Consider the following 57,671-nt stretch of genomic DNA (forward strand, 5'->3'; position numbering starts at 1 on the left):
GCGCCATCGTCGTACTCACGGGGCACGATGACTACGAGACGCGCCAACGCTGTCTGTCCGCGGGGTGCGCCGAGGTTCTCGTGAAACCGGTTCCGTCGCGCGACTTGCTCGCCAAGAGCGCGGCGCTCCTCACTGGGTCGGGTCCGGCGTTACAGTAAGTTCCTCAACGCGGCAGGCGTCCATCCCTGCAGCACGCCGGTGAGCACGCGCAAATAATCGGTCAGCATCAGGCATCCGACGACGACCAGCACAGCGCCCGAGAGTCGCGTGATCCACAGCATGTGACGCTTGATCACCGAAAACGCGGCGAGGAAGCGCTCGATGGCGACGGCGGCGAGCAGGAACGGAATCGCCAGACCCAGCGAATACGCGCCAAGCAGCAGCACGCCACGCGACACATCACCCTGCGTCGCCGCGTACGTCAGGATGCTGCCGAGAATCGGGCCAATGCATGGGGTCCATCCGGCTCCGAACGCAATGCCCACGACGAGTGTACCCAGGTAGCCGAGCGGCTTGTCCGTCACATGAAAGCGGCGCTCCCGTGCGAAAAGCCCTAGGTTGAACACTCCGAGCAGGTAGAGGCCGAACGCCACGACGAGCAGCCCGCCCACGCGACTGATCCAGACGCGATACACGACCAGCAGCCGACCCAAGAGCGTTGCCGATGCGCCGAGCGCGAGGAAGATGAGCGAGAAGCCGAGCACGAACAGCAGCGCGTGGACGACGGCCACCCGTCGTGCGCGCGGCACGTCGTCGAGCGTCATCCCCGTTATGAAAGTGATGTAGCTCGGAATGAGCGGAAGCACGCAGGGCGAGAGGAAGCTGGCGAGTCCCGCGCCGAAGGCGATGGGTATGCCGATATCCGAGGACAGTTCGAGCTCCGGTGAATGGCGGACGACCGAGACCGCCGTGCCCCGCGCATCGGGCTCTCGGATTCTCCGCTGGTACTTCGCCCTCAAATATCGCGTATTTCGCGGTGAGCGTCGACCGTTCGACGGCCGTCGTGGACTCGTTATGCTGCAGATCGACGCGCTGGCCTACGCCGAGCTGCGACGCGCGATCGAGTTGGGCTACTGTCCAACCATCTCGCAGATGGTGCGCGAAGAGGGCCACACGCTGCGCCGATGGTTCTGCGGCCTGCCGTCGGCAACGCCGTACTGCCAGGCCGGAATCATGTATGGCGAGAACGAGAACATTCCGGCGTTCCGCTTTTACGATAAAGCCGAGCGACGTGTGATCACGTGCAATGCGCCGTCGGGTGTACAGTACATTCGCGATCGCATCAACGCACCAGGCGCGCTCGCCGGCGGATCGAGCTATGTGAATCTCCTCGACGGCGATGCCGAGACCGTGGCGTTCACAGTGGCCACGCGCGAGAAGATGTCGGTGTTTCAGCGCTTGGGCGGCTGGCGCATGGCGCTGCTCATTCTGCTCCATCCGATTCGCATGGCCCGCATGATGGTGCAGGCTGTGCTCGAGTGGCTGCGCGAGGAATACGAACGCGCGGCGGGGGAATTCCGGCGCAAGCGAACGCATAGCGAAGGCCTGTTTCCCTTCGTGCGCATTCTCAGCAACGTCATCGTCCGCGAGTTGCAGACGATGGCCATTTTGCTCGACGTGTACCTCGGCGTGCCTGTCATTTACAGCACGTTCATGCAGTACGACGAGCTCGGCCATCATTTCGGTCCGTCGAGCTTTCAGGCGTTACGCGATCTTCGCCGCACCGACGCGCGCATTCGCGAGATTCGACGAATGATCGAGAGTCTTGGCGGCCGTCAGTACGACATGGTCATTCTCTCGGACCACGGAATGACGCCGTCTTCGAGCTACCGCGTGCGCTTCGGCGAGACGCTCGGGAAAACCGTAGAGCGGATTCTCGAGGGCGACGCTGCTCGTCGCGGCGACAGGCCGCTGCGCTCGAGCGAAAGCTTTGCTGCGACGTCGGAGTACGCCGACATGGGCGCGCAGGTGTTTGAAGCCGCTGCACAGGTGACGCCACCCACGCAGCGCGTCGCGCGGAAAACGCTGCTGCGCCTCCGCGATTGGGTGCGCAGCAAGTACGGTCTGCGCGAACTCATTCTGCCGGAGAAATATCGCGTCGAAGAGGACCACGACGTAGTGGTGACGTACAGCTCATGCCTTGCCCTCCTCTACTTTGCCGACGACACCGCTCAGCTCGACCTCACGGACATCGCGCGTGATGCGGGACGCGCGAATCTGTATCTCGAGTTGCTCGGACATCCTGGCGTGGGACTGCTCTGCACGCGCAGTGGTCCGGCGATTCACCTCGAGAGTACGTTCGGCCGAGCGATCATCGCCGACGGCAAGCTCGAAGTGATCGATGGACGTAACCCGCTCGAGCCCTATGACTCGAGCGAGCGCGTGATTCGCGCGGTCGAGCATCTCGTATCACAACCGAACGCCGGCGACATCGTGATCTTTGGCGCGTACGACGGCTACGAGATCGTGTCGTTCGACGATCAGATCGGTGCGCACGGCGCCGCGGGTGGGAACCAGCTGCATCCCTTCCTGATTGGACCGGCACACCTCCAGCTCGATGCGGCGCGAATCGACGATGCGCGCGACATTCACCGGACAATCATGACGCGCTACGCCGCGCTCGCTGTCGCCTTTTTGCTCGCCGTCGCGCCGGTTGCTCGCGGTCAACGCGGAACGCGCGACTCGACTGGCGTGATCGCTGGACGCGTCGTCGATGCGTCAACGTCGGAGCCGCGAATCGGTACGGGGCTACAGATCGTGGGCACCACCAAGGGCACGCTCGCCGACAGCACGGGTCGATTCATCATCTCGGCCGTGCCCGTTGGGTCGACGACGATTCGTGCGCGGCTGCTTGGCTACAAGCCGGCCGAACACACGGTGGTCGTTCGCGCCGGCGACACGACACGTGTCGACTTCGCGCTCGAATCAGAAGCCGCCGTACTCGGCGCGGTGCGCACGGAAGCGCGGCCCGTCGAGCGGGACGCATTCGATTCGCGACCGAGTGTGGGAACGGTGAGCATCACGGCACGTGCGGCCGAGGGTGTGCCGAAGTTCGGCGAGCCCGACATTATTCGCATAGTGCAACTATTACCCGGCGTCGAGGCACGCAACGATTTCTCGACCGGGCTCAACGTTCGCGGCGGCGAGTCAGATCAGAATCTCATCCTGCTCGACGGCTATCCGATCTACAATCCGTTTCACCTCGGTGGTTTGTTCAGCACGTTCATCGATCCGACCGTGCGCGACGTGACGCTCATGACTGGTGGCTTCCCCGCACGGTACGGTGGCCGATTGTCGGCGGTGCTCGACGTCCACTCTGCCGAGGAAGTCCGATCGGGCGTGCATGGCTCGGCGGAGGTGTCGGTGTTGGCGTCGACCGGTGCACTCGGTGGCACGTTCGCGAACGGCAAGGCGACGTGGATGATTGCCGGCCGTCGTACCTACGCTGACAAATTCGTCGACCTGATCAGCTCGAAAAGCTTGCCGTATCACTTTCGCGACGAGCAGGTGCACTTCACGTACGCGTTCGACCCGACGACAAAGCTCGCAATCACCGCGTACGATGGCACCGACGCGCTCGACGCGAACATTGCGACGTTCGGAGACTCTGCCGAAACGAATGCGAGCGGCGGCGGCTTCCGCTTCGATTGGGGCAATCGTGTCGTCGGCGCGTCGCTATCCAAGGTGCTCGTGTCGCACGAGCGACAGGGGCTGTCGAAGTGGTTGGTTGGCGACAGCACGACGTTCGAGCAGAAGGCATCGGTATCGACCTTTTCGACGCTGCTCGACCTTGGCGCCGGATCGTTGACCCTGCACAACGCACTGTCCGACCGCCGGCTGAGTGGCAACATCACCACGCACACCGCGAGTCACGAACGGTCGATCGGGTACGATGTTGCGTCGTATCACATCGACTACGACGCGTCGTCGGCGCAGTCGGACGCGCGGCTGTACGACCTGCATCAGTCTCCCGTATCGGGCTCACTGTATTTCGACGACGTGTGGCGTGCGTCGTCCTCGTGGCTGATCGAGACGGGCGTACGTGCGGAGGGACTGTCGGGCCGCGACTGGCTGGCTGTGTCGCCGCGTCTGTCTGCCAAATACTTCCTGACGAAGGATTGGGCATTGACGGGCGCGTTCGGCCGATTCTCCCAGTGGACGCACTCGCTGGCGCGCGAAGACATTCCGGTGCGGCTATTCGATTTCTGGGTGGCGAGCGATGCCGTCACACCGGTCTCGAGCGCGTGGCACTACGTGGCGGGAACTGAGCGGTGGTTGAGTCCTACCCGATACGTTCGCATCGAAGGATTCTACAAGCGCTACGGGAATCTCCTCGAAGGAAATCCGCAGGAAGATCCGAGTCGGCCGGGCGACGAGTTCTCCGTCGTGAACGGCGACTCATATGGCGCGGACATTTTGCTGCGACAGTTCGAGCATGGACGTTTCAGCGGCTGGATTTCGTACACGTACGCAGTGGCAGCGCGCATCGGAAACGGCGTCCGTTATTTCCCGGGACACGATCGCCGGCATGACGTGAACGTCGTCGGCAGCTGGCGACTGTCGAAGTACCTGTTCGGCGTGCGCTACGGTTACGCCACGGGAACGCCGTACACCGACATCGTCGGCGAAATCGTCCGTCGCGTGTACGACCCTGGTCTCAACACGTACGGCACGCGGGGCGGCGGGAGTCAAACGGAGTTCATTGGCGGGCCGAGAAATGGAGCGCGCTTGCCGACGACGCAGCGACTTGACGTCGACGTCACGCGAACGTTCCGCTGGGGCGGAACGACGATCGCGCCATACCTCAGCGTGGTAAACGCGTACGACGCGAAGAACGTGTTTCTCTACATCTTCGACTACTCGAAAAATCCGCCGACACGTCAGGCGATCTCTCAGTTTCCCCTGCTCCCATCGGCCGGTGTCACGATTCGCTTCTAACGCACGTGTGCGCGGGCTGATGCTGCTGGCGCTCTGCGTGGCCAGCGCCTGCGAGCTCGACACTGTTGCCGTGCAACAGACCACGGCCGGCGTAGTCGTGCACGGCGTGCTCAACCCGAACGCGTCGTCGCAGGTGGTGTTGTTGGAGCGCACGCTCACTGGTGCGGTCAACATTCCCGATACGTCGTTCGACTCCGCGGATCCGATCATCAGCGCGGGCGGCATCGCGATCAGCGGCGCGACGGTCGAGCTGATCGATTCCACGGGCAAGGTCAGTCGCGCGATCGAGGATCGTCTGGTGAACACGAACGGGAAAGGATCGGGCGTCTATCGATTCTCGATCGCGGGAACGACGCTCGTCCTCGGCGCTCGGTACCAGTTGCACATTCGAACGTCCACGGGCGAAGAAGTGACCGCGGCGACGCGGATTCCGCGCGCGACGGCTCGCGGAACCGGCGGCCTGACGCGCACACTCAATCGCGATCATGATTCTTTCGTCACGCAGTGGCAGCGGGTCGCCGGAGCGCGCAGCTACGCGGTGCGCGTGGAAAGTCCATTCGGGCCGTTCTTTTTGTTCACGGACAGCACGGCCATTCGCCTGACCGGCGATTTGCGAAACATCTTTGCCGGCGACTTGCAGCGCGTGTTCATTCCTGGCTTCCGACAGGACATGATCGTTGCCGCGGTCGATTCGAACTTCTACGACTACTATCGCACGAACAACGATCCGTTCACCGGCGCCGGCATCATCAGCCGCATCAATGGCGGACTCGGACTGTTCGGATCGATCGTGAACCTGAACACCGGCACGTTGACGATCACGGCGGATCAGACGGAGCCGATCGAAGGGCGGTTCCGTCTCACGCCGGCGACGACCGATCAGAACACGGCGACGCTGTTCAATCTGTACATCGAATCGAAGGGCGCGAGCGAGGGCCTGCCGTCGGCAATCACAGGACGCTACTCGCTCGGGACATCGACGACGCGCGGCGACGGAATCATCGGCAAATTCCTCGGTACATCGGCGAGCCTGGCCCTGATCGCAAATCAGCTCTCCGGAGACACGGTCGACGTGTTTCTCGGAGAGCTGGTTGGGGACACGTTACGCGGCAACTACACCAGAAAACCCGCGCCGAACGAACTCAAGTTCGTCAGACTTCCGTAAACCCGGGGTCTAGTAACGACCGCCCCAGCTGAAGCCGAAACCGAACGTGAGGCCGAAGCCGCTCGGCTTCGACGTGACAGCATCGGGATGATCGAACGCGCCGACGGCGTGATAGTCGCCCTCGATATTGAGAATGAAGTGCCGAGCGACGAACCAATTGGCGCCCAGACCGAAGCGCGCGCCGGGAACGGATTCGGTCGTCGTACTTTCGCTGAGGCCGTTGAGTTCCGAGACCGAGTGAAAGTACGGACCCACTGCGGCCGAGAGATACGGACGGAGCGATGATGAGATCGCGAGCGACGGTGGCGAGACGCTCGCGCCGAAGAGCAGCGGCATGATCGCATTCGTCCGAGCATGGCCCGTCGTCACGGTTTCATCGGCATTCATCACACCAACGCCGATTTCTACCGCAACCTGTGGACGCACCCAATGCTTGAACACAAGGGAACCGAGTTCGCCGCTGGTGTGCGTTTGGACGTGCGAGCCGATGACGGTGGCGTCGCGCGCACCGGTCAGGCCAAAATCAGCCACGATGGCCGATCGGCCGAGTAGGCTGAGCGTATCGGCGCCACGCTGCGCGCCGGCGATGGCCGGCAGCGCAAGCGCTACGAGAAAAGCAGAAGTTGAAAGCCGCATAGCCACTGATCGAAGGGTGAGGTACGACCGTCAATACGGCGACGTTCCCACCCTACGATAACGCAGTATGGCGCGGTTTCAGGACGGGCGATGTACCCCGGGAACGAATGGCGCAGCCGCGGGACGCCGAGATCCGATGAATTCGCGAATCTCGTCGCCGTCCATGCGCGTGGGGTCGTCGACGTCACCCGCGCGACGCTGTACTCCGCGAACGACGGCATCCACCGTAATGAGCGGCGCGTCAGCCTCGGCAACGACGTTTGTTTCCCACTTTCCGCGGTCGATGCCTTTGAGGATGTGGCGATACCGCGCCATGTACACGACGTGGCGCGACGGCGGCACACTCGCCGGACCTTCAGCATCCTCGTCGTGCGCGGCAACCTGATCGCTCGCGTCCGACGGCTCGATCACCTCGTCAGAGACTTCAGATGAGACGTCGGGCGCTACCGCCTCGACGATTTCAGGCCACGCCGCGGCAACCGCGACGCCACTCTCGACACCACCCTGTTTCAACGGCTGAAAGAAGTGGATTTCGGCGATACGATCCGCCGGAACCTGCGCGGTGATCGCGAGAAGAAAGCGTTCGCGTGTTTCAGAAAGCAGCGTCATCGAGCGGCAACCTCGGGCTTGGCGCGCGAGGATGTGCCGCGAGACTCGAGCTCGCGTTCGACGTATAACCGCAAGATGTGCATGAAATCCTGAGCGTTGGTGACGACGCCGAACGCCTGATGCGTTCCGCGGTCTTTCAGCTTGCTCACGACGAACTCCGACGAATCGACACAGATCGTCGGCAGTTCGCGCATCTGACCATCGGGCTGTGCGACGAACGCAGGAAGCATGTTGCCCGTCGCAATGGCATGCAATGCCGTAGCAACGAGAATCGCCATCGTTGCCTTGATGGCGTGCTTGCGCATGGCGTCCTGTGCCTCGACCGCATCCGTGATGACGTCGGGGAGCGGACCATCATCGCGGATGGAGCCGGTGAGTACGAACGGAATCTTGTGCTTCACGCACTCAAACATGATGCCGTTCGTGATGATCCCCTGCTCTACCGCATTCGCGATCGAACCGGCGGCGCGCACCTGATTGATGGCGCGCATGTGGAGTCCGTGGCCGCCCTGGGTGATCTCACCCGTGTTCGTCATGCCGAGCGTCGTGCCGTAGATCGACGCTTCGATGTCGTGCACCGCCACGGCGTTTCCGGCGAGCAGCGCACCGACGTAGCCGTTCGCAATGAACCAGCCCATGTCGGATCGAGCACGCGAATGCACCAGCGCGGGGCCGGTCACCCAGATCGGATATCCGCCGCGATCCTTTTCTTCGATCAGCAGCCGAGCCATGTGCGCGTAGTCGATCGGCTTTTCGCGCGACACTTCGCTCGACATGAACGTGAACGCGTCGGGATCGGCACCATGCGGCACCATGTGCGTCTGCACGAAGATGCCCTGAGTGCCGTCTTCCTTGTCGCCGACCGCAACGATGTCGCCGCGCTTGAGGCGCCGGCCTTCGCGTACCCAGAGTTCCCCGGCGGCGTCGAGCACGAGTCCGGAGTCCATTCGCGGCTCGCGAGGCGCAATCCACCGGCCCTTGAGCCGCACGAACGTCGGCAGGTTCGTGGTCGAAAAGAAGCCTTCGGGGAGAACGCCGTCGGCCGGAGCAGGCGCAAACTGCGCGTCCGGAAAGTCGGCGAATTGGGGCGCGGAAAAGTCGGGCGGCGAGAAGGTGGTCACGAGGTCGAAGACTATCGTGGGGAGCGGGAAGCTGGAAGCGGGAACTACAGCAGAGCGACGGGGTCGCGATCCAGGGTCACACGGAGCGCATTGTCCTTCGGCACTGGAAAGCGCTCCAGGAAGTATCGGCAAAGCCGCGTTAGCTCCCGCGGCTGCTCGGCCTTCACGAGGACGTGCCAGCGCCAGCGGTTCTTGATCCGCTCCACAGGGCACGGAGCCGGCCCAATGATCGATAGGCCCGGAAGCGGACGCTTGCGCAGGAGCGCGTGGAGCCAGGCGGTGGCCGAGGTCGCGAGCGCGGCCGTCGACGCCTCGGTCGTGCCGCTGAACACGATGTTCGCCAGGCGGATATTCGGCGGATACGCGGGCGTGATTCGACCAGCCAGTTCCTGGTCCACGAAGGCCTGATAGTCGTGCGAGACGGCGCACCGGACCGCGTGGTGATCCGGAACCCGTGTCTGAATCAGCACGCGACCACCCTTCGGACCTCGCCCCGCTCGGCCGGCAACCTGGCTGAGAAGCTGAAAGCACCGCTCCGACGCGCGGAAGTCCGGGAGATTGATTCCGATGTCGGCGTCAACGACACCGACGAGCGTCACATTCGGAAAGTCTAAACCCTTGGCGATCATCTGCGTGCCGAGCAGGATATCGACCTCGCCGGCGCCGACGCGATCGAGAATCTCGGCATGCGCCCACTTCCCGCTCGTCGTGTCCACGTCCATTCGCGCAATCCGCGCGGTCGGAAAACGATCGGCGAGCAGACGTTCTACCTGCTGAGTGCCGAGCCCGCGCTGCTGCATCATCACGCCCTTGCAGCGCGGACACTGCGTTCGCGGCGCCTCGGCGTGTTGGCAATAGTGGCACACCAGCCGCTCGGGTGAGCGATGGAGCGTCAGGCTGATCGAGCAATTCGGGCACGTGGCGACGTCGCCGCACTCGCCGCATTGCACGAAGGCCGCGTAGCCGCGTCGGTTGAGGAGCAGAATGCTCTGCTCTCCTTTGCCGATACGATCGGCAAGCGCCGACTCGAGTTCCTCGCTCACGACAAGTCGCAGCCAATCGCCAGCATCGCGAGCGCCCGTCGTTGCTTTGCGCGGTGTGCGCCGGTCGATCACATCCACCGGAGGCAGCTTTGCCTCGCCCACGCGCTCAGGCAGCGTGAGGAGCGAGTATTTGCCCGACTGCGCGTTGACCCAACTCTCGAGCGACGGTGTTGCACTGCCGAGCACGACGACCGCGCCTTCGTTCCGCGCCCGAACGATGGCGACTTCGCGCGCGTGATAGCGTGGCGTCTCGCCCTGCTTGTAGCTCGACTCGTGCTCTTCGTCGACGACTATGGCGCCAAGGTCGCGCAGCGGAGCAAAGATCGCCGACCGCGCACCGACGGCGATCCGCTTACGACCGTCGCGAAGCGCGAGCCACTCGTCATACCGCTCACCGTCGCTCAGCGCGCTGTGCAACACGGCGATCTTGTCGCCGAACACCGCGCGAAAACGATCGACCGTTTGCGGAGTAAGTGCGATTTCCGGCACGAGCACGATCGCCGTTTTTCCCTGCTCGAGCACCACTCGGCGAAGAAACTCGATGTACACCAGCGTCTTCCCGCTGCCCGTCACACCGCGCAGGAGAAACACGTCGCCCGGGGCCGCTTTCGAGAGCTGAGTGAGCGCGTTCGTCTGCGCTGCCGACGGTGCGTGCCGCGTTGCTTCTTTTGCCGCACGCCAGGCAAAGGGATCGCGCTCGACGATTTCGTCATCGATTGTCACGATCCCGCGCTTTGCCAACGATCGAAGTACCGATGGAGAGAACTTCAGCCGTTCCGTGAGATGCTCGACCGCCGCACGTCCGCCCATGTTTTCTATCAGCTCGAATAGCGCGCGCTGTTGGGGCGATCGCGCAAACGTCGCGTCACGCTCGATGAGCGTCGGCAACTCCTGAGCAATCGTGGCGACGCGTCGCGTACGACGTACAGGCTCCGGCGCATCGTGCGACGACAGCGCCGCTGGGAGAACCGATCGAATCGCTATGCCGAGTGGAACGACATAGTAGTCGGACATCCAGCGACAGAGCTCGAGCAGCGGCGCGCCGAGTACTGGCTCGACATCCGGAAGCGAGAACACACGCTTCGCTGCGACACCTTCGGGCAGTGGATCGGACGCCCCAACGATGACGCCAACTTCGCGCCGGTTGCGAAAGGGAACGACGGCCCGCATGCCGACCTGCGCACGATCTGCCTGTGCGTCGTCGACGTCGTAGGTGAACGTGCGGAAGAGCGGAAGTGGAAGCGCGACGGAGACGAGCGTCAGTCGGCCTTCTCGAGCTTCAGCTTGATGTTGACGAAGTTGTACGGTGGCCACGGTCCCGAGTACTTGAACGAGAGTACTTCCTCGTACTTGCGACTCGTTTCCTTGACGCGTTCGTCGAACGCCTGTTCCTGGGCGCGATCCACGAGGAACGCAGCGTTCAAGATCATGCGATCGCCAATCGGCTTGTTCGAGCGGCTCGCGACAGCAACCGGCTTGAGCGCGTCGTGGATGTCGGCGACGTACCGCGAGCCCATGTCTTCGATCGCGGAGTCCACGAGACGTCCGAGCTGCATGCGCGCGAAGTACGTCGACGTCGTGGTGTGCCGACTGATCTCGTCCTTGAGGCGCCGAATCTCGTCGTTCTCACGCTCGAGGTTCGCGATGACCTTCTCGCGGTCCCACAGCACCTTCACTCCGAACTCGATCTTGTCCTTCATCTTGTCGAGAACGTCGCTGAATGCCTGGTACGTGGAGCGAAGCAGCTCGGTCACGTCTTCTTCGGACCGGAACACGGTGCCGAAGGACATGGGGATCACGGTGAATTCCTTCATCACCGTCTCGTTCACAAACTCGTGCGCGAGGACGTTGTCACGCGTTGGATCGTAAATCACAATCGGCGTGTCACTCACCACCGCGGCTAGATCCTGGAACGCGACCGTGAAGACGCGCTGGCTGCCGCCGATGCCGATCGAACCGAAGTCGCGCTGGTGATCGCTTCGGACGATGCAGTAGACGTACTTGCCGTCCTCGGAAACCGGCGGTTGCAACGATTCCATGGGCTGCGAGTCGGACATTCTTAGAAGATATTGCGGCTCGATCGTGAAGCTGGCTGAGCGAAGTGAACGCCTGTAGCTTCGCATGCTGACCGCGTCGGCGCTAGAGTCCGCCACTGCAAAGACTGGCTGCCGAGCCCGCTCCATCCCATCCTGCGATGGCTCCGATGATTCGATTTCCGCATGCGCTTTTTACGGTGGCCGCACTCGCGGTTCTGTTCCCTTCCGCTACAGCGACGGCGCAGAGCGCCGAGGCGCTCCGCGCAAAGATCGCGGGCTACACGGCGGCGCATGACGTCGGGATCGTTCGAGAACTCACTGATTTCCTGGCCATTCCAAACCTCGCCAGCGATACGGTCAATATCCGACGCAACGCCGACCATCTCATGCGGATGCTGGCGTCGCGCGGAATCGCGGCGCGGCTCCTCGAGTCACCGAGTGGTGCGCCGCCGGTGGTGTACGGCGAACTCACCACTCGCGGTGCGACGAAGACCGTGGTTTTCTACGCACACTACGACGGCCAGCCCGTCGACACGACGCAATGGGTGACGCCACCCTGGAAGCCTGTGCTGCGCGACAGGCCACTCGATGCGAAAGGACAGATCATTTCGCTTCCAACGGCACCAGGTTCAGTCGACGGCGAGTGGCGGTTGTACGGCCGCTCGGCGAGCGATGACAAAGCCCCGATCGTCGCCATGCTCGCGGCAATCGACGCGCTGCGCGCGGCGGGGACCGAACCGTCGGTGAATCTCAAGTTCTTCTTCGAAGGCGAAGAGGAGGCTGGCTCCGGACACCTACCTGAGCTGCTGAAGCAGAACGCCTCGCTGTTGCGAGCCGATGCATGGCTCTTTGGCGACGGACCTATTCACCAATCGCGACGGCAGCAGATCCTGTTCGGCGCGCGCGGTATCGCCGGCGTGAACCTCACCGTCTACGGTCCGTCGCGTGGGCTGCACAGCGGGCACTACGGAAACTGGGCGCCAAATCCCGTCACGCTCGTGGCGAACCTGGTTGCCAGCATGCGCGACGACGACGGTAAAATTCTCATTAAGAATTTCTACAACGACGTCACACCGATCACACCCGCCGAACGCAAAGCAATGGCGAGCGTTCCGGCGGTCGATTCCGCGCTGCGAGCCGAGCTGTCGCTTGGCGCCACGGAGGCAAAGAACGCGTTGCTCGTCGAGCGGATCATGCTTCCGGCGTTGAATCTGCGCGGCATTCGCGGCGGCAACGTCAACGAGTTGAGCTCGAACACGATTCCGACCGAGGCCACGGCGTCGATCGACTTTCGGCTGGTGCCAAAGCAAACGCCGGCGAGAATTCGCCAACTCGTTGAAAGCCACCTGCGATCGCGCGGCTACTTCATCGTGGACCACACGCCGACGGCGGCCGAGCGCGCTGCGCATGCGCGCATTGTGAAAACAACATGGGAGGCTGGATACGCGGCGACACGCGTCGCGATGGACGCACCGCTGTCTCGCGCCACGATTCGTGCGACCCAGGAAGCGATAGGTGCGCCGGTCGTCGCGTTGCCGACACTCGGCGGCAGTCTCCCTCTCGCGACGTTTGAAGATGCGCTGCACACGCCAGTGATCGTGTTGCCGATCGTGAATCACGACAACAACCAACACGCACAGAACGAAAACCTGCGATTGCGCAATCTGTTCGACGGAATTCAGGTCTATGCAGGTGTCGTTGCGCGACTCGGAAACTATTGGGATCGCACAGTGCCGTGAGACGGTGCGATTCGCGCAATGTTAGTACGCAATGCGTGGGTCTAAAGTCGAATAGGAACGCACCTGGTCGAGTCCTACTCTGGTCCGCTCGCCAACGACGGTGGTCGGATGTCGATAAAGGAACGCGAGCGCGACGCATCGAGCGTCAACAATGGTCTCGCCGATGTGACGCAGATCGGTGGTGCCACACCCATCGTGGATCGGATGACGTACGGATATCCAGGCGTGACGACCACGCCGGAGACCGTTGCAATCAACGTTCTGAGTCGCGCGCATAGCATCACAGCTGTGCTCGAGATTCCGCCCGAGGGTGCTGAAGGTGTGATCGTCAGCCACGGCGACGCGACCGGTGGTTACACACTCTTTGTGCGGGACCGGTATCTGCACTACGTGCACAACTACTGCGGTGCACTGGAGCTGCACGTGGTGTCGCTGGATCCGGTGCCTGTCGGGCGGACTCGCGTGCGTGTGGAATTCGAGCCTACACACAAGCCTCGCTCGCTCCCCGGTGAGGGAAAGCCCGGGCGAACGCAACTCTTCGTTGGCGATCGCATGGTTGCGGACAAGATTTTTCCCGTCACGGTGCCGTTGGCCGTCGGCAGCTCATCGGGATTGAGCATCGGAAAGAATCCGGGAACGTCGGTGTCGCGGCTCTACGACGCGCCGTTCGCGTTCACCGGCAAGATCGTCTCAGTGCGCTATGACCTCTCGGATCGAATGATCAGAGACGCGGAGGATGCGCGACGGGCGCTGCTGTTCTCACGCCGCGCGGAGCATTAGCGCACGGGTTCGATCTTCACGCCATGAGTCCAAGCGCGTTCATCATTCCCACCATCAAGGCGAGCCTGGTACTGACCGTGCTCGGCGTCGGGCTTCACTCGTCCCCACGCGATGCGGCGTATCTGTTCCGCCATCCAGGGTTGCTGGCGAAGACGCTCCTCTCCATGAACGTCATCATGCCGTTGTTCGCGCTCTGGTTGGCGGTCGTGTTCGGCCTGAACCCCGCGGTCAAGTTGGCGCTCATCACGCTGTCCCTGTCGCCCGTGCCCCCCTTCTTGCCGCCGAAGGTGGCGAAGTCGGGAGGTAAGGCCTCGTACAACATCGGATTGCTTACCGCGGCGTCGCTCTTCTCGATTGTCCTGATACCGATCTCGGTCTGGCTGCTCGGACAGCTGTTCAGTCTCCCGTTTCACGTCTCGTGGGAGGTCATTGCGCGATTGGTTGGCGCGACGGTCCTCGTTCCGCTCGTGATCGGGATTGCCGTCCGGCAATTCGCTCCGTCGATTGCGGCGCGCATCGACCGACCCACGGCGATCATCGGGTCGGTGCTGTTGGTCGCCAGCTTCCTGCCGATTGTCATCAAGGCGTGGCCCGACATCATGTCGCTGATCGGGAATGGAACGTTGGTCGCGATCGTCGCGATTACTCTGGCCGGCCTCGCGGTCGGCCATCTGCTTGGCGGACCGCACCACGAGGATCGAATCGTTCTCGCGCTCTCGACGGCGTCGCGTCATCCCGCCGTGGCGCTCGCGATCGCCGCCGCGACCATGCCGAACATCGCGCTCGTCGGCGCCGCCATTCTTCTCACGCTGCTCGTCTGCGCGGTCATCTCCCTGCCCTACACCATCTGGAGTCGCCGTCGCAGCCAGCGCGGCCACGCCGCCTGAGAAGTCGTCAAGCCACGCCTTGATCAGAGTATCGAGCTTCTCGGGCTGTGATTTCACCATAACGCCTGCGGCTCCGCGGCTGGTTCATTCAACGGGCCCAACTTGCGGCTTGGAACGAGATACTCACCATTGGACTAAGGCCGCACAAGAAACGACAACGTGGGAGCTGCCGGTCACACCGACACTCCCACGTCCCCGATAACGTTTCCGATCTTTTACACGGCGTTTACAACGAGCTACGGCGTCGTGGCCGTGAGGTACGGCGAGAGCTGGAACATCCGATCGACCGCCGCCGCCACCGTTGCCTGCGTGACGTTGCCATTCAGCAACGACGTTGCGACGCCGGCCCACGCGGACCGCACGGTGCGCGCGTTGGTGTTCACACTCGTGGTCGGAATCAGATCGACGATGAGTGTTCCGCGATCGAACGCGGTAATCCCTACCGTGTTGAACCACGGATAGTTGATTCCCCACGTCGTGCTGAAGCCCGGCGTGAACCACGCCCAACCGCTGTAGAAGCCCCAATAGCTGAACCACGGATATCCGACGAACGCATTGTAGTTCGTGGTCGCGGTCGCACCGACGAGCACGACGAAATCCGGACGAATGCTTCCGTTCGTGATCTGCGTATACCCGCGCGCGATGAAATCTTGTCGCACCTGGTTCAGTGCGGTGCGATCGAGCTGGCGCGTTACCTCGAGTTGCGTTCCGGACAGCGGGAAGAAGTGCACCACCGTGTCGGGCATCGAGAAGGTGTGCAGCGTCGTGAAGTCGAAACTCGAATCCCGGAATACTGCGACGGCCGACGTCGCGATGGGAAGGACGATGTCGTTGCTGTCGTCGCACGCGAGCCCGCCTAAAACGCCCAACAATCCAATGACAGGCACGAGCGTGCGTGCGTTCCGCCGCGCCGATGTAATTCCAATCATGCGGTCCCCCCATTGCTGCTTCGTGATGAATCCGACGCGGCGCATCGCCGCAGTCCCACGCTATGGGCGGGTGCAACAGTGATGCATTGGGCCTTGGCCGTGCGCCCTTTGGGGCGTGCGCCGTTGGTCCAACGCGACCGACGCGGCCACAGCGGACTTCAGTCAGTAAGGCCAAGGTCCACTGCGTGCGTTGCAACGTGACGCCTAGGCTGCGTCGCGATGCACCGCAGACTGGAGGATGGTCATGGCTGGATCCATCGCCGGCGCGCCGCTTGTGCGCCGTACGCTCCTCGCCCTCGTCGCAGTTGCACGCGTAGCACTCACCGCCAACGCGCAAGCGCCTTCTCCACAAGCACCCGATTCGGCGCGCCTCTCGGCCATCGACCGTGAAACGCCGTGGCCGCGCACCGTTCGTTCAGGCGCGACAACACTGGTGGTGTCGCAACCACAGGTCGACGCGTGGGACGGCTTTACGCTCGCCGCGCGCTTCGCAGTGCGAGCGACGAATGCGTCGCACGCGACGTACGGCGTCGTCACCGTCGACGCGCGCACGCTGACCGACAAGACGTCGCGCACGGTTGCTGTCGATCAAGCAAATGTCGTGAACGCTCATTTTTCCGGCGCCTCGAAAGAGCAGTCGGCCAAGTGGGCCGCCGCAATCGCCGCCGACTTCGCTACGCCTGCGCGCCTTGTCGCGTTCGATCGGCTCGAGACTGCTCTCATTGCCTCGGACGCGAGCATCACAGTCGCATCGCAGCCACTCGACACGACGCCGCCGCGCATCGTGTTCTCGACGGTGCCAGCCATACTCGTGTACATCGACAGCGCGCCGAGGTATCAACCGTTGCCGGGTACGTACCTCGAGCGGCTGATCAACACACGCGCGCTCATCGTGCGCGGCGAACAGGGCGCGCTGTACCTCAAGGTCTTCGACGGATGGCTGCGCGCCGCGACGCTCGCCGGTCCGTGGCGCCGAGTGGAAGAGCCAGCATCTGAGCTCGCCGTTGCGCTCACGAAGGCGCGGGAGATGGGCTCTGTCGATGAACTCAGCGGACGACCAGCGAACGGACGGACCGGCCCGTCGCTCGAGCATACCGTGCCAACGATACACATCGCCACTTCGCCGACCGAGTTGATCGTCACCGATGGCCCTGGTAACTGGACTCAGGTGCATGGCCTTCGACTGTTCTATCTGCTGAACACGACGGGACGCGTGTTGAAGAGCGGCCAGGACTTCAAGATCTACGCGCTGGTCGCCGGTCGCTGGTTCCGCACAGAGAACATCTTCGGTTCATGGTCGTACGTCGCGCCGAGTGCGCTGCCATCAGACTTCTCTAAGATCCCGGATTCGAGTCCGATCGAAAATGTCAAAGCGTCGATCCCGGGCACCAAGCAAGCGCGTGAGGCCGCGCTCGCGGCGTCGATCGCCGAAACGTCACGCCTGACTCCGATCAGTGCGCATCTTTCTCCGCCGCGCTTCGACGGTGCGCCGACGTTCAAACCGCTCGAAGGAACATCGATGGAGTTCGCGGCGAACACGGCCACGCCGATCGTGCGCGTTGGCGGCGCGGTATACGCCGTCGCCAATGGTGTGTGGTTCACGTCGACGTCGGTCGACGGACCGTGGAGGCTCGCCGCGTCGGTACCGGCCGACATCTACTCCATCCCGGTTACATCGCCGCTGTACTACGTGACCTACGCGCACGTGTTCGCCACGTCGGGCGACACCGTATTCGTCGGGCATTTTCCGGGATATCGTGGAACCTACGTCGACCCGACGTCGCAACTCGCCGTTTACGGAACGGGCCACGACTACCAATCGCCGTGGATCGATCGCGAATGGTTTGGCGCACCGGCCACGTACGGCTTTGGAAGCAATCTCACCTACACGCCCTGGACGGGTTGGATCGTCGCGCTGGGACTCGGCTGGTCGTGGGGCGACGCGGTGCTCGCGGACGGCCGCGGTTGGGGTGTATACCCGTGGTGGCAGGCCGGTAACACGCTCGCCACATGGACCGCCCCCGCGCCGGACCGCCCGCTCGGGCTGTCGTACAATTCGAGAACTGGTATCGCCAGCGCCGGCCAACGTGGCGCGCTCGAGAATGTTCGAGCCGGAAACGCCATCACGCAGGCGCGTGAGGTCGCAGTCACACCGAGCGGCTCAATCGTGCCGGCCCGGCCCGGCGCATTTTTCCAGGTGAAGCCTGGAGATCGCGTCATTTACGTCCGCGATGGCATTCGCAGCGAAACGACCGACGTCGCCGACGAACACGCGGCTCGCACGACGCGGCGAGAGACGGCGGCTGGCACCGTCGGACACATGACTGAGGACGTCTACGCGGGACGAGACGGCACCGTGTACCGACGCCGCGAACGCGGTTGGGAAGCGCACAGCGAGGACGGTTGGCAGGCCGCCCGGACGACCGACGCGATGCTGGATCGCGCGAACGCCATGCGCGACGTGGCCGATTGGCGTCTCGGGATGGCGCGCGAATCGGCTTCGCACCCGCGACCATGACCCAGGAGAATGGATGTCGTTGAACGAGTACAAACCCGGCAGCGCCTTTTCAGGAACGATCGGTCGCACGATCGGCGAGTCGGAACCAGCGTGGCCCGCGCCAGTGCGAGCAGCCGAGAATGCGCCGAATGTCCTCTTCATCGTCATCGACGATACGGGATTCGGCCAGCTCGGTTGCTATGGCGGGCCGACGAGCACGCCGAATCTCGATCGTCTGGTTCAGAATGGATTGCTCTACACCAACATGCACACGACCGCGCTCTGTTCACCGACGCGGTCGTGTATTCTCACCGGCCGCAATCACCACTCGAACGGAATGTCCTGCATTACGGAGGGCGCCGAGGGTTATCCCGGATCGAACGGCGCGATTCCGTTCGAGAATGGTTTTCTGGCGGAGATGCTGCTGCAGCACGGCTACAACACGTATAGCGTAGGCAAATGGCATCTCACGCCGTCCGAGCAGATCTCCGCTGCTGGACCGTACGACCGTTGGCCGCTCGGTCGCGGCTTCGAACGCTTCTACGGTTTCCTCGGCGGAGACACGAGTCAGTACTACCCGGACCTCGTATACGACAATCGACAGACGGATCCGCCAGCAACGCCGGCGCAGGGCTATCACCTCACCGAAGATCTAACGGACAAGGCAATTCAGTTCATCGCCGACGCCAAGCAAGTCGCACCAACGAAGCCGTTCTTTCTTTACTTCGCGACGGGCGCACATCACGCACCCCATCAGGTGCCGAAGGAATGGGCCGACAAGTATAAGGGCAAGTTCGACGACGGCTGGGATGCGTTTCGCGACAAGGTGTTCGCCAAACAGAAAGCGCTGGGGCTGTTCAACGAGAGCGCCGCACTCTCGGCGCACGACCCCGACGTCGCCGAGTGGAACACGCTACCGGCCGAGGAACGCCAGCTGTACGCGCGGATGATGGAAGTGTACGCCGGCTTTGTCGAACACACCGATCATCACATCGGCCGATTGCTCGATTTCCTCACGACGATTGGAGAACTCGAAAACACCCTGATCATGCTTATCTCCGACAACGGAGCGAGCGCGGAGGGTGGGCCGACGGGATCAGTGAATGAAAACAAGTTCTTCAACAACGTTCCCAACGATTTACAAGTCAACCTCGAAGCGATGCACGATCTGGGCGGCCCGGATCACTTCAATCACTATTCGTGGGGCTGGGCGTTTGCCGGAAACACACCTTTCCGTCGCTGGAAACGCGAGACGTATCGCGGCGGCATCAGCGATCCGTTCCTCGTGCATTGGCCCAAGGGAATCAAGTCGAAAGGTGAGATTCGTCACCAGTTCGTGCACGCGATCGACATGGTACCGACAGTGCTCGAGGCGCTGTCGCTCGAGGCGCCCACGGCCATTCACGGCGTAACGCAATCGCCGATCGAGGGCGTCAGCTTCGCGCACACGTTCGACGACGCAGCTGCGAAGTCGAAGCATCACACGCAGTACTTCGAGATGTTCGCACACAGATCGATCTACCACGACGGCTGGCGTGCAGTGTGTCCCTTCCCCGGCCCGTCGTTCGTCGAGGCAAAGGCCGGCTTCGGCGAGCTGACGCTGAGCGAGGACAAACTACGGCACCTGGATGCCACCGGTTGGGAGTTGTACAACGTCGAGGTCGATCCGGCGGAAACACGGAACCTTGCGACACAGGAACGCGCCACGCTGATCGAGATGATCGCGCTGTGGTACTCGGAGGCGGGCAAGTACAACGTATTCCCGCTCGATAGCCGAGGGACGACGCGGTTCGCCGATCCTCGTCCGCAGATCACGAGCGATCGAGCGACGTACACGTACTATCCCGGTACGCAGGCCGTTCCAGAGAACGCCGCGGTCAAGGTGCTCAATCGCGCGCACACCATCGTCGCGTCAGTCGAGATCCCGAAGGGTGGCGCCGAAGGCGTGATCGTTGGCCACGGCAGCAACATCGGCGGGTATGTGATGTTCGTGCAGGATAAGCACGTCCACTATGTGCACAACTATGTGGGCGTTCGCGAACTCCACCTCGAGTCGACTGAAGTCGTTCCCGAGGGGCCACTGAAGATCCGATTCGAGTTTACTCCTACCGGGAAGCCGGACTTTGCCAAGGGTCGCGGGGCGGCGGGTCGAGCACAGCTGTTCTTCGACGACCGTAACGTAGGCGAGGCTGAGTTCCCGGTGACGATTCCACTTGCCCTCGGCATCGGCGCCGGCCTGAGCGTGGGGCGCAACCCGGGATCATCGATCTCGGCGATGTATGAACCACCGTTCCCGTTCACAGGGACGATCGCGTCTGTGACGTTCGACCTCTCGGTGAAGCAAGAGGCCGACGGCCACGAAGAACGAAAAGCTCGCGCTCGCGCACAGATGGCTCGGCAATAATAGAAGTCTTATTTAGTCGAAGGTCCAATGTGTGTGCTGCGCGCACATCTCGATCTTCGAAGGGTCTTGTTGTCGCGCCCGCGCCCTGGTTCGCGGGCGTGGGCTCCGCGCGCACCACCCGGACGACCGTACTCGTTCCTGAGGCTTCGACGCACATGAGTATTTCACGCACTGTCCGTTTTTCATACGTTCTCGCAATCGTGGCGTCGGCGGGGTTGTCGGCGTGCCACTCCACGCACCTCGTGGCGAGCTGGCGGGAGCCGGGCGCGGAGCCACTACACTTTAGAAAGGGCATCGGCGTTTTCGTTACGAAAGACGAAGCGCTGCGACGTACGCTCGAAGACAAGATGGCCGACGAGTTTCCGAACGTCACGCCGTCGTATCGCGTGTTGAAATCGTCCGATATGGCTGACACGGCCGGAATCGACAAGCGACTTCGCGCGCAGGGTTTCGACGGCGCCATCGTCATGCGCGTCGTGACCGTCGACGAACGCATCACGTACACACCAGGCACCTACTGGTACGGTGCACCGTACTACGGCTTCAACAGCTATTGGGGCACCGCGTGGGGATACCCGTACGATCCCGGTTACGTCTATTCAAACCAGATCGTGACCATCGAAACACAGATCTACTCGTTGACCAACGACAAATTGATCTGGGCCGGTCGTAGCGAGACGACAGATCCGCGTACGGCTGGGCGCCTTGCGCATTCCGTCGTTGGACGCGTCGTTCGCGCGCTCAAGAAGGACGGTCTGCTCGCCCTGATGACGTGTTATGAAACGCATCAGTGCAGCACGCTGGCATCCGAGCACGCCAACCACTAGTAGAACAATTTGCTCGGTCGCGACGGCGCTGTGCATTGCCGTCGCGACCGCTGCGCATGCACAGCGGTCCGACACGTCGTCCTCGTCGGCGCGTCGCGATTGGAACGAATTCGACTCACGCTGGCTCTCCCTTCGATTGGGTATCGCGCTTGTCGTTGACGCGAGCGGGTTTGGCCAGGACACTGCCAGCGACACGCAGGTCGGCGACCTCGCAGATGTCGGTCGGTTTCGCTATGCGCGCGGGATCCTGAGCGGCGCAATCAAGCTTCGCCGGCCTTGGGACTATCTCGTGTCCATCGACGCGAGCGGTCTGTACGCGAATCATAGTCCGGTCCTCACAGTCACGGATCTCGCCTTCACCATTCCGATCGGCGGCCATGGTCACGTGGCGATTGGCCGGCAGAAGGAAGGCGTCACGGAGCAGATCATGGCAGCGAGCCGTGGAATCGCGTTCGCGGAGCGCGCGGCTCCGGTGACGGCGTTCGTGCCCACGCGCAACGACGGCGTTCGTCTCTGGGGATCGATTCCCAACACGCACGCCGGTTGGACTACCGGCGTCTTCAACGATGCCTTGTTCAATGGCCTCTCGCTTCGCGCAAACGGAAATCAGGCGGCCGGCCGAGTGTTCTATGCGCCGATCGTGAACGCCGACTCCACGCGCGCCTTTCAGCTCGCGCTGGACGCTCGCTGGAGTCAGAGTCAGCAGGACTCGCTCAGCTACAACACGAGGCCGGAGAACAACGAGGCGCGAAACTTTGTGGGTACGAAGCCATTCCCTGCGTCGTCCGGGCTGACGGGCGACGCCGAGCTGATGGCGACGCGCGACAATCTCTCGTTCACAGCAGAGATTCTCCCCACTCAAGTCATGGGAACGACGGCGCCAGGAACGATCACGTTCTTCGCCTACTACGCGGCGCTGAGCTGGCGCCCAGGCGGTGAGCCTCGGCCGTACAACGGGGAGAACGGAACACTCGGCCGCGTTCATATGGGCCGTCGCCGATTCGCGTGGGAACTCGCCACGCGTTTTTCGCACACCGATCTCTCATCGGGTGATGTGGACGGCGGCGTCCTCGACGTTCAGAGCCTGTCAATCGGCGTGTTCGGACCGAGCTCGACTCGCATTCTGCTCGACTACGGCTTTAGCACTCTCAAAAAGCTGAACTTGATCGGGCGCGCGTCATTGGTCACACTGCGCTTTCAGTGGGAGCTTCGTTGATTGCCCTCACCTGCCCGCTGAGGGACTAGTAGCGCTGGGAGCTCGATCGGTTGACCGATGGACGCCCCCGAGGAACGAAGCGATCCATTCCGAGGCGCGCGCCGATGACGCACACGGCGATGACCAGACGCCAGACGGTCGATGTTTGAATGAGCATGGGCCAGCTCCGGGTGAGCGACGTACGCATGGAGGTATACGCCGCACGACCGAGTGGGACCATTGGACCGAATGCTTAGTCCGCGATGGCGTCACCCCGCGTGCGTGCCGAGCCGATGGTCCAATCGCGTTCCTCGCGGGAGCCCGCCGAGATTCCGGACATGGTCGGTATCGAGCAGACGTCGGCAGCAATCGACCTCGCGGCGGAATGGGCACGCCTTCTCCTCGAGACGTTCGGCGCGTTGACGATCGTTCTCGGCGCCCTCTCGGCCGTGAACGGATTGGCCCGTGCGTTCCTCAAGCGCCAGCATGCCAGTTTCACGACTGCCCGTTTTATCCTCGCTCGGTATCTCGCGCTAGCGCTCGAGTTTCAGCTCGCCGCCGACGTACTCGAAACGGCAATCGCACCCGAGTGGACGAAAATTGGCCAGCTCGCCGCCATTGCGACAATTCGAACAGCGCTCAACTACTTCCTGAGCCGCGAGCTGCGTGACGAACGCGCGGAAGTCACGCAATCGGCGACTGGATGAGTCGCACGAGGCCCGCTCCGGCGAAGACAACAGCGAAAACGAGCAGCAGAATTCGAACGCGCGGCCGTGCGGACTGTTGCACTGCCTGCGCGAAGAACATCACGGCGGCGAAGACCACGACGTCGAGCACATAGGCTTCGCTTCGATTCGTCGCCGCAATGCTCAGCGTGGCCACGCTGTCCGACGCGGCCCGGAGCCGCGCCGCGGAGTCGTCGACGGCGAGCTGGTAGTCTTCGAGGACGAATGGCGTTGGCGGGCTCCCCGTCGTGCGCAATGGATCCGTTGAGATCCAACGGTCGAACGCGGGCTTGAACTCGTGGCGAAAACGGCGCTCGAACGCAGCGGCCACCGCTGTATCACGGTGGACGTACGCGGTCAGCCAAGCGGTGAATACCCCAACGTCCACCGCGCGGAGCTGACCCGCCGTCGCCGATGCGAGCGACGACTGCGCACGCAACGCGTTTGCTCGCGCGGACAGCGCGACCTGCTTGCCGCTCAGTTTCGTCGCCTGATACCCGGCCCAGGATGTGGCCAACGCGCTGATCGACAACAGCGTCGTTGCGATCAGCGCGGTCCGACGTTCGAAGATGTCCGTCAGCGCGTTGGGCGAACGATGCACCGAAAACCAACGTGGGACGTCGACGTATCGATCGGCTCCGGAAAGCGCGCGGCCGGGCGATAGCGTTGACAGTAATTCGGCGAACACAGGTGCGAACCGCCCTTCAACACCTTTCGTGGAATCTGAATTCCGGGAATCGCACGATCGATGCTTTCCGTCATGTCTCCACCGCGCGGATTGCGCGGGATGCAGCACGCCTTCGCTTCTTCCGACGGATGACGTGGCCGATACCAGTCGGTCGTCCACTCCCAGACGTTGCCGATCATGTCCGAAAGACCATAGCCGTTGGGCGGAAACGAACTGACTGGCGACGTGCGCTCCCAGCCATCGGCGAGAGTGTTCTCATATGGGAAGCGGCCTTGCCACGTATTGGCCATCGGCCGGCCGTTGGGCATGAACTCGTCGCCCCAGGCATACGCCGCGCCGTCGAGCCCTCCGCGTGCTGCGAATTCCCACTCAGCCTCTGTCGGCAGCTCCTTGCCCTCCCATCGCGCGAACTTCTCGGCGTCGCCGTACGTGACATGCACGACAGGATGCAACGAGAGACCGTGCAGCGAGCTCTCCGGCCCATACGGATGACGCCAGTCGGCGCCGAGCATGAAGCGCCACCAATTCGTGAAGTCGTTGAGACTCACCCGATGCGCCGGTTTCGTGAACACCAACGAGCCAGGGTGCAGAAGTTCCGGGAGTGCGCCGGGATAGTCCTCCGCGCGCGGAGGAATCTCGGCGAACGTCGTGTGCCCGGTCGCCGCCGTGAAGCGTTCGAACTGCTCGTTCGTGACCGGCGTGCGATCCATCCAGAACCCGTCGACGGATACCCGATGCACGGGCCGTTCTTCGGGATAGTGCGAGGCGGATCCCATTTGGAACGTGCCACCAGGAATCCACACCATGTTCGCGTCGGGCGGATCGCCGGGCGGCGTCCGCGGATCGTGCATGGGAAGAACGGTCGGCGCCTCGAGAGGCAGCACGTGTTGGCTCGGCATCACGACCTCCTAGAGTTGGCCATCAGCACCGCGCGGTCGCCAACGCGGCAGTCATCGTTCCGATGGAGAGGGGTTTCACCAGATGCAGATCGAAGCCCGCGTCGCGCGACAGGGCAGCGCATTCGTCGGTCGCCCATCCCGTCATGGCGATCAGCCGCGCGTCGCGCGTCTCAGTCATCGCGCGGAGGCGCGTGGCCACGGCGAATCCGTCGAGCTGAGGCAATGAGAGATCAATGAACGCCGCTTCCGGTCGAAACTCCGGTGCACACCGAAGGGCCTCCATGCCGTCGAAGGCAACGCGGACCTCGTAGCCGAGCGCACGCAGCAGGCGGGCGAGGCTCAGCGCCGAGTCGACATGGTCTTCGACCAGTAGCACGCGCATCCCTGCACCGTCGGTGAGGGCCGTCGCGTTCACCACCGTGTGACTCGTCATATTCGAGATCTCTACTCGATGCGCTCGCGAGCGCCATGTCGGGGGCCGTCGTCGTCCGCGGGACACTCCAGACTCCGGTGACGTTTGCCGTCACGGGCCGGGTTTCATATTGGCCAAAGGCCCAATGCGGTTTGAGGGCCTCCTCACTCAGACTCGTGACTCATGGAGCTCGATGAATCACTCGCGTCGGAGAAGCACTCATCCCGACGCACCGAGCTCGCTCATTCACGTACGCGTGGCGAACTGGAGCGAGCAGCACCACCAGTCGTAGCGGGCGAACTCGTGGCGGCCATCACGCACGACCTTCGCCAACCGCTCACGGCAATCGAAATGAACGTGTCCGCCGCGATCGCCCTACTCGGCAGGCCGACGCCGAGAATCGATGACGCGGTCGATGCGCTCGAGGACGCACTCGGACAGGAGCGCCGAATGCGAGACGCACTGCAGGTGCTTCAGAATCTGGCAATACGACGGGAGCCAGAACGGGAGCCCTTCGATCTCGCGGCGACGGTTCGCGAGGTTGTGAGTCTCGTCAACACCGACGCGCTCGCCCGCCACGTGCTGATCGAGATCGAGGTGCCTGACGGCGTCCCCACGATCTTGGGCGACGTGATGTTGGTGCGACAAGCACTGCTCAACGTCGTGCTCTACGCACTCGAGGCAACGTCGCTGAGTCGCACGAAGAACGGACCGGTTCGTATTAGTGTCCGCCCCGTTGGCTGGCGCGTTGGCGTCGCGGCTGACGTGGCGACGGACGCTGGCGCCGAGGCCGTGGAAGTCGCTGTCGCTCACTTCGGTGAACGGCGAGGAAGCGCGGGACTCGACCATTGGGGATTGGCACTGGCGCGGTCGGTTGCCGGCGCTCATGGCGCGACAATCGCACACGAAGGCGATGCGACCACCGGAGCAGTTGTCGTGACCCGGTGGCCAATGCAACCGCCGGATGTCGTTCCGCTCCCGAGCCTGGCTGATGCTTGATGATGCACCGCTCGTCGTAGTCATCGACGACGACGAAGCTATATGTCGTGCAGTTTCTCGAATGCTTGGCGCTGAAGGCTTCAGCGTTCGTACGTTCACGAGCGCTCGAGCTTACCTCGACGAAAGTGATGCGACGATGCCCGTCTGCGTCCTCGTCGACATTCGCATGCCCGAGGTCGACGGCGTCGCGCTGATTCGCGCCATGCGGGCCGCCGGCGGCGATATCGCCACCGTCGTGATGACCGGCACGGGACACATTCCCACGGTCGTCGAGGCGATGAAAGAGGGTGCTGTCGACTTACTCGCCAAACCGTTCACGGCCGCGGACCTGAACGCGGCCATCGATCGCGCGATGTCGACGGCCCTGCGGAGATCAGAGGGCCAGCAGGTCATCGCCGATCTCTGGCGCACGATCGAGCAGCTCACGCCGCGCGAGGCCGAAGTGTGCGCGCTCGTCGCGTGCGGTCTGCTGAACAAGCGCATCGCCGCACTGATCGGCACGAAAGAGAAAACCGTGAAGGTGCATCGCGGTCGCGTCATGCAAAAACTGCATGTGGCATCTGTCGCGGAGCTCGTACGACTCGTCGACGGACTGCGGAGCAGCGCTGCAAAAACGTTGATCAGGTTGGACGGCGTGGACGTGCTCCGTCCACGCGCCGCCGACGTCATCATCGATGTCGTTGCAAAGGAACGACAACGAGCCACTCTCGCGATCGGCGACGCGCCGATGGACCAACGGACAATTTCTCGTATGTAGTGCTCCGGCCTAGGATGCCATCAGACCCCGACACTAGGCAGTCACTCATGCAGTCCGAGACGCACGTCGCCTGGCCGTTGCCCACCACCGAACTCAAACCCGCACTCCAACTCGCTCTCGCTCTCGCTCACGCCGACATGGCCGTGCTCATGCTTCACGATGACACGGTGGGCACACTGTTTCCGGCGTTGGGCTACGGGATTAGCGAGGCGCAGTGCGAGTTGATCGGCACGCACCGACTTGGCGTCGGACCGTTCGGCATCGCGCTATCAGAACACCGCCGCGTGGCCGTACGTGACGCCTGGCGGCAGCAAGAATCACTTGGACAGGTCGCACACACCCTCGGCTTTCGTGGCATCGAGATCGTGCCCCTGTTCGGCATCGAGGGACAGGCTGTCGGCGCCCTGGGAATCATGTACCGCCACGCCCGCGGCTGCAGTCGCCGCATGGTGAAGCTGATCGAGGCGTGCGCCCAGCTCGTCGTATCCGCCGTGCTCCACGCGCGGCGCCAAGTCGAAGCAGAGCGAGCGCGCGAATCAGCCGAACAGGTGGGCCGCGCGCGCATTCAGTTTTTCGCGCGCATGAGCCACGAGTTGCGAACACCACTGCAGTCGATCGCTGGATACATCGACCTGCTCCGCGTTGGAAGTGCCGAACCGCTCACACCCGCTCAAGCGCGGCTTTTGGGCCGCGTTCGCGATAGTGAAGAAATTCTGGTGCACGTCATTGACGATCTTATCACTTTCTCTCGCCTCGAGGCTGGACACATCGTGTATCACCTCGGCCCGGTGCTCGCCCAAGAAGCGCTTCGCGTCACCGAAGCGGTGGTCTCCCCGCTCGCCGCAGACCGCGGCGTTCATCTCGAGATCGCAGACTGCCCCGCCGGCATGATCGTCGCCGCGGACAGCGATAAGCTCAAGCAGGTGCTCGTCAATCTCGCCGCGAACGCGGTGAAGTTCACCAGTCGCGGCGGCACCGTGCGACTGAGTTGCCGCAACGATGCCGACGGCGTGAGCTTCGACGTCGCCGACAATGGGCCTGGAATCGATACCGACAAGCTGCGCGAGATCTTCGAGCCGTACGTGCAGCTGGGAACCCCGCTCCTCGATCGGTTTGGCGGATCAGGACTCGGATTGGCGATCAGCCGAGAGTTTGCCACTGGCATGCATGGACAGCTCACAGTGGCGAGCACGGTCGGTCGCGGATCGATCTTCACGCTTCGCCTACCGCGCGCCACGGCCGACGCTGGGCTCGCCGATACAACATCGATACAACCGACGCGATCCACGGAGCAGGCCTTACCGGGTACCGCATGAACAACCTCGCGGTTCCCGTGCGCCGCCGAGCCCCGTGCTCCGTGCTGGTCGTCGACGACCACGATGACAGCAGGCTCACGGAGCGCTTAGTGCTCGAGTATTTCGGGTTCGTCGTGACCGAAGCGAAAAATGGCCTCGATGCGCTCGCGATCGCGCAGGCGAATCAACCTCGCATCGTGTTGCTGGACATCGTACTTCCGGAGATCGACGGGCGTCAGCTTGCGAGAATGCTCCGTGCCGATCCTGCCACGCGCCACGCCGCCTTACTGGCGGTGTCCGCGCTGTCCGGTCCCGAGGAACGCGAGCGCGCGCTCAGTGCGGGATGTGACGAATTCATCAGCAAACCCGTTCCGCCATTACACCTCGTGCGCATGGTGCGGTTGTATGCGCGTCGCGACGAGCGTTTGCACCACCGCTCGTACGACTTTGATCCACTAGAGCTAAGAGTGAAACAGTGATTTTATAGACACCCGCGAACCTCTCTCCATGCCGATCATCGAATCCTCCTACCGCCAGACGTCTCGGCTGACTCCAGGGACGCCCGCAACGCCGAGTACGCACGCCGACTTTGGGCGAGCTGGCGCCTCGTCGATTGCGTTTCCGCCGCTCGTGCTCGTGGTCGACGACCACGAAGACAGCCGCGCGATTGCGCGCCTCGTGCTCGAGAGCGTCGGGTTCAGAGTTGCCGAAGCTCGAACGGGGTTTGAGGGATTTCGCATGGGCGTGGAACTTCGCCCGGCCGTGATTCTTCTCGACATGATCCTGCCCGGACTGGACGGGTGGGAAATCGCGCGCCTCCTCCGCGCGAACGCGGAAGCCAAGGGCGCGGCGATCATTGCAGTGACCGCGCTGGCCTCGGCCGACGATCAGGATCGCGCGCTGCTCGCGGGTTGTAACGAAGTACTCACGAAGCCCGTGCCGCCGGCGATGATGCTCAGCACCGTGCGGCGATACGTGACGGTTCCTGTCTCCTCCGGTCGGGCGTCGTAAAGATCCGTTAACGCTCGACCGGCGCCGGCCGCGCCTCTTCACGATCGCCGTCGGCCGGCATCTCGCCCAGCAAGTCGAACATCCGCACCAGCTCCGCCAGCGAGTCGGCGTGCATCTTGGTCATGACGCGTGCGCGATGAACCTTGACGGTCTTTTCGGTCGTTCCAAGAGCCGCGGCGATCTGCTTGTTGAGCCGTCCCGTGACCACCCAGCGAAAGACCTCATGCTCACGTCGCGTCAACGTCTCGACGCGCGAGGTGAGCTCGCGGAGCACGACACGCGTCTCGCGGTCGCGGCGCGCGACGTCCGACGCCCGCTCCAGCGAGGCGAGGAGCGTTGGCTCATCGCAAGGCTTTTCGAGGAAATCGATCGCGCCACCTCGGATGGCGCGCACGGACGTCGCAACGTCTCCGTGGCCGGAGAGAAATACTGTTGGAATCCGAATGCCCTTGTCGACCAATGCGGCTTGCAGAGCGAGTCCATCGGTATCCGGCATCCGAAGATCGACGAGTAACACCTCGGGCTGCCAGCGATCGAGGCTCGACAGGAACGAGTCGGCTGAGGGGAATGTGGTGACGTCATATCCACATAACGTCAACATTCGTGAGAGAGAACGCAGCACTGCGAGGTCGTCGTCGACCAACGCAACCTGCCACGGTCCACCGGGGTTTCGGTTCATAGTGGCCATATCCGAGGGCCTAAGCACTAGTGGGCGGACAAAATGACACGGAACGATGCCCCACCGTCGGTGGGAGTCTCTGCAAGGACACGGCCCCCATGCGCGTGAACGATTGCGCGCACGATCGCCAGTCCTAGTCCCGTCCCTTTACGCTTCGTTGTCACGAAGGGTTCGAATACGCGGTTTCCCATACCCGGCGGAATCCCATTACCGGTATCGCGCACTCTGAGTTCCACGTCGCCGTCGCCAATCTGGCGCGTTGTGACAATGACGTTACGACGCTCACGCGGGAGATCGTCGAGCGCATCCACAGCATTCAGCAGGAGATTGAGCAGCACCTGCTGAAGTTGGACGCGATCGCCGACGACCGCACGAACGCTGGGATCCAGGTCCAATCGAAGCGACACCTGTCGGATGACAAGATCGCTCGCCATCAGACGCGCAACGCCCGAGACGATCTCGTTCACCGAGAGCGTTTCGAGAATCGCATCGTCGTGCCGCACCATGGCGCGCGCGCGCCGAACGACGTCGGCCGCACGAGCCGCGGCCTCGAGCACATCGCCAATGATGGGCTTGAGCATTTCCAGATCGCCGTGATCGCGCAAGATCCGGCGGGCCGTCGAGGCCGACGCCATGATCGCCGCGAGCGGCTGGTTCAACTCGTGCGCGATCGACGTCGCCAGCTCGCCGAGCGTCGCCAACCGCTGCATGTGCGTGAGGTCGTCGCGTCGGCGCTGCGCCGCCCACTCCGCCGTCATGCGGTCAGTGATGTCGTCGTGCATGATGATCGCGCCACGCGCCGGGCGGTGTAACGGCAGCGCACGCATGCGCATCCACCGCTCCGCTTCGAAGCCGGCGACCGGACACGTATAGTCGAATACGAATTGGCGAATCGTGCCCGCCAACACGCCGGCAATGCCATCGGCGGCACGAGCGGCGGCCTGCTCACCGCGCGTCGCTGACTCGCGCGCGATGCCCAGATAGTTCTCACCAACGAACGCGTTTGGCGGGCCGTCCGCGGCCCGCGTGATGACCTCCCATGCTGGGTTCACTTCGACGATCACGCCGGACCGATCGAGCACGGCGGCGCTGGAAGGAATCGACTCCCACACGTCCCGGTGCAGACGCTCCGCGGTGCGGCGCGCAGCGCGTTCGCGCACGCGATCGGTCACGTCGGCAACGGTGCCAAAGATGCGTGGGGCGCCATCCGCGATGCCTTGCACCTTCGTCACAGTGGCCTCGAGCCACCGAATGGTTCCGTTCACGTGCCGAACGCGATATTCGAGTCGCGACAGCGGACGCGCCCTGCCATGCGGTAACGCCGCCGTCGCGCCAGTCTGTTTTGCGTGAGCCAACACGCGTTCTCGATCGCGCGGGTGCACCCGATCGAGCCATTCGTTCAACGTCACCGGCCCCTCGGATCCCAGGCCAGCCAGTGCCGCCATTGGGGCGGGCACGATCGGCTCGGAGCTGCTCGCGTCGTACTCCCAGATCTTTACGCCGGCCACCGCTAGCGCGAACTGATACTGCTCATCGACGACACTCACGGATTCGCGCGCCGTGCGCGAGCCCGTGATGTCCAGGTGAAGGCCCGAGACGTTACCGATACGAGCGGTCCGACGTGCGACACTCGTGCGAACCCAACGCACCGTGCCGCTGGCATCGAAGAATCGGTACTCGCAGATGTCGGGAGCGGACGACCGGCGCTCGAATGTCTCCTCGAGAAATCCACCAACGAGGTCGCGGTCCATCGCGTCGACGTGGGAGAGCCAGAAGCCTTTGGTCCGCCAGGCGCGGCGCGGATATCCAAAGACCGATTCGACGTTCCGGCCAATCGACGTGACCGTCCACGTGCGGGCGCGAGCCGTCCACGCCACCACCCCCAGTCCGTCCATCGAGTCTTGCCAGCGGAGTTTGGGTGTTTGCACGCTAGAGTCTTCCTCGCGCTTTCCAAAATTCTAACGCTTCATCTATTGAATGCGCGTGAGCAGCGTCACAACGATCTTGGACGTTGGTCCAACATTGTTCACGGCGCGAGTGGCATCGTTGATGCTTCGGCGCCGCGAACTCGCAACATCCCGCGTTGATCACCCGTGACCGCTTCTCGCACATCTTGAGCCCTGCTCCTCTCGAGACGCCAGCCCTGTGCTGGTTTGTAAACGAGCATTTACAATCCCCGAACCTGTTAGTCAACCTCGATCGTCGCTGTCACCGGCGGCGATGCCGTGACGACGCAGCACGTCGAGCACGTCCTCGCCCGCTTCGAGGCCGACCGTCTCCACCGGCTTTGCTCCCGCGGAGAGCAGTGCGTCTACGGTCGCCGCGTAGTTTCCCGTCTCGCGGTACCAGCCGTTTTGGGATCCATGCAACGCCCAGCCAAGCGGCGGTGATTGGTACTCCGCGTCTCTGAGATCGAGCGACGGCGCGTAGCGCAGAAGCTCTCGCACCATGTCGATGTTGCCATGCCAAGCCGCGAAGTGCAGCGCCGAGCCACCGCGCGGGCGACGTGCATTCACCGGCCATCCCGCAGCGAGCATCAATCGCACGGTGTCGGTCCTGTTCCGCTCCGCCGCGTCGACGATCGCCTGCTGCTCACGCTCCGTCAGCGACGCTGCGAGATTCGGCCGCTCGGCGAGCAGGCGATCGATCGAAGCGCTATCACCGAACTCGCAGGCAAGCGCGAGCTTGAGAGAATCGGGTGTGCGACTCAGCAGCAGCTCGAGCACGTCATCGTGACCGAAGTCACGAGCGACCACGTGCGCTGTTTTGTTTCCGCCGAGCGTCCAGGTGTAGATGGTGCCGCCGGCCTTCGGGCTGCGCATGGGAAAATACTCGTGAGACACTCTGACGCGGACAGCAGTCGGATCGGCGTCGATCATTCTTACTACGCGCTCGATATCCCCAAGCGCTGAGACGGATAAAATGTCAGTGGTGCAGCCGCGCTCGATTAGATAACGCGCAACGTCCTGTCGATCGCGGATCGCATACTGCGCTGGCGTGGATTCGTGATCGACGTCGAGCGCATTGATATCGGCGCCGTGCTCGACGAGAAAGCGCGCAACCTCGACCGTTGCGGCAACGTGCAATGGCGTTTGGCCATCACCACCGCGCTCGTGTACTGATTCGGCGCTTGCCGCGACAAATCTTTGGAGATCGTCGATTCGGCCGAGCCGAGCCGCGGAGTACGCGGTAAGCCGTGCGCCGCGCTCGATGAGGTAGGGCGCGAACTCCGGCGGACAGAGGTCGAGCACGCCGAAGCCGCCCGCCCACCACTGACTCTTCGCGTTGATGTCGGCGCCGAACTGAAGCAACACGTCCACCAACTCACGGTTGCCCGCACCCGCGGCGACGTTGATCAACGTCGATCCGAACGAGAGCCCCGGAAGTGAATCGTTGACGACTTGCTGAAGTTCCGCGTGCTGTTCGAGCAGCCGACGCGTGGTCGCCACGTCCTGCGCCTTCACCGCGGCAACGAGCGCCTCGACCGGAGTCGCGTTCAGCGCGTCGACGTGTCGCTTGAGGTGCGACCAGCTCGCGTATCCGTATTCGCGCGCGAGCATACGCTGCGCGTCGGCCAAACGCGCCGCGCTGCCATCGCGGACGAGTGCCTTTGCCTGTTTTTTGAGATGCGCGAGATCGGGACGCGCGGGAAGCGTTCGTGACATCGTTCCTCTATCCACCACGCCCGATGTCCGCGTTGCCGGGCAGAAGAGAGGTCGATGTAGTCGCTACGACCAACACACAGGTGGGATAATCCCTATCCGCGGACCGGACGCATCCTGGTGGTGCGCTTCGCGAATCTATCTGTTTCCGACGAACTTGCAACGCCGGAAAAGCGGCAATTCGTGCCGCTTATCGCGAGAGAACGCCGAGTCCCGGAGCGGTTGGGATGGCAATCTTGCCACGCTCGATCGTCGCGCCAACATACGGATCATCGGCGAGAAGTGCGGCGCCGTCGAAGTCAGCGTAGTCGAGAAGCGGCGCGAAGTGCGCGGCGGCCGTGATGCCGAGGCTCGTCTCGATCATGCATCCTGCCATCACCAACATTCCGTGCGAGCGCGCCGTCGCGATCATCTTCAACGCTTCGCGAAGGCCGCCACACTTGGAAAGTTTAATGTTGATGCCGTCTACCGCGCCCACGAGCTTGGGAATATCGGTGGATACCACACAAGATTCGTCGGCAATGACCGGGAGTTTGCTCCGCTCGCGAACAAATCGCAGTCCGTCGATGTCGTGCGCGGGGACCGGTTGTTCGACGTACTCCACGCCGCATTCCACCAAGACGTCGATCATCTGCAGCGTTCGCTTCGCAGTCCACGCCGCATTGGCGTCGACACGCAGCACTTTGTTCGGCGCCGCGTCGCGCACCGTGCGAATGATATGCTCATCGCGATCGGTGCCGAGCTTCACCTTGAGCACGGGATAGGCACTCGCCTGCGCAATACGCTCGCGCAGTTCGTCGTCGTTCGCGGCAATCGCGATGGTGAAGCTCGACAGTGGCGCGCGTGCCGGATCCAATCCCCAAAGCTTGTATACCGGAACCCCGAGGCGCTTTCCGGCCAGATCGTGCAGCGCAGCGCTGATCGCCGACTTCGCCGACCCATTGAACCGCAGCGCGCGATTGAGCTCGGCCTCGGCGTCTTCGAGCGCCCAGGGGTCCATCTGCTCGACGATCGGCGCGAGGCGCGCGAGAGCGGCAAGTGCTGTGTCGGCCGTTTCACCGTAGAATCGATTCGGCGCGGCCTCGCCCCATCCCTCGACACCGTCCTTGTCCGTGAGCCGAACACGAATCAAACGGTGCTCGCTCGTTCCACCACGCGCAATGACGAACGGGTGGGTGGTGTGAACGATCGATATGTCGTGCTGAAGCTTCATTTCGACAGAAGGCTAGCGCGGCGGGCGGTGAGCGAACTGCGAAGCGCGGGGGCTGCGTCCGGGGCCGACTGCAGGAAGCCGATGAGCGCGTCCGCGAGGTCGTTGCCGCGCGCATACCGGGAGCTCGGCGTCTTGGCGAGACAGCGCATGACGATTTCCGAGAGCGCTGTTGGAACACGCGAACTCACTTCAACCGGAGGCACCGCCGCTTCGTGCACCTGCTTGTAGCTCACCGAAAAGGAATCGGCGCCGTCGAAGGGCGGAAATCCGACCAGCGCTTCGTACAGGAGAATGCCTACGGCGTAGATGTCGCTTCTCCCGTCGACCAGCTTGCCCATCGCCTGCTCCGGCGACATGTAGTGCGGCGTGCCCATGGCGCGACCGCTGGCCGTGAGCCGGCCGTGGAAGCGCGCGGTGGCAATACCGAAATCGGTGAGCGACGCGTTGCCGTCTTCGTCGAACAGCACGTTGTCGGGCTTTACGTCGCGATGTACCACGCCACGCCGATGCGCGTAGTCGAGCGCGCAAGCGACCTGAACCGCGACGGCCGACGCGCGCGCGGCGTCGATAAAGCGCGCTTTCTGAATGGCGTCGGCGAGCGAACCACCTTCGAGAAACGGCATCACGGTGAACACGACGTCGTGCGTTGCGCCGTAGTCGTGAATGCAGCAGATGTGCGGATGCACCAGCTTGGCGGCCGCCTCGGCTTCGCGTCGAAAGCGTTCGGCGACTTCAGGGTCGCGAGCGAGATGCGGATGCAGAACCTTGATGACCACCCGCCGCGAGAGCAGCGCCTGCTCGGCGACGTATACGTCGGCCATGCCGCCGCCGCCAATACGATTCAGAACGCGATACCGGTTGCCGGTCGCGCGACGAAGACGTGTGATTTCCTCGTCTGGGCGCTCGAACGGGCCGCGCTCCAGTGCCGGCAGCGTCTCCCCGCACCGCTGGCATCCAGCAGACGACGATCGATTCCACGTGCCGCAGTCAGGACAGAACATGGCTCAGCCGCCGAACTGCATGCGCACGAAATCGTACGGCGCCCAGGGTCCGGTCACGTCGAAATGCAGCCCTGAATGGGCATCCTGCTGCTCTTCGACCGAGTGGACAAAATCTTTCCACTGGTCGTTGTCGACGAGAAAAGCCGAGCTGAGAGCGAGGCCGGTGACGGTTTCCAGACGAAGCGGGACCGAGGCCACGGCTCGCCGGCGAAGAGCGCGGAATGCTTCCGTCGCCGCCGCGGCCAGGTCGGAACCCGCCTCTGCTTCGTCAGCCTTGCCGTCGGCGCGCACCACGTGCACGCGGGCAACAGCACGCTCCTCAACAAATTCCAATGCGTCGGTCAGCGACACGTAGTGCAGCTCCATCCAGCGCTTGAGGACATCGGGGGCTCGAAATACGACGCCGACGGGCGCCGGCAGGACCGCTACGCGCCGAAAGACCGTATCCACCACGGTTCGGTGCAGAGCGATGGCTTCCGACGTCCGTTCGTCGAGCGAAAACGCCTTCTGTTCAGAGACGACCGCGGCCAGATCGCGAAACGGAATCAGACTCGATTGGACCCCCTCCTGCGCTCCAAACCTCCGCACGACCTCGAAAATGCCGGTCGCGGCGGGTGTTTCCTGGCCCGCCGGGTCCTCCTTGCGGCCGGTTTTCCCGCGCCTGACTGGGGCCGGCACGTTCTCCTCCGACTGTTGAGTCGACGGGTCGGCCATGATGATCGCGTGGAGGCGGAGAGCCATTACAGGAGTTTCCAAAGACGAAGGATGGCCAGCAGGACGATCCCGAGCAGAAGCTGAATGCCAAACATCCACCAAAATGCATTCGGATGGGCCGACAGCGGAATGTGCTGCATGTTCATTCCCCACATTCCACTGAGCACCACGAAAGGAATGCTCAACGTCGCAATGACCGACAGCCCCTTGGTCACACGTCCCAGACGATTCGAAACCTGTGTCAGATAGCTGTCCAAGACGCTGCTGAGCAGCTCGCGATACGTCTCGATCGAATCGTTGATACGCAGGACGTGATCGTAGATGTCGCGAAAGTAGATCTGCGATTCCGGCGACAGAAGTGCACTCGGCCGATTCGTGAGGACGTTGAACACGTCGCGCTCGGGCGCAATGTGCCGGCGCATCGAAAGAATCAGTCGCTTGACCTCGAAGATCTCCGGCAGCGCACTCTCGTCGAATTCGGCGATCACGCGCTGCTCGAGACTATCGACGAATTCATCGAGCTTGTCGAGAATCGGGAAGTACTCGTCCACCGATCCATCCATGATCGCGTGGGTCAACCTGTCGACGCCGCGCGCCAATACATCCGGATTCTTCTCGAGTCGCTTGGCGACTTCGTCGATCGGTTTCGACGGACCCTCATGCACCGTAATGAGGAAAGTGCTGCCGAGAAAGAAGCACAAATCGTAGGACTCGAGATCGTATGGGTCGGGCGTCGATTCGTGCAGCCGAATTCCGATGATCACGACGAACAGGTAGTCCGGATATTCCTCGAGCTTGGGCCGGCTGTTCTGCCCCAGCGCATCCTCGACCGAAAGCGGATGCAGACCTTTGATCTGCTTGAGCAGATCGCCCTGACCGGGCTCACACAGGTCGAAGTCCACCCAGAGGCGGCAGCGCTTGTCGGCGATCGTGCGATTGATCGCATCGACGCTGAGCCCGACGTCCGTACTCCCATCAGCCGCAAGGTGGAAGCTGCGGGTGGGAATCGTCGTGCTCGTCACGCTCGGGACGGAAGTCGCGCTCATGGATTGCCTTTCAGGGAAACCTCATGCCACGCGGGCTGAAGCGTCGCGCCTGTGCTGGATAACAGTATCGCGCCTTTGGCGCGCGAGCTGAACTATTCGAGCGCCAGCATGTGACGCACGCACGCGACACCCAACCGCTCTGGCGCATATCCACCTTCGAGTGCGCTCACGACGCGACCACCGCACCAGCTCTCCGCGCGGTCCACGAGAAACCTCGTCAACGTCTCGAAGTGCTCGTACTCGAGCGTAAATGCGCCGAGTGGATCGCCGGCCATCGAATCGAAACCGGCCGAAATGAGCACGAGGTCGGGCACAAAACCAGTCGTCGCCGCATCGACGGCGGTACGCAGGGCGTCCACGTAGGTGAGCGGCGGAAGGTTCGCTCGCATCGGAACATTCCACACGTTCCGATGCGGTCCACGGTCTTCAGCGGCGCCTGTACCCGGGTACCAGGGCCACTGGTGCATCGACACGAAGTGAATGTCTCGCTCGTGCTCCACGAGCGCCTGCGTGCCGTTGCCGTGATGGACATCCCAGTCGACAATGAGCACGCGCTCGATTCCATGCTTGCGTCGCGCGTACTCGGCGCCGAGTGCGACATTCCCGAACAAGCAGAATCCCATCGACGTGCTGCGCAGCGCGTGATGCCCTGGTGGGCGCACAGCACAGAAGCTGCGACGCGGGCCGTTGCCCAGCGCAAAGTCCACGGCGTCGAGCACCGCGCCGGCAGCCGCTGTCGCCGCGTCCCATGATCCTTCGCTCGCTACGGTATCGGCATCGAGCCGACCGCCACCCTCGGCCGCGATCTTTTGAACGCTGGCGACGTAGTCCGCATCGTGCACAATCGCCAACTCCTCCGGCGTCGCGTGACGCGACTCGACGTGCTCGACACGCGCGAACAGCTCGTAGTCTTCGCGCAGCGCCTTGGGAATGGCGCGCAAGCGACCGACGTGTTCCGGATGCCCCCAACCCGTATCGTGCCGCCCGCAGTCTGAGTTCGAGATGAACGCAATCGTCATTTGAGCCCTCGCAGGCGGCGCGATCCCCATTCGATCAATAGTAGAATCATCATAGCGGCCAGAAGCAGACGACGATCGATTGGCCCGCTGGTCGCACCCGTCGGTCCGGCCGCGCGCGACGGACCGAGGCGATCAACCAACTCGGCCAGCGGCGCTCCTCGCGCCGCGCCTGCGACGTCGGCGTCAGCCACGGGTGGAGCGTACGCGACCGCACCGACCAATCGTGACCACCATTCTCGATGAGCATTCTCTGAACCTGCGGCGCCGGCCATCCGCCATCGCCAACTGTCATCGTAGCCCAGTTGTACTACGCGACCCGCGCCAACGCGACGGGCAGCCATCGCGATTCCCGCCGAGCGTCGCTCGAGAACGACCGCGTCGGCTTTGAGATTGGCCACTGGGTAGAAACCCGTCGAACCAAGGCCGATCGTGTCCGCGGGAATCACCGCCGGACGAATGCGCGGCGATATCGACCCCGGCGCCAGGTCAGACAGCGACGTTTGCCCCGACGATCCGGCGAGAATCAGTCCACCGCCCGACCGCACGAACCGCTCGATCGCGCCGCCGAGGGATTGGAGGGACGTGTCGACGACAATCACCGCCGCAACGCGCGCTGTATCGAGCGCCAGCGTACCTGATTGCGTGACGTCGACGTTCGGCGCGACAGTAAAACGCGCGGTCACCGGCCATCCTCGCTCCTCGAGGGCGGCGACGATGAACTTCCCTTCCCAACCCGCGGCACCAACAACGACAATCGATCGAATGCGCGTCGAGTCGGGAACGTCGGTCGTCGCGATCTGCCCCGCACTCTTCGCCGTGACGCGCCCAACAATCACCGGTGCCGTGACGCTTCCACCGAGGTTCCCAATGCGCAGGCTGTCGATCGCGCTGGCGTCGTCGTGAATAGCAACGCTCGCTCCCGGTGGTGCGGCGACATCGACTCGTGCGCCGCCGCGCGGATCCGCCAACGCCTCGGCCGTTACCGCCATAGCGGAGGGCGCGCCGCTCCATGTCACGGCGTGTCCGCTGCGTTTGAGCGCGGCGAGCCAATCGACGGCCCAGGTGCTCGGCGCCGCATCGAAGTCGCCGTGCAAGGCGACCGTCGCCGGACTACGCGTCCATGCAGCGAGACGCGACTCCACCTGCGCCGTCGTCGCACGCTCCACCCGCCGGCCTGGCGACGGAATGAGGCTCGCCCCGAGCATCCAGCCCAACAGCGCGAACGCGCCAATGCGACACGCAACCTCGAGGCGACTACGCGGTGAGGGCATACACCACCAGGTTCACCGCGAAGCGCGTATTGTCCACCGATAGAAAGCGCTTGCTGTCGGGATGATAGTTCCATTCGGAACTATAGTCCTTGCTGCTGTACAGCACGCCGATGCGCCCGTTGCGCTGTACGGCAAGCAAGTGCTTGTGCACGAGGTTGTCGCCCCAGCCATTCAGCTCGTGGCTCGTCGTGGGCGGTCCTTCGAACTTAAAGAATGCTGAATACAGCGGATGATCGTTCGGCAGTTCGGTCAGTGGGCCGATCGTGCGTGTGATCTCTTCGGTCGCCGTCTTGTGAAAGGTGCCGTCGATGTCGTGGTTATGATCGTCGACGAACAGCATGCCGCCCCGATCGACAAATCGACGCAGGTTCCGACGCTCGGCATCGTTGAAGCGCACCGGCAGATGTCCAGTGAGATACAGCAACGGATAGCGCAGCATGCGGTCGTCGCTCAGCGGAACAGCAATGCCCGTTGGCGCGACGTTGATTTCCGTGTACCGCGCAATCGTATCGATGATGTTCGGCGGAACGAGCGGCGCGCTGTCCCAGTCGCCAGACTCATATTGCGCTGTCGCGAAGACGAACTCGGTGAGCCGTCGTGTCATGGGACGATGCCCCAACGCGCCAACGTGTCTCGCGCAACAGATGATCCGGCGAGGGCCCGACGAGCCCGAGCCAGGGCGCTGGTTGCAGCCGCGCCATCGTTGCGTCGCATGGCATTCGCGGCATCGCTGAGTGCGGCGGCAAACGCCGGTGCGTCGCCCAACGCATCGATGCGCAAAACGAGCAGCGAATCGGTCGCCGCCGCCGGATTCGTCGCCGCCAACTCGATAATGCGCGTGAACCGATCTGTTCGCGCGCGAACGGTCGAGTCGGCGGCGGTCAGACTTCGCCGGGTGCTCGACGAGCCTTTGTCCTTGCCCTTCAAGCGCGCCTTGTTGATGTCGATGACGACGCGCGGTGGCGCGCCTCGCAGATACAACCGCTCGGCCTTGCGAGCGCGTTGAATCGCGTCGAGGGCGCGACGCATGAAAGGCAGCGCCTTGTCGGGTTCACCGAGTTCGAGATGGAGCGACGCGTCCCACATCGCGTTGTAGGCCTCGAGCAACGGCTTGTTCACCGCCACGACCGGACTTTCGTCCCCCTCAAAGTCGAGCGGATCGGTGGCGCGATTGGTCGCCGAGTCGGCGCGCGCCAACATCTCCTCCATCGTCTTCGCTTTTTGCGGGGTGTCGTCTCCGGTGCGCTCCTCGCCGGTCGGCTCGCCACCGAGGCGGGTGAAGACGACATCGCCCACGGTGCGCCGCAGCTTTTTCTGATCGATCGCGATGCCATGCGATTCTCGAAGCAGCGTATCGCGCGGCAGCGACGGCCGCTTTTTCTGCAACGCCTCGGCGAGAATGATCAACATACGCTCACTGATCACCCCTTTGTCCGCTTCGGATGGCGCCGCCGCGTCTACAGCAACGGAGTCATATTCATCCGCGCGCGCAATTCGAATCGCGCGCGTTTCCGATGTGCCCACGCCGGGACCGGTGACATTGTTCGCATCGCGCGCGACAGCGCGCAGATGCACGATGTCGCCAGGCTTGAGGCCGAGTGAGTCGAGCGAGAGCGATGTGTTGGTCGTAGACGTTCGGCGGGCGGGACGCACCACGCCGATCGTACCGGACTTGAATGTGAAGCTCTCGCCCTCGCCGGAACTCACGATGTACTCAAACCCGATGCTGGCGATTCCGAAGTCGTCGCTGACATCCGCCGCGAGCGGGATTCGACCCTTGGCCGTGCGAAGAACGCTGTCGTGAGCCGGCGATACGAGCGTGACCGTTGGCGGATTGTCGACGATTGGTTCTAGCGCGACGATGCGCTGGTGCGTCCCGTCTTCAAGGTGAATGGCAACGGGACGCGGACCAACATGCATCGAGATCGCCCAGCGATCGCCGCGACTGATTGCCGCGATGGAATCAGCGCCCATTCTGGCCACGACACCCGCTGCGTCGCCGCGCCCACGCAGCGTCAGCTCGCTGCCTACGAGCGTTCGAATGTCTGACGGTTCGTCGGTGGTAGCACTTCGCTCACCGCTGTACGCCGGCGGCACGACCTCGGCGACAAGTGGCGTCAGCCGGTTGTCGCGCTTGGCGCCACCAATCGCCGACCGATTCAGCGAATCGCCAGCACGCGGTGCACGGATTCGTGCGACGGCGCCACTCGGAAGCAACAGCACGACGACGACGGCCGCCGCGAGAACGATCAGCGGAGCGCGCAACGCGCGCACAGCCCGGCGGCGCGCCGTCGCCGTCCATCCGTTCGTCGTCGCGATTGGCACAAACGATTCGTCGCCGGTCTCGACAGCGGTCACGAGCAGATATTCGAGCGCCGGAAAGTGCTCTTCGATCCACAGCGCAACGCGATCGAGCGACAATACGGCGCGATCGCGCCAGCACACCGCCGCCGCAACGACGATTGCCGCGATAATCGCCACCGCGAGTAAGATGGTGCGAACGCCGACCGGCACCGCGACCAAAGCGTCGATGATCGCGGCGCCAACGAGCAGAGTGGTCCCAGTTCCGGCCCCCCAGGCGAGCGCTCGGAGCACGACGCCGGTCGCGAGCGTCGTTCGAACGGATCGGAGGCGTGAGAAAACGCTCATGCCACGACTCGCGCAATCGAGCGACGAACCGCCATCTCGGCCACTAGGAGCAGCGCGGCAAGTGCGAGCAGCCACGGAGTCCACCGCGACGCTTCCGTCGCATGGTCGCGAAAGCTGGAACTCGCCGCGAGCGAACCAGCGCCGGAGAGCGACGCGCGCATGGCCTGATCGGTCGGACGGAAGTCGCGCGCGCCGCCGCACGGCACGAGCAACGACGCGGCAAACCGACGGAAGGGCTCGCGAAGCGTGAGATCGCTGGCCTGATCGAGCAGTACGCCCACGTCGCGAATGCATCCCGCATCGAGCGCGTGTTCCACCACCGCAGGTTCGCCATCGGCCCAGCGCGCGACAGTTGTGCCTTGCAGCACCCACAGACGCGGAAAGCGCGCGACCACCGTCGCAGCACCCGACGTCACCGCGCCGATCGCATCGATCGATGCCCGGTGCGGCCATGGCGCATCGCCGTCCGTAGCTGGCCAGTGCACGAGCACGTGCCCCGCGAGCTTCGCCCACGAGGAATCACCACCTGTGAGGCTACCGCGTACGACACGAACAGATCCGTTTGCGCTCGCGACTACCCCCATGAGGGCAAGGCCAGCTTGAACGGCGTCGTTCGGTCCGGCACGAACTTCGACCCTGGGCTTGGTCGCCTCGTTTGTCGCGGCCGCGACAGATGCAAGGCGAACTCTACCAGGCCACGTCTGGCGCAGCCGCAGCGTCGCATCATCCACCTCTTCAGCGACCACTGGCGACGCGACGACCAGCTCGACCGAGTCAGCGCCCGACGCGACACTCACCGCTGCGCGTGTCGCCGCGGCGAGAGCCGTCGAAAGCGAACCGCGCGCTGTGCTCGCTCCCACAGAATCCGCGTTCGAACGAACAGCAATGCTATCGAACGCAATGAGAACGTCACCTGCGCGCACCAACGCCTTCACGCTATCGCGCAGCTCGGCCGCGTTTGCAACGGCCCGCGAACGGTCGGCAACGACGATGCGCGCAACGCGTCCACTTCGATTCAACATCGGTCCGGCGACCGCGAGTCCGAGCGCTGCAATCGCAGCAAGACGAAGGAACAGCAACAACAAATCGGTGAGCGCGACCGAGCGCGTTCGCGCGTAAATCGGACGGTCGGGAACGAAGCGCGCCGTCGGAAGCGTTTCCGCCAACGGACGACTGCGCGCAATGAAGTGCAATGCGACAGCAAGCGCCGCCGCGACACCGGCAATTCCCAACGCGGACGGAAGAAGCCAGCTCATTGCCGCTCGACGGCCGCCATCGGCCGCTCGGTGATTCGACGGATTGCGTGACCCGTTGGTTCGTCGGTGATGACTTCCGTGTACGAGGCTCCGGCGGCGCGCCACGCGCGTGCCATCTCGGCACGCCACTCACCGAATGCCCGATCGTAGCCGGGCCGCGTTGCGTCGGCGAGCAACCGGTGCATCGCCGGCTGCTCCGGGTCCGCGGCGAGAATCGGACGTCGCGGCGGGTCGATCTCTTCGCGCGCAACGACGTGCACGACATGAAACTCGCCGCCCGCAACGAGATGTACGCGGGCCACGCGAAGCAATTCATCGGCATCGCCGAGGAGGTCGGTCACGAGCGCTATTCGAGAACTGTGAATCGCCGCGATCTGCGGTCCGAGCGGCGCCGTCCCCCCTGGCTCACACCCATCCACAACACGCGCGATCTCCCCGACGACACCGCGCCGAGTGCGGGGCGGCAACACCCGCATGCGTCCGACTGCTTCCTGAACGAGAATGCCGACCGGATCGCCATCTGCATGCGCGACGGCCGCGAGTCCAACGACTAGCTCCTGCGCGCGTCGCCATTTCGCACGCGTCGTCGTGGGGAACGCCATCGACGCCGAGCCGTCGAGGACGATGGTCGTTGGCAATACGGTGCGGTCGGTCGCCAATCGGATGTACGCGCGATCGCTGCGCGCGAGCAATCGCCAGTCGATTCGGCGGGGATCGTCGCCCTGCCGGTACAAGCGATACTCCGTAAACTCTGCCGACGTGCCGCGCTGCTTGGACTGATGCACACCGGCGGCCGCATTCCCGCTCGTGCGACGCGCCTGCCAGTGCACACCCCGCACGGCATCCAGCAGCCCGCCGTACGACCCGGCACTCATGTTAGACGTGAATGTCGCTGCGCGGAGGCTCGATTCGGGCGAGGAGATCGTCGATGATCCGCTCGACGCTGACTCCCTCCGCCTCCGCGGCGAAGTTGGGGAGAACGCGGTGGCGCAGCACTGGAAGGGCGACGCGCTTGATGTCGTTTGGCGACACCGCGAGACGACCCGATAGCAGCGCATGCGCTTTTGCACCGAGCACGAGCGACTGCCCCGCTCGCGGTCCGGCGCCCCAGCGTACGTATTTCTTCACGAGTTCGGGAGCGCGACCGTCGTCCGGACGCGTCGCGCGCACGAGCGACGCCGCGTACCGCAGCACCGCGTCGGCCGCCGCGACTTCGCGCGTGAGACGCTGCAACGCGATCAGCTCGTCGGCGCCAAGAATGGTCTCGAGAGCTTCGCCCGCACTTCCCGTGGTGTTTCGCAGGATCGCGATCTCTTCATCTTCTTTCGGATAGCCGACGCGAATATCGAAGAGAAATCGATCGAGCTGCGCTTCGGGCAACGGATACGTGCCCTCCTGCTCGATCGGATTCTGCGTCGCCAGGACGAAGAATGGCTCGGAAAGGCGCATCGTCTGACCGCTCGCGGTCACGCTGTGCTCTTGCATTGCCTCGAGCAACGCGGCCTGCGTGCGCGGCGGCGCGCGGTTGATCTCGTCGGCGAGCACAATGTTCGAGAAGATCGGACCGCGCACGAAGCGAAAGCTTCGCGAACCAGTGGCCGAGTCTTCTTCGAGGATCTCCGTGCCCGTGATGTCGCTCGGTACGAGGTCAGGCGTGAACTGGATACGACGGAACTCGAGGTGAACCGCTTCGGCGAGCGAGCGCACCATGAGCGTTTTTGCAAGCCCTGGAACGCCGACGAGTAGCGCATGGCCGCCGGCGATCAGCGACATCAGGATCTCGTCGAGCACGCGCTCCTGGCCAACGATGCGGCGCTGTACTTCGGAGCGCAGGCGCGCCGCGGCGCCAACGAGCGCGGCGCGATCGTCCGCGGGCGGGGCGATGGTCATAGCAGCGAACGGCGTGAGGCGTGAAGCGCGCGGCGGGTCAGCGAACCGGCCGACGACGCCGGAACGTGAGGAGCAGAATGGAGCCGTCGATCACGCCGGCGTCGGTCAACGACGCAGCCTCGTCGAGAATCTCCCAACCGCGCAGCTTGACGACGAAATCGCCGTGCATCGCTGCACTCGCTTCCGGATAGAGCGCCTGCAGCGCGCGCACCTTCACCGCGAGCACCGGCTCACCCGGCGCAACCACGATACGGACAACGTCCCACACTTCCGGCATCTCGACGCGAATCGTGATCGCGCCAGCGCCCTCGGGCGACAGCTGAATAGTCGAGCTACGCGAGCGAAGTCCCGTGACGAATGGCGCGGTCATGATGCGGCCACCGGCGCCAGCGTGGAGAAGAAGCGTGACACCTGCATGTCGAACAAATAGCTCGACCCCGTCACACGCGTTCCGGACCCACCCGGCGCCGCCGTGACTCCGATGACGATCTCTTCCCCGCCCTGGCCGCGAAACGACGCGAAGCTCGGGCCTTCCTTGTCGAGGAACGTGGAATAGAGCGACGGGCGATTCGCAAAAAACTTCTTGGCCTGCGCCAGCACTTCATCGGCGCCAAGCTCAGTCGTGGTTTCCAGTAGCGTGCGCTGCGACGTACTCATGATTGACCCTCTGCCTCGTACTGAAGTGGCAACTCCAACTTGAACGTCGACCCCGCGGTCGACGACGACGCGAGCGACACGTCTCCATGCACCAACTGGGCAAGGCGACGCGCCAGCGTCAGACCCAGCCCGGACCCACCGAACTCCCGCGTCGTCGATCCGTCCACCTGCCGGAACTCGTCGAAGATCAACGAGTGCGCGTCGGGCGGAATGCCGATCCCGGAATCTTCCACCAGATAAACCACCCGGTCGCCGGCAACCTGCACCGACAGCCGAACCCGGCCAGTCCGGGTGAACTTGTATGCATTCTCTAACAGCGCTTTCAGCGCCTTTGCTACGGTTCGCCGATCGCTGCGCATCGTCGGAACGATGTGCGGCTCCTCGACGTCGATCCGAACGTGTTCGCGGCGCCCGCGAGCCAGAGCGACCGCATCGCGCAACGGATCCCGCGGATCCACGTCCGTCACCACAGCGTCGAGCGCACCACGCTTGAGCGCCGTGAGCTCGAGCAGGTCGCCGATCAACGCCAACAGGTGATCGCTGGCCTCCTTCACCTGTCCGAGCGTCTGCCGCTGCTCGTCCGTCACCGGCCCGGCGAGCCCTTCCTGCATGAGCGAAATGTAGCCGATCACGGCCGTGAGCGGCGTTCGCAGCTCGTGCGAAATATTGGACAAAAACTCGTCCTTGATCCGCCGCGCTTCGACCGCATCGGCATACTGCCGCTCGAGCTGCGAATTCGAGTGCGTCAGTGCCGCGTTCGCCTTGCGCAGATCCTCGATCAACCGAGCTTTTTCCGCCGTCGCAGCCATCTGGTCGGCGACCATGCGCATGAGCTGCCGAGTGTCGGCGCCAATGGCCTGTGACGACGCGAAGTAGAACGTCACTGTACCGAGCGTCGCCTGTCCGGCCTGGAGCGGCAGCGCAACGAACGAGCGGAAGCCCAGCTCGGTCGCGACCTCCTGCCAATCCTCGAGCGACGGATCGCCGAAGATGTCGAGGACCTCGATCATTCGACGCTCGCTCGCGGCTTCCCCGCTCGGCCCAAAGCCGAGCCGCACGCGCATATGCCCAAGGAAGGCCGCGTACTTCTCCGGCCAATTGTGCACCGCCGCGAGGCGCATGAGATCGGAGCCTTCGTCGATCAGGTACACGCACGCGAACGTGGCTCCGACGAGAGGCGCCACTCGATCGAGCGCGAACTGATACACGCCATCCGGGCGGTCGGCGGTCAGGAACGCGTGTGCGATCTCGCGGACGGCCATCAACTCACGCACACCAGCTTCGGTCGCGTTCGGCGGCGTGCGCAATCGCTCGTAGATGCTGGTTACCGGTCTGGTCACGGGAGGAGAAACTACGACTCTCAGTTGAGCTCGGCCAGCCGTTTGTCTATTCCGTACACATCACCGCTTCTTGGGCGCGGTGAGCGTACGTACTTCGACGCGGTGGATGAGCACCTTGGGCGGCGTTGCGATCGTGTATGCCACCGCGTCGGCGACGTCGTCCGCCTGGAGTTTCCAGTCGGCTTCCGCGCTGGATGACGAGAAGCTGGTCGCGACCGAGCCCGGGTTCACCACTGAAACCTTCACCCCAAAGTCCCGGACCTCGAGCATCAGACACTCCGTGAACGCCATCACCGCGTGCTTAGTCGACGCGTAGCAGCTGCCTCCTACGAAGGCGCTGCGTCCCGAAATCGACCCGATCACTACGACATGACCGCTCTTCCGAGAGATCATGGCTGGCAATACGGCCCGCGTCACGTCGAACAGCGCGTTGAAGTTGACGTCGACCATCTGTGTCCACTCCTCGCGCGTCAGCTCCATGAACGGCTTGAGGGTTCCAACGCCGGCGTTGTTCACGAGTACCTGCGCGTCGACGCCGGACAGGGCGTCGTGAACGGCGGTGGGATTCGTGATATCGAGAATGATCGGCCGGCAAATTCCGCCACGCCAACGAATCTCGCGCGCAAGTGATTCGAGTTCATCGCCCGATCGCGCGACCGCCACGATATCGTGGTCGGCGGCGAGCTTTAGGGCGGTCGCCCGGCCAATTCCGCGAGAAGCGCCCGTGATTACTGCCACTGGTTTCGGCATACCAAAAATCTAGATGGAATGGAAGCCGGGAGGTGGGAACTGGACCGTGGGCCGAAATCATAGTCACCTTCCCGCTTTCCTCCCCGCGCCTTAACGTGGGTTGCGATGACCTCGCCGACCTCCGCGCCGCCTGAGCTAGCCGATCGTCCGCCAAAGGTGAGTTGGCGGTTCGTCGTGCTGCTGTTCGGCCTCGCGACGCTGCTTCGCTTCGCGTACTTCTACTTGGACGACCTGTCGCATCGGATTCCGGGAACGCTCGTACGACGGCTGCTGGAAGAGGGCACGGGCAACGTCGCGTCGCTCGCATTCTTCCCGCTGGTGGTGCTCATCGAGCGGTACTTCCCGGTCGATCAGGGTCGATGGCGAACGACCTGGTGGGTACACGTCGTTGGCTACGTCGCGTATTCGGCGGCGCATACGACGTTTATCGCCGTGAGTCGCGCGTTGCTTTTTCCGGCGCTCAGAATGCACGCGTACGACTACGGCGTTCTGTCTACACGGTACTTCATGGAGTCGGCGCAGGACTTCTTCAGCTACGCCACGTTTCTCGGAGCGCTCACACTGTTCCGAGTGCAACAGCGGCTGCGCGACCGTGAAGTTCGGTCGATACAGCTCGAACGTGATGCGGCCAACGCGCAGCTCGAGGCACTCGGCCTCCGACTGCAGCCTCACTTTCTCTTCAACGCACTCAACACAATTTCGTCAACGGTCTACGAAGATCCCGTTGCCGCCGACGAGATGATTGGCCGCCTCGGCGACCTGCTGCGCCAATCACTGCGCACGGCGACTCGGCAGGAAATTTCCCTGGGCGAGGAACTCGAGACGCTGCGCGCGTATCTCGCCTTCGTCGACGCGCGCTTCGGCGACCGCGTACACTGTCGCATCGAGACGAGCGAGTCGGTCGATGCGATTGCGGTGCCAGCGTTCATACTGCAACCGCTCGTGGAGAATGCTGTTCATCACGGCGCGGCGGCGGAATTCGGAAACACCAATATCGTCGTCCGGCTTACGCGGGTGGGCGAGCAGCTCGAGGTGGTCGTCGAAAACGATGTCGCGACCACGACAGGCGAGGAGCGTGTAGGCACTGGCCTCGGAACCACGCGCGACCGATTGCGCCTGCTCTACGGTGGCGACGGAAACCTGCAGACGTCGACGACCGCCGGCCGCTTCCGCGTGACAATTCACATCCCTGCCCGACGCGTGCCCGAGCTCTCGCCAGCCCCGATCGAACCGCCGCGTGCGCGCGCTCATCGTTGACGACGAGGCGCCAGCGCGCGCCAAGCTGCGTCGTCTCCTGGCAGCGGAAGCAGGCATCGAGATCATCGGCGAAGCGACCAACGGGCGTGAGGCGATCGCCGCGATCAAGAAATCGCAGCCCGACATCGTCTTTCTCGACATTCAGATGCCCGGTCTCGATGGATTCGCCGTCGCTGATACCATCGAGCGCGACGGCGGACCGTACATCGTCTTCGTGACGGCGAACGATCAGCATGCGCTTCGTGCCTTCGAGGTTGGGGCGGTCGACTATCTGCTCAAACCATTCACGCCCGAGCGATTCGCACGCGTGCTCGAGCGCGCGAGAGATCGCATGGCGTCACCTGCCCCCGATACTGGCGCGGGGCCAGCACGACAGTTTCTGCGACGCGTGCTCGTCGTCGACAACGGCCGAGCGGTGTTCGTTCCGGTCGATCGCATCGATCGCGTGGAGTCCGAGCGCAACTATGTCACGCTCCATGTGGGTCGCGACGCACATCGCGTTCGAGCCACGATCAGCGCGCTCGAGGAACGACTCGATCCCGCGCAGTTTCTGCGCATCAATCGCTCGACACTCGTGCGACTCGACGCCGTGCACGAGATGCACGAGTGGTCGCACGGCGATTTTCGCGTCGTCATGCGCGACGGCACGGAGCTGATCTGGAGCCGTCGGTATCGCGCCGCGGCAGAACGAGAATTCGGCATCGGTGGCTAGGCCGTTCGTCCTCGGCCTATCCCGCTCGTCCCGCGCGAAAGCCGGTCGTCCCGAATCGCTCTTGTTACGAGCCGACCACTCGTACGTTCAGGCGTACTCAACTCGGACTTCCGTCATGCGCTCGAGCGCGTATTCGTTTCTTCTCATCGCCGCTCTTTCGGCCGCGGGGCACGCGCAAACGCGCGCTGCGAGCGACAGCACGTGGGTCGCATACGGTCGCGATCAAACGGGCACGCGCTTCTCACCGCTCTCGCAGATCGCTCGCGACAATGTCAGCCGGCTGGCCGTCGCGTGGACGTATCGCACTGGCGAGTCGAGCGAGTCGACGAAGCAGCCGACCAAGTTCGAGGCGACGCCGCTCATGGTCGACGGAACGCTCTATCTGTCCACGCCGTTCGGTCGGGTGATCGCGCTCGACCCGGAAACGGGAAAGCAGCGATGGATGTTCGACGCCAAGGTCGATCACAACGGCGACTGGGGCGATTTTGCCAACCGCGGCGTGTCGACGTGGCTCGATCCGAAAGCACAACTCGGAGCGGCCTGTCGGCGACGCATCTACGCCGGAGTCATCGACGCGCGCATCATCGCACTCGACGCGAAAACGGGTGCGCCCTGTCGCGCCTTCGGCACGAACGGAACCATCGAGCTGCGACGCGGTCTGCACAACTCGCCGTACTACGCAGAAGAGTATCAACTGACGTCGCCGCCGGCGGTGATCAATGGAACGCTGGTGACCGGATCATCGGTCGCCGACAACAACCGAACGAACGCGGCGAGCGGAGAAGTGCGCGCCTTCGACGCGCGCACTGGAGCAATGAAGTGGAGTTGGGATCCCGTGCCGCGCGATTCGACGGATCCGGCGTGGGCGACGTGGCGCGGCGCGATGGCTCACAGCACGGGCGCGGCGAACGCGTGGTCGGTCATCGCCGCCGATTCGGCGCGCGATCTCGTCTTCGTGCCGACCGGAAGCGCGAGTCCCGACTACTACGGCGGTGAGCGCGGCGGCGACAACCGGTACGCGAACTCGATCGTCGCGCTGCGTGCGTCGACGGGCAAGATCGTCTGGCACTTTCAAACCGTGCACCACGACTTGTGGGACTACGACAATGCGGCGCCGCCGGCACTCGCGACGATCACGCACGATGGAAAGCGGGTGGACGTCGTGCTTCAAGCCACCAAAACTGGTCAGCTCTTCGTGCTCGATCGCGACACCGGCAAGCCCGTGTTTCCCGTAGAGGAGCGCCGAGTTCCTGCGAGCACGGTGTATGGTGAGCGGTCCGCGTTGACGCAGCCCTTCAACACAGTGATTCCACCGCTGAGCCCCCAGGGCTTCTCGCTCGACAGCGTCTGGGGCCCGACGCCAGCGGATCGAGAGAATTGTCGTGAGCAAATTCTATCGCTACGAAACGATGGTCCATTCACGCCACCGAGTCTGCAGGGAACTCTGGCGCGCCCGTCGAACATCGGCGGTGCCCATTGGGGTGGACTTGCGTTCGATTCGCAGCGGCAAGTCGCGATCATTCCCGTCAACACCATCGCCGCGTTCGTCCAGCTCATTCGGCTCGACGAACTCGATACCGCCGTCGCCATGACGAACTCGCACCGGCTCGGCGATCAGTACACTCGTATGCACGGCACGCCGTACGTCATGCGCCGCCGCATGCTCTCGAGCCCGAGCGGCCTCCCATGCGTTCCTCCGCCCTGGGGGGCACTCGTCGCGATCGATCTGAAGACTGGAGCGCGCGTCTGGGACGTGCCGCTTGGCGACCCGGTCGGGATCAAGCCGGAAGTCGGCGCGCTATCGAAGACGCCACTCGGAACACCCAACCTTGGCGGCCCGATCGTTACCGCGGGCGGCATCGCATTCATCGGCGCGACGATGGACCACGCGCTTCGCGCATTCGACGTGGAGACCGGCCGAGAGTTGTGGAAAGGACCGTTGCCCGGCGGCGCGCGCGCCACGCCGATGACTTACGCCATTGGCGGACGACAGTATGTCGTCGTGTCCGTTGGCGGAAGCGAAGACTGGGGCAAAGGCGACTACGTTGTGGCGTTCGCTCTGCCGCGCTGAGTCATGTGCCTAACGAGCGATGCTCGGTATTAGCCGAGCATCTTTTCCACAGCTCTGATCAGCGGAGCAAACGAGAGTTGCTTCCCGGCTACACGCTCTGCCTGTTCGTGCGCCAATTCACGCTGGCCTTCGCCAAATAGCGCCGAGCAAATCCACGGGCCTGCGCGCGGATTGCGCCACCAGTCAACGTCGTACCGCTCGACCAACGTTTCGCTGATCAATGCCTGCAGCTGCCACGCACGCAGATACCGCGCGGCATAGTATCGCGGATCGACGTCGACGAACGCGTCGGCGCGATTGTACCGGAACGTCGTCGCCTCGCTGAGTCGCTCGACATAGAGATCGGGCAGCGAATCCCAGGACGTGGTGCCGCCGTACAGCTCGATCTCGTAGATCAACTTCGCGCAGTAGCGACGCAGATAGTGCAGCTCGTCGAAACCCGTGGCGCGTAGAAACGGAGTGACCTGCGTCGGTTCGAGCTCGGTGTATCGCTTCAACCAACCGGCGTCCTTCATCCGGTGGTCAAACAGCATCGCGTACCCTTCGGTGATCGAGTTGTCGCCCATCCAGCGATACTCGAACGGCAAGTCCGGTCGCATGTACGCGAAGTGCAACGCGTGCCCGAGCTCGTGCAGGAATGTCGTCCAATCGGTCTGCCCGCCGTGCGGTCGCAGTACGAGATACACCTCGTCCGGTACACGCACCGGCGCACAGAACGCGCGACCTCGCTTCCCCTCACGCTCACCCGTGTCGAGTGTGACGCGACCGTTGGCCAGCGGATCGACGCCCATTTCGCGAACCTGACGTCGAATCGCCTCTTCCATCCGATTCGACGGAAAGCCCTTGTCGAAATCGCGCGCGCGAAACATCGCCACGGCGTCGGCACGCGTGACGTCGCCCGCATTCATGCCGAGGATGCGCTTCGTGAACTCAGGCAGCGTGTCGTCCCACAGATCGCGCGTGTCGCGCAGAAACTGCTCGCACTCCGCCTTGAGCGACGCGAGCGAAATGCCGCTCAGCAGCTCGAACGTCGCATTGTAATTCGGCGCGAGGCCCAGCTCTTCGGTGATGTCGCGTTCGCGTTGAAAGCGCTCGCGACGAATCGGCGCCAGTTCGCTGTCGACCAGCTTCGCGCGCGCCGCTTCGATGGCGTGTCGCTCGGCCTTGTCGCGCGAGTTGCCCATCTCGATCGCGACTGCCTCGAACGGAATGCTGCGCGAGTCGCTGACCGGCACGACCGCGGATGCGCCCCACGCAATCTCACGTTCCTCGAGCGCGGCCAGTTGACGCGAGCTCTGCGCCTCGGCCTGCCAGTCGACGAACAGGCGCGTCGACCGGCGCTCTTCGCTCCCTTCAGGAGCGCGTTGGAATTCCTCGAGCACCAGCGCGAGCGAATCAGGCCCGAGGATGCCTGCGTACTTCGCGTAGATCGGCTGCAGCTCTGCGCTCGGCTTGTGACCGGAGTGCGAGAGATAGTACTCCCTCGACAGCTCCTCCATGAACGCTTCGCCCTCGCGGCGAAGACGTTCGAGCGAAAGCGGCTCCGGGCTCACGACGCCAAACGCGCGCGAATGATCTCAGCCACGCGCTCGGCGGCAACGCGTTCCTGCAGCAGCGTGTCGCGATCGCGAATCGTCACCGACCCGTCCTTGATCGTGTCGCCGTCGACCGTGATGCAATACGGCGTGCCGACTTCGTCCTGTCGACGATAGCGACGCCCGATCGCGCCCGACTCGTCGTAGAACACCGGGAAGCTCTGGCGCAGTTCCTTCGTCAGCTTCTCGGCGAACTCCGGCATTCCGTCCTTCTTCACGAGCGGGAACACGCCCGCCTTGATCGGCGCGACGCCGGGATGCAGCGCGAGCACCGTACGACCTTCATCCTCGCCTTCGACTTTCTCTTCACGATACGCATTCACTAGCAGCGCAAGCGTCGTACGATCGGCGCCGACCGACGTCTCGACGACGTACGGCACGAAGCGCTTGTTGTTCGGCTGGTCGAAGTACTCGAGCTTCTTTCCGGAATACTCCTGGTGCCGAGTGAGGTCGAAGTCGCCGCGATTGTGAACGCCTTCGATCTCCTGGAAGCCAAGCGTACCACCGAAGTCGAACTGCACGTCGAACGCCGCGCGCGCGTAGTGCGCGAGTTCTTCCTTGGTGTGCTGGTGGAACAGTAGTCGCGCCGGATCGAGTCCGAGCGACTTGTGCCACTCCATGCGCTGTTCCTTCCAGTACTCGAACCAGTGCATGTCGGTGCCAGGCTCGACGAAGAACTGCATCTCCATCTGTTCGAACTCACGCGTGCGGAAGATGAAGTTTCCGGGCGTGATTTCGTTGCGGAACGCCTTACCGATCTGCGCGATGCCGAACGGCACCTTCTGACGCGTCGACTGCTGGACGTTGAGGAAATTCACATAGATGCCCTGCGCCGTTTCGGGGCGCAGATATACGACCGAGGCACTCTCCTCGACGGGCCCCATGAACGTCTTGAACATGAGGTTGAAGAGACGCGCCTCGGACAGCGTGCCCTTCATGCCGCACGCAGGGCACTGTGCCTCCGGCGTGCCGGGCACGCCCTTGATCTTGGGATCGTCGGCGCGAAAGCGCTTTTTACAGTTCTTGCAATCGACGAGCGGGTCGGTGAAGCCAGCGACATGGCCGCTGGCCTCCCACACGCGCGGATGCATCAAGATGGCGGCATCGAGCCCCTCGATGTCGTCGCGCGACCGAACCATCGCGTTCCACCAACGATCCTTGACGTTCCTCTTCAGCTCGACACCGAGCGGGCCGTAGTCCCACACGGAACCGGCGCCGCCATAGATCTCTGAAGATTGGAAAATGAATCCGCGTCGCTTGCACAGCGACACGAGCTTTTCGAGGACGTCGGGAGTAGGCATTTCTTGGCGGTGTTTAACGTGCGGTCAGCGCAGTCCTGAAACTTAACATCACCCAACCTACGCTCGGCCTCTTCGTGACCTTGGCGTCTACGTGTCGAGCTCCGCGCTCAATTTCGGCTCGGGTGGAACGCCCTGACCGAGGATCCGCGCCACGATGTTGTCGCCGTGATACCGGCCGTTTTCGATGAACACCTTGTTCGCGTCGAACCCGGCCACGACCACGCCGGCGATGAACACGCCGGGCACCGTGGTCTCGAGCGTTTCCGGATCGTGCGCGGGGATGCCCGTCACCGGATCGATCGGGACGCCAATCTGCCGGAGTAGCTCTGTGTTCGGCGCAAAGCCGGTCATCACGTACACGAGGTCGGCCTTGATGCGCTCCTCGCCGCCCGGGTTCGTGATCGTGACCGAACCCGGCTGAATCGAGTGCACGCGGCTGTCCCAGCGCGCCGCGATGCTCCCTTCCTTTTCGCGGTTCAGAAAGTCCGGAAGCACCCACGGTTTGATCTTCTTGTCGAACGTTGGCCCGAAGTGCACGAGCGTCACACGCGCGCCGGACCGCCAGAGATCCAACGCCGCCTCAGCGGCGGAATTGCCACCGCCAACCACGACGACATCCTGGTCGAACGCGCCGTGGCCCTCGCGGTAAACGTGCGCCACCTGTGGGAGATCTTCGCCCGGAACGCGCAGGTAGTTCGGCGAGCCGAAGTAACCCGTCGCGATCACCACCGCGCGCGCTTCGGTCCGCATTGCGCCGTGGGCGCGCGAGTCCGAGTGCACAACGAACGTGTCCCCCGCGCGCTCGATCTTCGTAACGCGCTCGTACTGGCGGATCTGAATGCCGAAATACTTCACGACAGCGCGGTAGTACGCGAGGCCATCGCGACGCGTGGGCTTCTCGCCCGCGATGACGAACGGCAGGCCGCCGAGCGCCAGCTTTTCCGCTGTCGAAAAGAACTGCACGTACGTTGGGTAGTGCGCGATCGTGCTCACCACCGACGCCCCTTCGAGCACGAGCGTCGTCAGCCCGGCACGCTGTGCCGAGATCGCCGTCGCGAGGCCACACGGCCCGCCGCCGACGATCAGCAGGTCAATCACAGTCCTATGATCTGATCGCGCCGCGTGCCGACGCTGACGTACGTGATCGGCGTTTCGATCAACTCCTGCAGGCGATCGAGATACGCTCTCGCCTCGCTCGGCAACTCTTCGAGACGGCGCGCTTCGGACGTGCTCTTCTGCCAACCTTCCATCCACTCGTACCGCGGCACCGCGTGTTCGAGCAGCGTGAGGTCGCCCGGAAATTCGGTGTGCACGTCACCGTCGTACTCGTAGCCCGTACAGATGGCGACACGATCCAACGTGTCGAGCACGTCGAGCTTGGTCACCGCCACGTCCGTGAGACCATTGATCCGATTCGCGTAGCGCACGACGATCGCGTCGAACCAACCGCACCGTCGCGCACGACCGGTCGTTGCGCCAAACTCGTTGCCGAGCGAACGGACGCGCTCGCCCATTGGCGTGTCCATTTCGGTGGGCAGCGGACCGGTACCAACGCGGGTCGTATACGCCTTCACTACGCCAAGCACTGCGTCGATCGCGGTGGGCGCGACGCCAACCCCCGTTGCCGCTCCACCTGACGTCGTGCTGCTCGACGTCACGAACGGATAGGTGCCATGGTCGACGTCGAGCAGCGAGCCCTGTGCGCCTTCCAGCAGCACTGCCGCACCGCTCTTCATCGCGCGGTGCACGACAAGACCGACGTCTTCGGCGAGCGGAAGCAAGCGCTCAGCGAGCTGTTCCAGTCGGTCGATGATCGCCTTCGGCTCGACGCGCTTGGTCGACCCGAATGCCGCGAGCTGGACGTTGGCGCGCTCGGCGTTGCGCGTCACCAATTCGGTGAGACGGTCGCGATTACGCAGATCGAGGACGCGAATACCGCGACGTGCGATTTTGTCTTCGTACGCCGGACCAATCCCGCGGCCGGTCGTGCCGAGCG

The 57,671-nt window shown here is 63.5% G+C and carries 52 protein-coding genes (2 of these 52 only partly in view); 19 read left to right on the plus strand and 33 right to left on the minus strand.

Going from position 1 to position 57,671, the window contains the following annotated elements; translation table 11 throughout:
• A protein-coding gene (locus AC6H4Z_RS18080) for a response regulator (RefSeq protein ID WP_497543361.1) crosses the window boundary here: on the plus strand, positions 1-158 show its final stretch. The gene continues 226 nt to the left of window position 1, outside the view; the window shows 158 of its 384 coding nt (coding positions 227-384); the start codon falls outside the window, past its left edge; the stop codon is at positions 156-158.
• Here the strand turns inward: AC6H4Z_RS18080 and AC6H4Z_RS18085 are convergent.
• Positions 150-806, minus strand: a complete 657-nt coding sequence (locus AC6H4Z_RS18085) for a cytochrome c biogenesis CcdA family protein (protein WP_497543362.1) — start codon at positions 804-806, stop codon at positions 150-152. The two genes, AC6H4Z_RS18080 and AC6H4Z_RS18085, sit on opposite strands and share 9 nt — an antisense overlap.
• On the opposite strand from AC6H4Z_RS18085, the gene AC6H4Z_RS18090 reads away from it, so the two are divergent.
• Entirely contained in the window at positions 793-4,938 is a 4,146-nt protein-coding gene (locus AC6H4Z_RS18090) for a TonB-dependent receptor (protein WP_497543363.1), read from the plus strand. The genes AC6H4Z_RS18085 and AC6H4Z_RS18090 overlap by 14 nt on opposite strands.
• A complete protein-coding gene (locus AC6H4Z_RS18095) occupies positions 4,919-6,103 on the plus strand; it encodes a DUF4249 family protein (RefSeq protein WP_497543364.1) in 1,185 nt (394 codons plus the stop codon). Before AC6H4Z_RS18090 ends, AC6H4Z_RS18095 begins: the two co-directional genes overlap by 20 nt.
• A gap of 9 nt (positions 6,104-6,112) precedes the next feature.
• Here the strand turns inward: AC6H4Z_RS18095 and AC6H4Z_RS18100 are convergent, their stop codons facing one another.
• The 5 genes from AC6H4Z_RS18100 to AC6H4Z_RS18120 form a co-directional block, all read right to left on the minus strand.
• Positions 6,113-6,739 (minus strand): hypothetical protein, encoded by a 627-nt coding sequence (locus AC6H4Z_RS18100; protein ID WP_497543365.1) that lies wholly within the window; start codon positions 6,737-6,739, stop codon positions 6,113-6,115.
• Between the two features lie 78 nt (positions 6,740-6,817).
• Positions 6,818-7,348, minus strand: coding sequence for a hypothetical protein (locus AC6H4Z_RS18105; RefSeq protein WP_497543366.1), 531 nt, complete (start codon positions 7,346-7,348; stop codon positions 6,818-6,820).
• Positions 7,345-8,469, minus strand: coding sequence for a putative NPN-dependent ornithine cyclodeaminase (locus tag AC6H4Z_RS18110; RefSeq protein ID WP_497543367.1), 1,125 nt, complete (start codon positions 8,467-8,469; stop codon positions 7,345-7,347). The genes AC6H4Z_RS18105 and AC6H4Z_RS18110 overlap by 4 nt, the downstream gene beginning before the upstream one ends.
• Positions 8,470-8,513: 44 nt before the next feature.
• A complete protein-coding gene (gene priA, locus AC6H4Z_RS18115) occupies positions 8,514-10,826 on the minus strand; it encodes a replication restart helicase PriA (protein ID WP_497543368.1) in 2,313 nt (770 codons plus the stop codon).
• Positions 10,772-11,569: a GvpL/GvpF family gas vesicle protein gene (locus tag AC6H4Z_RS18120; RefSeq protein WP_497543369.1), complete on the minus strand. Its 798-nt coding sequence runs from the start codon at positions 11,567-11,569 to the stop codon at positions 10,772-10,774. The genes priA and AC6H4Z_RS18120 overlap by 55 nt, the downstream gene beginning before the upstream one ends.
• A gap of 137 nt (positions 11,570-11,706) precedes the next feature.
• Between AC6H4Z_RS18120 and AC6H4Z_RS18125 the strand changes: the two genes are divergently transcribed.
• From AC6H4Z_RS18125 to AC6H4Z_RS18135, 3 genes are all read left to right on the plus strand, one after another.
• The gene (locus tag AC6H4Z_RS18125) at positions 11,707-13,287 is read left to right on the plus strand and encodes a M20/M25/M40 family metallo-hydrolase (RefSeq protein WP_497543370.1); all 1,581 of its coding nucleotides are present in this window, start codon (positions 11,707-11,709) and stop codon (positions 13,285-13,287) included.
• Between the two features lie 108 nt (positions 13,288-13,395).
• On the plus strand, positions 13,396-14,067 hold the full coding sequence (locus AC6H4Z_RS18130) for a hypothetical protein (protein ID WP_497543371.1): 672 nt from the start codon (positions 13,396-13,398) through the stop codon (positions 14,065-14,067).
• Positions 14,068-14,090: 23 nt separating this feature from the next.
• Positions 14,091-14,954 (plus strand): bile acid:sodium symporter family protein, encoded by an 864-nt coding sequence (locus AC6H4Z_RS18135; protein ID WP_497543372.1) that lies wholly within the window; start codon positions 14,091-14,093, stop codon positions 14,952-14,954.
• A 236-nt stretch (positions 14,955-15,190) separates the two neighbouring features.
• Here the strand turns inward: AC6H4Z_RS18135 and AC6H4Z_RS18140 are convergent, their stop codons facing one another.
• Positions 15,191-15,928 (minus strand): DUF4136 domain-containing protein, encoded by a 738-nt coding sequence (locus AC6H4Z_RS18140; protein ID WP_497543373.1) that lies wholly within the window; start codon positions 15,926-15,928, stop codon positions 15,191-15,193.
• A 199-nt stretch (positions 15,929-16,127) separates the two neighbouring features.
• On the opposite strand from AC6H4Z_RS18140, the gene AC6H4Z_RS18145 reads away from it, so the two are divergent.
• The 4 genes from AC6H4Z_RS18145 to AC6H4Z_RS18160 all read left to right on the plus strand — a co-directional run bounded on the left by AC6H4Z_RS18145 (position 16,128) and on the right by AC6H4Z_RS18160 (position 22,827).
• Positions 16,128-18,401, plus strand: a complete 2,274-nt coding sequence (locus AC6H4Z_RS18145; RefSeq protein WP_497543374.1) for an autotransporter — start codon at positions 16,128-16,130, stop codon at positions 18,399-18,401.
• A 13-nt stretch (positions 18,402-18,414) separates the two neighbouring features.
• Positions 18,415-20,784 carry an arylsulfatase gene (locus tag AC6H4Z_RS18150; RefSeq protein ID WP_497543375.1) on the plus strand — a complete coding sequence of 790 codons (2,370 nt, stop codon included), beginning with the start codon at positions 18,415-18,417 and terminating at the stop codon, positions 20,782-20,784.
• Positions 20,785-20,939: 155 nt separating this feature from the next.
• Positions 20,940-21,611 carry a DUF4136 domain-containing protein gene (locus AC6H4Z_RS18155; protein WP_497543376.1) on the plus strand — a complete coding sequence of 224 codons (672 nt, stop codon included), beginning with the start codon at positions 20,940-20,942 and terminating at the stop codon, positions 21,609-21,611.
• Positions 21,562-22,827 (plus strand): porin, encoded by a 1,266-nt coding sequence (locus tag AC6H4Z_RS18160; protein ID WP_497543377.1) that lies wholly within the window; start codon positions 21,562-21,564, stop codon positions 22,825-22,827. Before AC6H4Z_RS18155 ends, AC6H4Z_RS18160 begins: the two co-directional genes overlap by 50 nt.
• A gap of 25 nt (positions 22,828-22,852) precedes the next feature.
• Here AC6H4Z_RS18160 and AC6H4Z_RS18165 read toward each other — a convergent pair whose 3' ends face one another.
• Entirely contained in the window at positions 22,853-22,984 is a 132-nt protein-coding gene (locus tag AC6H4Z_RS18165) for a hypothetical protein (RefSeq protein ID WP_497543378.1), read from the minus strand.
• Positions 22,985-23,069: 85 nt separating this feature from the next.
• Between AC6H4Z_RS18165 and AC6H4Z_RS18170 the strand changes: the two genes are divergently transcribed.
• Positions 23,070-23,513: a DUF1622 domain-containing protein gene (locus AC6H4Z_RS18170; RefSeq protein WP_497543379.1), complete on the plus strand. Its 444-nt coding sequence runs from the start codon at positions 23,070-23,072 to the stop codon at positions 23,511-23,513.
• Here AC6H4Z_RS18170 and AC6H4Z_RS18175 read toward each other — a convergent pair.
• The 3 genes from AC6H4Z_RS18175 to AC6H4Z_RS18185 form a co-directional block, all read right to left on the minus strand.
• Positions 23,491-24,132, minus strand: coding sequence for a hypothetical protein (locus AC6H4Z_RS18175; protein WP_497543380.1), 642 nt, complete (start codon positions 24,130-24,132; stop codon positions 23,491-23,493). The genes AC6H4Z_RS18170 and AC6H4Z_RS18175 overlap by 23 nt on opposite strands.
• Positions 24,108-25,025: a formylglycine-generating enzyme family protein gene (locus AC6H4Z_RS18180; RefSeq protein ID WP_497547063.1), complete on the minus strand. Its 918-nt coding sequence runs from the start codon at positions 25,023-25,025 to the stop codon at positions 24,108-24,110. The genes AC6H4Z_RS18175 and AC6H4Z_RS18180 overlap by 25 nt, the downstream gene beginning before the upstream one ends.
• A gap of 115 nt (positions 25,026-25,140) precedes the next feature.
• Positions 25,141-25,551: a response regulator gene (locus AC6H4Z_RS18185; protein ID WP_497543381.1), complete on the minus strand. Its 411-nt coding sequence runs from the start codon at positions 25,549-25,551 to the stop codon at positions 25,141-25,143.
• 162 nt (positions 25,552-25,713) lie between these two features.
• Between AC6H4Z_RS18185 and AC6H4Z_RS18190 the strand changes: the two genes are divergently transcribed.
• The 5 genes from AC6H4Z_RS18190 to AC6H4Z_RS18210 are packed head-to-tail and all read left to right on the plus strand — an operon-like array spanning position 25,714 to position 29,592.
• A complete protein-coding gene (locus tag AC6H4Z_RS18190; RefSeq protein WP_497543382.1) occupies positions 25,714-26,529 on the plus strand; it encodes a histidine kinase dimerization/phospho-acceptor domain-containing protein in 816 nt (271 codons plus the stop codon).
• Positions 26,522-27,286 carry a response regulator transcription factor gene (locus AC6H4Z_RS18195; protein WP_497543383.1) on the plus strand — a complete coding sequence of 255 codons (765 nt, stop codon included), beginning with the start codon at positions 26,522-26,524 and terminating at the stop codon, positions 27,284-27,286. The genes AC6H4Z_RS18190 and AC6H4Z_RS18195 overlap by 8 nt, the downstream gene beginning before the upstream one ends.
• A 47-nt stretch (positions 27,287-27,333) precedes the next feature.
• Positions 27,334-28,602 carry a sensor histidine kinase gene (locus AC6H4Z_RS18200; RefSeq protein ID WP_497543384.1) on the plus strand — a complete coding sequence of 423 codons (1,269 nt, stop codon included), beginning with the start codon at positions 27,334-27,336 and terminating at the stop codon, positions 28,600-28,602.
• Positions 28,599-29,060, plus strand: a complete 462-nt coding sequence (locus tag AC6H4Z_RS18205) for a response regulator (RefSeq protein WP_497543385.1) — start codon at positions 28,599-28,601, stop codon at positions 29,058-29,060. The genes AC6H4Z_RS18200 and AC6H4Z_RS18205 overlap by 4 nt, the downstream gene beginning before the upstream one ends.
• A gap of 28 nt (positions 29,061-29,088) precedes the next feature.
• Positions 29,089-29,592 carry a response regulator gene (locus tag AC6H4Z_RS18210; protein WP_497543386.1) on the plus strand — a complete coding sequence of 168 codons (504 nt, stop codon included), beginning with the start codon at positions 29,089-29,091 and terminating at the stop codon, positions 29,590-29,592.
• A 7-nt stretch (positions 29,593-29,599) separates the two neighbouring features.
• Here AC6H4Z_RS18210 and AC6H4Z_RS18215 read toward each other — a convergent pair whose 3' ends face one another.
• The 18 genes from AC6H4Z_RS18215 to AC6H4Z_RS18300 all read right to left on the minus strand — a co-directional run bounded on the left by AC6H4Z_RS18215 (position 29,600) and on the right by AC6H4Z_RS18300 (position 48,739).
• Positions 29,600-30,271 carry a response regulator transcription factor gene (locus tag AC6H4Z_RS18215; RefSeq protein WP_497543387.1) on the minus strand — a complete coding sequence of 224 codons (672 nt, stop codon included), beginning with the start codon at positions 30,269-30,271 and terminating at the stop codon, positions 29,600-29,602.
• Between the two features lie 26 nt (positions 30,272-30,297).
• The gene (locus AC6H4Z_RS18220) at positions 30,298-32,199 is read right to left on the minus strand and encodes a PAS domain-containing sensor histidine kinase (protein ID WP_497543388.1); all 1,902 of its coding nucleotides are present in this window, start codon (positions 32,197-32,199) and stop codon (positions 30,298-30,300) included.
• 261 nt (positions 32,200-32,460) lie between these two features.
• Positions 32,461-33,936 carry an ankyrin repeat domain-containing protein gene (locus AC6H4Z_RS18225; protein ID WP_497543389.1) on the minus strand — a complete coding sequence of 492 codons (1,476 nt, stop codon included), beginning with the start codon at positions 33,934-33,936 and terminating at the stop codon, positions 32,461-32,463.
• A gap of 187 nt (positions 33,937-34,123) precedes the next feature.
• Entirely contained in the window at positions 34,124-35,146 is a 1,023-nt protein-coding gene (locus tag AC6H4Z_RS18230; RefSeq protein WP_497543390.1) for a dipeptide epimerase, read from the minus strand.
• Positions 35,143-36,147, minus strand: coding sequence for a serine/threonine-protein kinase (locus AC6H4Z_RS18235; protein WP_497543391.1), 1,005 nt, complete (start codon positions 36,145-36,147; stop codon positions 35,143-35,145). The genes AC6H4Z_RS18230 and AC6H4Z_RS18235 overlap by 4 nt, the downstream gene beginning before the upstream one ends.
• Positions 36,148-36,150: 3 nt before the next feature.
• Positions 36,151-36,888: a GvpL/GvpF family gas vesicle protein gene (locus AC6H4Z_RS18240; protein WP_497543392.1), complete on the minus strand. Its 738-nt coding sequence runs from the start codon at positions 36,886-36,888 to the stop codon at positions 36,151-36,153.
• Complete coding sequence (locus AC6H4Z_RS18245; protein WP_497543393.1) at positions 36,888-37,907, minus strand: magnesium transporter CorA family protein; 1,020 nt, start codon at positions 37,905-37,907, stop codon at positions 36,888-36,890. Before AC6H4Z_RS18245 ends, AC6H4Z_RS18240 begins: the two co-directional genes overlap by 1 nt.
• Before the next feature lie 92 nt (positions 37,908-37,999).
• Entirely contained in the window at positions 38,000-38,926 is a 927-nt protein-coding gene (locus tag AC6H4Z_RS18250; RefSeq protein WP_497543394.1) for a histone deacetylase family protein, read from the minus strand.
• Positions 38,923-40,197, minus strand: a complete 1,275-nt coding sequence (locus tag AC6H4Z_RS18255; RefSeq protein WP_497543395.1) for a hypothetical protein — start codon at positions 40,195-40,197, stop codon at positions 38,923-38,925. The genes AC6H4Z_RS18250 and AC6H4Z_RS18255 overlap by 4 nt, the downstream gene beginning before the upstream one ends.
• Positions 40,181-40,801, minus strand: a complete 621-nt coding sequence (locus AC6H4Z_RS18260; protein WP_497543396.1) for a DUF4159 domain-containing protein — start codon at positions 40,799-40,801, stop codon at positions 40,181-40,183. Before AC6H4Z_RS18260 ends, AC6H4Z_RS18255 begins: the two co-directional genes overlap by 17 nt.
• Positions 40,798-42,846 carry a hypothetical protein gene (locus AC6H4Z_RS18265; protein WP_497543397.1) on the minus strand — a complete coding sequence of 683 codons (2,049 nt, stop codon included), beginning with the start codon at positions 42,844-42,846 and terminating at the stop codon, positions 40,798-40,800. Before AC6H4Z_RS18265 ends, AC6H4Z_RS18260 begins: the two co-directional genes overlap by 4 nt.
• On the minus strand, positions 42,843-44,102 hold the full coding sequence (locus AC6H4Z_RS18270; RefSeq protein WP_497543398.1) for a BatA domain-containing protein: 1,260 nt from the start codon (positions 44,100-44,102) through the stop codon (positions 42,843-42,845). Before AC6H4Z_RS18270 ends, AC6H4Z_RS18265 begins: the two co-directional genes overlap by 4 nt.
• Positions 44,099-44,977, minus strand: coding sequence for a DUF58 domain-containing protein (locus AC6H4Z_RS18275; protein ID WP_497543399.1), 879 nt, complete (start codon positions 44,975-44,977; stop codon positions 44,099-44,101). Before AC6H4Z_RS18275 ends, AC6H4Z_RS18270 begins: the two co-directional genes overlap by 4 nt.
• Position 44,978: 1 nt before the next feature.
• Positions 44,979-45,992: an AAA family ATPase gene (locus AC6H4Z_RS18280; protein WP_497543400.1), complete on the minus strand. Its 1,014-nt coding sequence runs from the start codon at positions 45,990-45,992 to the stop codon at positions 44,979-44,981.
• A 37-nt stretch (positions 45,993-46,029) separates the two neighbouring features.
• Complete coding sequence (locus tag AC6H4Z_RS18285) at positions 46,030-46,362, minus strand: hypothetical protein (RefSeq protein WP_497543401.1); 333 nt, start codon at positions 46,360-46,362, stop codon at positions 46,030-46,032.
• Entirely contained in the window at positions 46,359-46,649 is a 291-nt protein-coding gene (locus AC6H4Z_RS18290; protein ID WP_497543402.1) for a hypothetical protein, read from the minus strand. Before AC6H4Z_RS18290 ends, AC6H4Z_RS18285 begins: the two co-directional genes overlap by 4 nt.
• Positions 46,646-47,989 carry a GAF domain-containing sensor histidine kinase gene (locus AC6H4Z_RS18295; protein WP_497543403.1) on the minus strand — a complete coding sequence of 448 codons (1,344 nt, stop codon included), beginning with the start codon at positions 47,987-47,989 and terminating at the stop codon, positions 46,646-46,648. The genes AC6H4Z_RS18290 and AC6H4Z_RS18295 overlap by 4 nt, the downstream gene beginning before the upstream one ends.
• A gap of 60 nt (positions 47,990-48,049) precedes the next feature.
• Positions 48,050-48,739: an SDR family oxidoreductase gene (locus tag AC6H4Z_RS18300; RefSeq protein ID WP_497543404.1), complete on the minus strand. Its 690-nt coding sequence runs from the start codon at positions 48,737-48,739 to the stop codon at positions 48,050-48,052.
• Between the two features lie 105 nt (positions 48,740-48,844).
• On the opposite strand from AC6H4Z_RS18300, the gene AC6H4Z_RS18305 reads away from it, so the two are divergent.
• From AC6H4Z_RS18305 to AC6H4Z_RS18315, 3 genes are all read left to right on the plus strand, one after another.
• Positions 48,845-49,996 (plus strand): sensor histidine kinase, encoded by a 1,152-nt coding sequence (locus tag AC6H4Z_RS18305; RefSeq protein ID WP_497543405.1) that lies wholly within the window; start codon positions 48,845-48,847, stop codon positions 49,994-49,996.
• Positions 49,977-50,708, plus strand: coding sequence for a LytR/AlgR family response regulator transcription factor (locus AC6H4Z_RS18310; protein WP_497543406.1), 732 nt, complete (start codon positions 49,977-49,979; stop codon positions 50,706-50,708). Before AC6H4Z_RS18305 ends, AC6H4Z_RS18310 begins: the two co-directional genes overlap by 20 nt.
• A gap of 115 nt (positions 50,709-50,823) precedes the next feature.
• Positions 50,824-52,779, plus strand: coding sequence for a pyrroloquinoline quinone-dependent dehydrogenase (locus AC6H4Z_RS18315; protein WP_497543407.1), 1,956 nt, complete (start codon positions 50,824-50,826; stop codon positions 52,777-52,779).
• Between the two features lie 29 nt (positions 52,780-52,808).
• On the opposite strand, the gene AC6H4Z_RS18320 is transcribed toward AC6H4Z_RS18315, so the two are convergent.
• From AC6H4Z_RS18320 to AC6H4Z_RS18335, 4 genes are all read right to left on the minus strand, one after another.
• Entirely contained in the window at positions 52,809-54,332 is a 1,524-nt protein-coding gene (locus tag AC6H4Z_RS18320) for a gluzincin family metallopeptidase (RefSeq protein WP_497543408.1), read from the minus strand.
• Entirely contained in the window at positions 54,329-55,675 is a 1,347-nt protein-coding gene (locus tag AC6H4Z_RS18325) for a glycine--tRNA ligase (RefSeq protein ID WP_497543409.1), read from the minus strand. Before AC6H4Z_RS18325 ends, AC6H4Z_RS18320 begins: the two co-directional genes overlap by 4 nt.
• An 87-nt stretch (positions 55,676-55,762) precedes the next feature.
• On the minus strand, positions 55,763-56,773 hold the full coding sequence (locus AC6H4Z_RS18330) for a YpdA family putative bacillithiol disulfide reductase (protein WP_497543410.1): 1,011 nt from the start codon (positions 56,771-56,773) through the stop codon (positions 55,763-55,765).
• On the minus strand, positions 56,770-57,671 hold the 3' portion of the coding sequence (locus AC6H4Z_RS18335) for an adenylosuccinate synthase (protein ID WP_497543411.1). The gene runs 379 nt beyond the window's last position; the window shows 902 of its 1,281 coding nt (coding positions 380-1,281); the start codon falls outside the window, past its right edge — the gene reads right to left on this strand; the stop codon is at positions 56,770-56,772. The genes AC6H4Z_RS18330 and AC6H4Z_RS18335 overlap by 4 nt, the downstream gene beginning before the upstream one ends.

Source organism: Leucogemmata humicola, assembly GCF_055379415.1.

Excerpts from the sequence above, each read along its gene's own strand:
- AC6H4Z_RS18090 (WP_497543363.1), top strand. The coding sequence starts at position 793 with ATGAGCGGAAGCACGCAGGGCGAGAGGAAGCTGGCGAGTCCCGCGCCG.
- AC6H4Z_RS18100 (WP_497543365.1), bottom strand. The coding sequence starts at position 6,739 with ATGCGGCTTTCAACTTCTGCTTTTCTCGTAGCGCTTGCGCTGCCGGCC.
- AC6H4Z_RS18105 (WP_497543366.1), bottom strand. The coding sequence starts at position 7,348 with ATGACGCTGCTTTCTGAAACACGCGAACGCTTTCTTCTCGCGATCACC.
- AC6H4Z_RS18120 (WP_497543369.1), bottom strand. The coding sequence starts at position 11,569 with ATGTCCGACTCGCAGCCCATGGAATCGTTGCAACCGCCGGTTTCCGAG.
- AC6H4Z_RS18125 (WP_497543370.1), top strand. The coding sequence starts at position 11,707 with ATGGCTCCGATGATTCGATTTCCGCATGCGCTTTTTACGGTGGCCGCA.
- AC6H4Z_RS18130 (WP_497543371.1), top strand. The coding sequence starts at position 13,396 with ATGTCGATAAAGGAACGCGAGCGCGACGCATCGAGCGTCAACAATGGT.
- AC6H4Z_RS18135 (WP_497543372.1), top strand. The coding sequence starts at position 14,091 with ATGAGTCCAAGCGCGTTCATCATTCCCACCATCAAGGCGAGCCTGGTA.
- AC6H4Z_RS18140 (WP_497543373.1), bottom strand. The coding sequence starts at position 15,928 with ATGCGCCGCGTCGGATTCATCACGAAGCAGCAATGGGGGGACCGCATG.
- AC6H4Z_RS18145 (WP_497543374.1), top strand. The coding sequence starts at position 16,128 with ATGGCTGGATCCATCGCCGGCGCGCCGCTTGTGCGCCGTACGCTCCTC.
- AC6H4Z_RS18150 (WP_497543375.1), top strand. The coding sequence starts at position 18,415 with ATGTCGTTGAACGAGTACAAACCCGGCAGCGCCTTTTCAGGAACGATC.
- AC6H4Z_RS18155 (WP_497543376.1), top strand. The coding sequence starts at position 20,940 with ATGAGTATTTCACGCACTGTCCGTTTTTCATACGTTCTCGCAATCGTG.
- AC6H4Z_RS18160 (WP_497543377.1), top strand. The coding sequence starts at position 21,562 with ATGAAACGCATCAGTGCAGCACGCTGGCATCCGAGCACGCCAACCACT.
- AC6H4Z_RS18165 (WP_497543378.1), bottom strand. The coding sequence starts at position 22,984 with ATGCTCATTCAAACATCGACCGTCTGGCGTCTGGTCATCGCCGTGTGC.
- AC6H4Z_RS18170 (WP_497543379.1), top strand. The coding sequence starts at position 23,070 with ATGGCGTCACCCCGCGTGCGTGCCGAGCCGATGGTCCAATCGCGTTCC.
- AC6H4Z_RS18180 (WP_497547063.1), bottom strand. The coding sequence starts at position 25,025 with ATGGTGTGGATTCCTGGTGGCACGTTCCAAATGGGATCCGCCTCGCAC.
- AC6H4Z_RS18185 (WP_497543381.1), bottom strand. The coding sequence starts at position 25,551 with ATGACGAGTCACACGGTGGTGAACGCGACGGCCCTCACCGACGGTGCA.
- AC6H4Z_RS18190 (WP_497543382.1), top strand. The coding sequence starts at position 25,714 with ATGGAGCTCGATGAATCACTCGCGTCGGAGAAGCACTCATCCCGACGC.
- AC6H4Z_RS18195 (WP_497543383.1), top strand. The coding sequence starts at position 26,522 with ATGCTTGATGATGCACCGCTCGTCGTAGTCATCGACGACGACGAAGCT.
- AC6H4Z_RS18200 (WP_497543384.1), top strand. The coding sequence starts at position 27,334 with ATGCAGTCCGAGACGCACGTCGCCTGGCCGTTGCCCACCACCGAACTC.
- AC6H4Z_RS18205 (WP_497543385.1), top strand. The coding sequence starts at position 28,599 with ATGAACAACCTCGCGGTTCCCGTGCGCCGCCGAGCCCCGTGCTCCGTG.
- AC6H4Z_RS18210 (WP_497543386.1), top strand. The coding sequence starts at position 29,089 with ATGCCGATCATCGAATCCTCCTACCGCCAGACGTCTCGGCTGACTCCA.
- AC6H4Z_RS18215 (WP_497543387.1), bottom strand. The coding sequence starts at position 30,271 with ATGAACCGAAACCCCGGTGGACCGTGGCAGGTTGCGTTGGTCGACGAC.
- AC6H4Z_RS18225 (WP_497543389.1), bottom strand. The coding sequence starts at position 33,936 with ATGTCACGAACGCTTCCCGCGCGTCCCGATCTCGCGCATCTCAAAAAA.
- AC6H4Z_RS18230 (WP_497543390.1), bottom strand. The coding sequence starts at position 35,146 with ATGAAGCTTCAGCACGACATATCGATCGTTCACACCACCCACCCGTTC.
- AC6H4Z_RS18235 (WP_497543391.1), bottom strand. The coding sequence starts at position 36,147 with ATGTTCTGTCCTGACTGCGGCACGTGGAATCGATCGTCGTCTGCTGGA.
- AC6H4Z_RS18240 (WP_497543392.1), bottom strand. The coding sequence starts at position 36,888 with ATGGCTCTCCGCCTCCACGCGATCATCATGGCCGACCCGTCGACTCAA.
- AC6H4Z_RS18245 (WP_497543393.1), bottom strand. The coding sequence starts at position 37,907 with ATGAGCGCGACTTCCGTCCCGAGCGTGACGAGCACGACGATTCCCACC.
- AC6H4Z_RS18250 (WP_497543394.1), bottom strand. The coding sequence starts at position 38,926 with ATGACGATTGCGTTCATCTCGAACTCAGACTGCGGGCGGCACGATACG.
- AC6H4Z_RS18255 (WP_497543395.1), bottom strand. The coding sequence starts at position 40,197 with ATGCCCTCACCGCGTAGTCGCCTCGAGGTTGCGTGTCGCATTGGCGCG.
- AC6H4Z_RS18260 (WP_497543396.1), bottom strand. The coding sequence starts at position 40,801 with ATGACACGACGGCTCACCGAGTTCGTCTTCGCGACAGCGCAATATGAG.
- AC6H4Z_RS18265 (WP_497543397.1), bottom strand. The coding sequence starts at position 42,846 with ATGAGCGTTTTCTCACGCCTCCGATCCGTTCGAACGACGCTCGCGACC.
- AC6H4Z_RS18270 (WP_497543398.1), bottom strand. The coding sequence starts at position 44,102 with ATGAGCTGGCTTCTTCCGTCCGCGTTGGGAATTGCCGGTGTCGCGGCG.
- AC6H4Z_RS18275 (WP_497543399.1), bottom strand. The coding sequence starts at position 44,977 with ATGAGTGCCGGGTCGTACGGCGGGCTGCTGGATGCCGTGCGGGGTGTG.
- AC6H4Z_RS18280 (WP_497543400.1), bottom strand. The coding sequence starts at position 45,992 with ATGACCATCGCCCCGCCCGCGGACGATCGCGCCGCGCTCGTTGGCGCC.
- AC6H4Z_RS18285 (WP_497543401.1), bottom strand. The coding sequence starts at position 46,362 with ATGACCGCGCCATTCGTCACGGGACTTCGCTCGCGTAGCTCGACTATT.
- AC6H4Z_RS18290 (WP_497543402.1), bottom strand. The coding sequence starts at position 46,649 with ATGAGTACGTCGCAGCGCACGCTACTGGAAACCACGACTGAGCTTGGC.
- AC6H4Z_RS18300 (WP_497543404.1), bottom strand. The coding sequence starts at position 48,739 with ATGCCGAAACCAGTGGCAGTAATCACGGGCGCTTCTCGCGGAATTGGC.
- AC6H4Z_RS18305 (WP_497543405.1), top strand. The coding sequence starts at position 48,845 with ATGACCTCGCCGACCTCCGCGCCGCCTGAGCTAGCCGATCGTCCGCCA.
- AC6H4Z_RS18315 (WP_497543407.1), top strand. The coding sequence starts at position 50,824 with ATGCGCTCGAGCGCGTATTCGTTTCTTCTCATCGCCGCTCTTTCGGCC.
- AC6H4Z_RS18325 (WP_497543409.1), bottom strand. The coding sequence starts at position 55,675 with ATGCCTACTCCCGACGTCCTCGAAAAGCTCGTGTCGCTGTGCAAGCGA.